This window comes from Microbispora sp. CA-102843, from assembly GCF_050936215.1.
In the GTDB taxonomy this organism is placed as follows: domain Bacteria; phylum Actinomycetota; class Actinomycetes; order Streptosporangiales; family Streptosporangiaceae; genus Microbispora.
Genome location: NZ_JBNJNF010000001.1, coordinates 555,674 through 613,344 on the forward strand (window position 1 = coordinate 555,674; position 57,671 = coordinate 613,344).

Sequence of the window (57,671 nt, forward strand, 5' to 3'; positions counted from 1 at the left end):
GGCGACCCGGGTGGCCAGCTCCTGGAACGAGACGTATGCCAACTGCTGGAGCATGCCGTCGTACTCCGTGGCGAAGCCGTTTTGCATGTGGGTCATCCTGGCCCGCTCCAGAGCGACGGGGTCGACGGCCCGGGAGACGGTGAGGTAGTCGCGGATGGCGATCCCGTGCCGGCCCTCCTCCGCTGTCCACCGATGCACCCAAGTGCCCCAAGCGCCGTCCCTGCCGAATGTCGTGGCGATCTCGTGGTGATAGCTCGGCAGGTTGTCCTCGGTCAAGAGGTTGACGACAAGCGAAATACGGGCGGGTTCGGGAATCGAGGAGTCCTCCGGCGACCAGGCCTCGCCCTGCAGGACCCCGTCGAACGTCCGGCCCTCGCTCCACGGGACGAACTCGTGAGGGAACCACTCCCTGGCCACTGCGAGGTGGCGGTCCAGCTCTCGCCCGACCACGGGTTCGAGCTCCACGAGAAGCTCCGTCTGGGTGAGCGGGCGAGACGTGTTCGGCATCTGAGGCCTCCGGATCTGCAAGCTATCAAAACGTAACCTACGCTAGCGTAGGTATGCTGGCTGATCGCTTGCCAACGCGCCGTCGTGACCGTCCCTCGGTGAAGATCGTGCGTCCGCATGACGAAGCCCCGGGACTCCGTGAGAAGCCCGGGGCCGGATTCCGTCGGATCACGGGCCACATTTCAGTGGGCCCGGTATCGGCGGCGCGAAGCGCTGCTTAGAGCGGTCGAACCTGCTCGGCCTGCGGGCCCTTGGCGCCCTGGCCCGCGGTGTACTCGACTCGCTGGTTCTCCTCCAGCGAGCGGTAGCCGCCGGCGTCGATGGCCGAGTAGTGGACGAAGACGTCCGGAGTGCCGTCGTCGGGGGCGATGAAGCCGAAGCCCTTCTCGGCGTTGAACCACTTGACGGTTCCCTGAGCCATGATGCTTTCTCCTTGATGAGACGATCTCGAGTGTCACGGATGTGATCCTCGGGCTGCTGCGACCGACCGCCTTGGGAAAGCCTCGGCTCCGCACGGTAACGCCCGCTGTCATAACTCCGCAAGCGCTTTAACGCATACTGGGACTTCGACACAACCTCTACTTGCGACACTACACGCCACAACGAGTTCCCGCGCCACTCTCTCGCAAAACCCCGCACGCGCCTCCCGAAGATTCATGCCCGTCCACCGGCCGGGGACCTGCCGGACGTCCTGGGCGTTGAGCTCCACCAGCGCCTGGCTCTCGTCGGTGATCCGGAAGTAACGCCGGCTGCGGCCGTTTGTCTGGCCAGGAACGCGGAGACCCAGGCCAGTGGGGACTTGGGGCGACCCGAACGGGGCCGCACGAGGATGAACCAAGGTGAGGGTGCTTACGTGGTGTGAGGCATGAGACTGCGAATGATCCTGCTCATGGCGGTGATGGCGCTGACCGCGGCCTGTGGAGGAGTGGAACCGGGTACGTCGACGGCCGCGGCTGACGACGGGCCGGCGGAGCCGGTCGCCTTGTGGGGTGCGGAAGGCGGGTTCGTGACCCCGACCATGAACGCGCTGCGTCCGCCGAGGGCGGTGCTGTACGGCGACGGCCTGGTGATCGTCGACGCGAGCAGGCAGATGATGCTCACCGATGCCGAGGCGGGCGAGATAGTCGCGCGGATGGAGAAGTACCTGACCGGGCAACCGCCGACCGCCGAGCCGAAGCCAGGCGCGCCTTCGGTGACGGACGTGCCGGACACCGTCCTCGGTATACGGGGGAAGGACGGAAAGATGCTGGAGGTCCGGGTCCCGGCTCTGGAACAGCTCGCGGACTTCTACCCGAAGCAGCTGGTGGACGCGAAGAAGCTGATGGACGGCCTGGCGACCCGGGCCGCGGCGGAGGGCACCGACTATGTCGCCACCCGTGTCCGGATGGTCGCCGAAGGGGTCACGTCGGCGGAGGGCAAGCCGTCGCCGTGGCCCGAGGGCGTTCCGGAGCCTTCAGGCGTGGTGGACCCGGTCTGGCAGAAGGACATCGAGGGGGCGGCGGTGAGCGCGATCACCAAGGCGGTTCCCGCCGGGCAGAAGTACGACCGGTCGCTCTTCACGACCAGCTCGGGGACGATCTTCACGCTCTCCTGGCGGTACCTGCTGCCCCACGAGCAGTCACCGGCCTCCCCGGTGCCGGATCGAAAGGGTTAGACGGTCTCCCGCGCACGAGGCTCCTGCCGTACGGGGAGCCCGGGGTGGGGGACGCCACCCCCTAGCCTCGGGGGAATTCCGAGCAGTGGAACGACTCCGTCCGGCTGATCCCGGGCTCACGGAAGACGACGGTGACCGCGTCGGGATCGATGTTCTCCCGGGCCGCGACGGCGCCGGCGGCGGTGCAGGTGAGCTGGCCCAGCGACAGCTCGGGACGGGGGACGTCGGTGGAGGGGAGTAGCGGCGCCTCCGCCGGCGTCGGCCTGGGCGGGGGGAGCGTGATGAGGACCCTCGCCCGGCCCGCGCTGACCTTCAGCGGCCCGTGTACGTCGGGGAGCAGGTCGGTACGCAGCCCTCGTTTGCGCTCGTCGGCGCTCGGACCATCCAGCAACAGGTCGAGAGTCTCCTTCAGTGTGAGTGGCGGGATGGGACGGGTCACGGCCCGGAGCCGCGCGCCCGACACGAAGTAGAGCCGGGTGCTCGGGCGGAACCCCACCGCGGGCTCGCCTCCGTCCCTGACGCCGGTCGGGGCGATGCCGCAACCTGCCGCCGTCGTGGACATGATGACCACCGCGAGGGCGGCGGCCGCACGGCTGGTACGGAAGATCACGGCTCGCGCCTCCCGATCGGCGAGGCGTCGCCGGGGCCGGTCTGGGGCGGCCGCGGGTGGCGGGGCAGCGTGAGGGTGAACACCGCTCCGCCTTCCGGCGGATTCGCCACCTCGATCGTGCCGCCGTGGAGCCGGGCGTTCTCGCGGGCGATGGCGAGCCCGAGGCCGCTTCCGTCCGACCTGGTCCGCGCCTCGTCCGCCTTCGAGAAACGATCGAAGACATACGGAAGGATCCGCGGGTCCACCCCGGCGCCCGCGTCCCGCACCTCGATGACGACGGTCTCGGGCCCGGCGCGGAGCCGTACGGTGACCGGGGGCGCACCATGGCGGAGGGCGTTGCCCACGAGGTTCGCCATGATCACGTCGAACCGGCGCGGATCCAGCCGGATCCGCGTGTCCGCGGGCAGATCGAGGCCCACCCGCCCGGTCCAGCCGCGGGTCCGCAGGCAGGCGCGGATCGCGTCCGCCGCGTCGACGTCGTCCAGGACCAGCCTCGCCGCACCGGCGTCGAAGCGGGAGATCTCCATGAGGTCCTCGACGAGCCGCACCAGCCTGCCGACTTCGAGGTTCATCAGGCGGGCCGCCTTCTCGAGGTCGCCTTCCAGGTGGCCGGCCTCCTCCTCGAACATGTCGGCCATCGCGAGGATGGACGCCAGCGGGGTGCGCAGCTCGTGTGACACGTCGGCGACGAATCGGCGGGCCTGGACCTCCATGCTCCGCAGTTCCGAGACGTTCGCCTCCAGGGCTGCGGCCGTGGCGTTGAAGGTCTCGACCAGCCGCGCCAGCTCGTCGCCGCCGGTCACCTTCAGACGCGTGTCCAGCTCGCCCGCGCCGAGCCTGCGCGCCGCCCGGTCGAGATCACGGACCGGGCGCAGGACGCCGCGCGCCGCCACGAGGGCGAGCGCCACGGCGAGCAGCACGACGGGGATCACCCCGTCCCGCGCGGCCGTGACCAGGAGCTCCTCCTCTCGCTGCTCCTTGGTGAGGGAGGCTACGAGGTACACCTCGACGCCCGAGGATGTGGCCTGCTTGCCGAGCATCACCGGGGTGCCGACCACGAGGTACGGCGTGCCGGACCTGACGACGCGCTGGTAGAAGAGGCGGTTGCGGTCGAGGACGGTACGGCGCAGCTCGGAAGTGATCGCTCCTGTGTCGTCGCCGGAGGCGACCAGCCCCCCGCCCTGGTAGGCGGCGGCCCCGGTCGCATCGAGGAACGAGGGCGCGACGCCGTTGGCGAGCCGTTGCAGCGCCGGCCGGTCCGGTGGGTGCTGCATGTTCTCGGTGAGCGTCGCGACGCGCAGCCGGAACTCGTTGACGAGCGACCACTCCGTACGGGCCAGCATGAGGTCGCGCGCCTGGCGGTACACCAGCCCGGCGGCGGTCACGGCGCTGAGCACCGCGAGCAGCACACAGACGATCATCAGCCGTGGGCGCAGCCCGCGCACCCAGCCGGAGAGCCGGCCGTCCCCGCGATCTCGCCTCACAGAGGGCCGAACCGGTAACCGAACCCGCGCACCGTCTGGATGTACCGGGGCTTGGCGGGAACGTCCTCGATCTTGGCGCGCAGCCGCTGCACGCACGCGTCCACCAGCCGGGAGTCACCCAGGAAGTCGAGCTCCCAGACCGACTCCAGGAGCTGCTGACGGCTGAACACCTGGTTGTAGGCCGCCGACAGTTCCAGCAGCAGCCGCAGCTCCGTCGGCGGCAGGGCGATCGGGGCCCCGGCCTTGGCCACGGTGAGGGCGCCCCGGTCGATGGTCAGGTCGCCGTGGGTCTCCGGCCCGGCCGACGCGGGGGCCGACGCCGCGACGGGTCCCCCGCGCCGCAGCACCGCGCGGATCCGCGCCTCCAGCACGCGTGGCCGGACCGGCTTGACCACGTAGTCGTCGGCACCCGCCTCCAGGCCGCTGACCACGTCGAGGTCGTCGCCGCGGGCGGTGAGCATGACGATCGGCGTGGGCCCTCCTGCGCGGATGCGGCGGCACACCTCGAATCCGTCGAGCCCGGGAAGCATCAGATCGAGCACCACGATGTCGGCGGGGGCGGCGGACATGCGCCGAAGGCCTTCCTCGCCGGTCCGCGCGACCTCGACGTCGTGCCCGCTCCGGCCCAACGACAGACGCAGGCTCTCCCTTACGGAGTGGTCGTCCTCGATCAGCATCACCCGGGCCACCGTTCAAGTATCCGGTATGCCCGTTTTTCTTCTTGCGAATGGCGACATCCATTACATGCTCATGACATTCCGATCATGATCGGCGGACATTCACCTGCCAGCATCGGGGCCGTTCCTGATCAGCGACCTGTGGTGTGCGTGGTCGGAGATCCCTCCGCCATGCCGCCGCGCAAGGAGGAAGCATGCGACTGATCCGTACCGCGCTGGCCGCCTCGGTGCTCGGCATCGCCGTACTGACCGCGCCCGTGAGCCCCGCCATGGCGGACGCCCGACCGGTGGCCGCCGCGCCCTCGCCTGCCCCGAAGCCCGCATCGCCGCACGAGCCGACGCCCGTGCCGTCTGCTGCCCCGGCGCAGCCGAGCGAGGAGAAGCAGGCCCCGGCCGAGCGCCCTCGGACCGTGCCGCGAGGCGCCCCGGAGACCGGTGGCGGCCCCTCGGACACCGGGACCGTGCTGGTTCCGGTGGGCGCCGCCCTTCTTGCCGCTGGGGCCGGGATGGGTGTGCTGGCGCTGCGCCGAAGGTCGCGCGCGGGTGCCTGACCTGCCGGGCCCGAGGACGGGCGGCGGCCGTCGCGCCCTGGGCGTGGCGGCCGCCGCCGTCGCCCTGACCGGCGCCGTGTTCGTGGGCTGCGGGGTTCTGCCGGCGGACCGTCCTCCGGTCCCGCCGCCCGCGGCCGCCCGGACAGCGACGGTCGACGGGGGAACGGCCGCCGTGTCGGAGCGGATCTCCTCTCCCGGCGGCCCTGTGCTCGGGCCGTCAGAGCCGCGCCGCCTGGACATCCCGAAGATCGGCGTCCACGTGACGCTCGGCCGGCTCGGGCTCAAACCCGACGGCACGGTGCAGGTCCCGCCGCTGGACCACCCCGAGGAGGCCGGCTGGTATGCGCACGGAGCGGCCCCCGGCGAGCGCGGGGCGGCGGTCATCCTCGGCCACGTCGACGGCGCGGGCCGCAAGGGAGTCTTCTACGACCTCGGGCGAATGAGACCCGGGGACATCGTCGAGGTCGGCCGCGCGGACGGCTCGGTGGCCAGGTTCGTGGTCGAGTCGGTGGAGATGGTGCCGAAGAAGCGGTTCCCCACCCGCCGCGTGTACGGCCCGCTGGACCACGCGGGCCTTCGCCTGGTGACGTGCGGCGGTGTGTTCGACCGCCGGATCGGCCACTACACCGACAACGTCATCCTCTACGCCCGTCTGACCACCCGATGACGGGCGGGGACGGCGAACGCCGAGAGCCCGGGAGCCGAACCTCGTGTCAGCCATCGGTACGAGGCGGGGTGCGCAGGAACGAGCGGATAGTGGGGACGAGGTCGGCGTGGGCGTCTTCCAGCAGGTAATGGCCTGCGCCGTGATACAGGCGAGTCCGGGCGGCGGGAAAACGACGTCGCCATTCGCCCAGCACGGCGCGGTCGAAGACCGGGTCGCTCAGCCCCCAGGCGATCAGCATGGGCCGGTCGGCGAACTGCGCCAGCGACGTGCCGGTGTCCTGCAGAACAGGCCAGGAAGGGTCGCCGGGGCGCAACGGGATGTCCTGGACGAAGCGTTGGATGGCCACGCGGTGCTCGGGCCGGTCGTAGGGGGCCAGGAACGCCGAGCGCACCGGAGCGGGCATCCGGCGCCGGACTCCCAGCGGACGCCAGGTGGCGCCGCGGGCGAAGAGGTTGTGGCGCAGGAACAGGCGGGTTCCCAGCCGGGTGTCGCGCAACACCCGGAACGGCAGTCGCAGCAGAGGACGTACGCGTTCGCCGTGCGGGTTGGGAAAGGCCGCGGTGTTCAGCAGGACCAGGCGGGCGACCCGGCCGGGGTGGCGGCAGGCCCAGGCCATGCCGATAGGCCCGCCCCAGTCGTGCAGTACGAGTGTCCACCCGTGTTCGGGGGCAACGCCGCCGGTGATGAGGTGTTCGATCAAGGCGTCCAGGTCGTCCACGCGGGCGGCCAGGTCGTAGGGGTAACGGTCGGCTCCCGGCTTGTCCGACAGGCCCATGCCGATGTGGTCGGGGGCGATGCAACGGAACTCCTCGCGCAGCGCGAGGATCGGCCGCCGCCACAGGTAGCTCCAGGAAGGGTTTCCGTGCAGGAACAGCACCGGCTGTCCCGCCCCTTCGTCCAGGTAGTGCTGGCGCAGGCCGTCGCGACGCGGGTGGGCGAACCACCGGGAGGTGAACGGGTAGTCCGGGAATTCGGTCACCGGGTGTTCCCCGCGGACAGGTGGGCGGTGAGCCGGGCCAGTCCTTCCGCCGTGCTCATCCGGGGCTGGTAGCCGAGATCGCGACGGGCCGCGGAGATGTCGAACCAGTGCGCCGTCGAGGCCTGCTCCACCAGGAACGTCAACGGTGGCAGGTGCCGCGTCCACGGCAGCCGGCGAGCCTGCTCCAGCAGCCGGGCCGCCCGCAGGACCGGTCCGACAGGCGCCCGGCGTGTCACCGGAGGCAGCCCGGCGGCGCGCAGCAGCAGGTTGAGCCATTCTCCGAAACCGCAGGGCTGGCCCTGGGTGATGAAGTAGGCCCGGCCGGCCTGCGGTGAGCCAGGACGTAACCGGTCGAGAGCGAGCAGGTGGGCGTCGGCGGCGTTGTCGATGTAGACGGTGTCGATCGTCTTGTCGGTCTCGCCCAGCAGCCACAGCAGGCGGCGGTGTGCCACCAGCCTGGGCAGGAAGTGCGGATCTCCCGGCCCCCAGATGAGATGCGGACGCAACGCGACCGCCGTCACCCGCCCGGCCGCGGCGCCTGCGAGGACGAGCCGTTCGGCTTCGGCCTTGGTCCGCGGATAGGCGGCGGGAAAACGGCGGGCGTAGGGCACGGACTCGTCCACTCCCTCCAGGTCCCGCCCGTCGTGGACGACACTCGGCGAGGACGTGTGGACCAGGCGTGCCCCGTGGCGCTCACAGGCGTCCAGCACGTTCCGCGTGCCTGACACGTTGATCTCCTCGTAGTCCCGGTCCCGTCCATGAACGCCGGCCTTCGCGGCACAGTGCACGACCGCCTCGCATGCGGCGACGGCGGCCAGCACCGCCGCGCGGTCGCGGACGTCGGCCAGGTGCTGGGTGACCCCGAGAGCCGCCAGCGCGGGGCTGTGGCGACGCTGAAGAGCGTGCACGGTGTCACCCCGGGCAGCCAGCCGCCGGCAGACGGCCTCTCCCAGGAAGCCGCCACCCCCGGTCACCAGGACCCTCGTCATCGGTCCGCCCGGACGCGACGCGAGGCCCACAGGGCGAGCTCGTGCCGGCGGATCTTGCTGTTGTGCCGGGCGTCGACCGGGAACCCGGGGTGGAACAGCACCTCCCGAAGCTCGGCGGTGTGCGGATGGCGGGCCGCCACGTCCAGGATGTCGGCCTTCACGGGAGCGTTGTCCCGGGATCCCGATACGCACTCCACGACCAGGACCGCACGCTGGGCGCCGGCGGGACCGACGCCGACCAGTGCGGTGCGGCGGACCCCCGGAACGGCGGCGAAGACGGGTTCGACCTGGTCGGTGTACAGGTCGCCGCCGGCGGTGCGGACCCGTTCTGATTTGCGTCCGGCGAACCAGAGCCTTCCCTGCTCGTCGAACCGGCCGACGTCACCCATCCGGTGCCAGACGCGGTCCCCATCGCCGATCCGGGCCAGCGCGGTAGCCTCCGGATCGTCCAGGTAGGGGTCGCTGACGGTAGGGGCGGCCACGGTGATCTCCCCAATGCTGCCGGGCGGCACGGCCAGATCCTCACTCCACCGGTCGATGGGGTTATCGCCGACGGCGATGACGCGTACCTCGGTGCCCGGGAGCGGAGGACCCAGGCAGGTGCCCGCCCCGGCCGCGGTGGCCGCGGCGTGCTCGGCGAGCAGGCGGCTCTCGATCGCGGCCACCGGCATGCATTCGGTGGCGCCGTACACCGACAGCACGCGCGCGCCGTCGCGCAGGCAGCCGCGCAGGCGGTCCATCACCGGCATCGGCAGCGGTGCCCCGGCGGACACCACGTCGCCAAGCGTGTCCAGTACCAGATCATGGGCGGCGCAGTGACGCGCGAGCCGGTCCAGCAGCGCGGGAGCGGCGAACATCCCGGCCACGCGATACCGCCGGATGTCGGCGACCAGGGCGGCCGGGTCGGCCCGCGCCGGATGCCGCGGGTCCATGTCCGGGATCACCACGGTCGCCCCGAATGCCGCCGCTCCCAGGGCGAACGGCGCGAACGTCGACAACACCGGCGTTCCCGGTTCCACCGTGCCCAGCGCGCCCAGCAGGTCGAGCTGCGCGGCCAGGTGCCGGTGACGCAGCGGGACGCCCTTGGGCGGGCCGGTGGATCCGGAGGTGTAGGCGATCAGCGCCAGGTCGTCGGGGCCGGCGGGGGGCCACCGTCCCGGCTCGCCGCGCCGAAGGCCGCGTCCAGGCCCGCCTGACGGCCCTGTTTCTGACGGCCACGCCGAGCCGCGGGGTCGCCGCGAGGGGACCGTGATGGACACGCGGACGTCAGGGGTCCAGCCCAGCAGCCTCCTGGCCAGCTGTACGGCGGGAATCGCGATGAACGCCTCGGGCGCCGCCTGGCGCAGACAGCGCTTGATCGCGTCGAGCGGCAGCCCGGGATCGACCAGCACCGGTACCGCGCGGAGCCGTACCAGGGCGACGGCCAGCGCACCCAGTTCCGGGCCCGGCGGCACCAGCAGGCCGGTACGCATGCCCGGGCGGATTCCGGCCCTGTCGAGGGCCGCGACGGTACGGTCCACCGACCGCGACATCTGCCCGTAGGTGGTGGCCGCCGGGGTGCGGCCACCGACCTGGCAGGCGATCACGTCGGGCTGCTCGCGAAACCAGCGCTCGGCGCGGAGGATCAGCTCGCCGGCCGGCTCGGCCGGGCCGGAGTCGCTCGGAGGGGTCGCCCGTGTGGTCATGGGATCACCACCGAACGACGACGATTCCGGCACTGGCCCCGCTGGCCAGGCCGACCAGGGCGACCAGGTCGCCGCGCCGTACCCGTCCCGAGCCGACCACCCGCGCCAGTTGCACGAGCAGCGTTGCCGCGACGAGGTTGCCGTGCTGGGCGATGGTGACGACGACCTTGCCCTGCGGTATGCGCACCTGGTCGCAGAACCACCACAGCGTCGCCAACGATGCCTGGTGCACGCAGATGGCCGCGAAGTCGTCCCACGTCAGCCCGAGATCGGCGAGGGGTTTGTGGAAGACGGCGTAGTCGATGTTCTCGATGCCGCGCACCAACTTGGCGGAGTCGACGATGAGCGGCCCGATGGTGGGCCGGCCCGCCCACGGGTCGGTGGTGAGGTTGTCCACCGCGGAGACCGCCGCCTGCCATCCGGCGGAGTACGCGGAGAACCGGTGGGCGAGAACCCCCGGTTCGGTACCGGCCTCCAGCAGCAACGCGGCACCGGCGTCGGAGACGGTGTAGGACGCGGCGACGGTGATGTACTCCTCGGCGCCGGCCAGGGTCCACGGTGTGCCGGCGGTGGGCAGTTCTCCGCAGCAGATGAGGACCCGCCGATGACGGCCGCCGGAGATCAGTGCGTCGGCCACCTGGATGGCGTTCAGCACGCTGTTGCAGGCGTTGCGTACGTCGAACACCGGGCAGCAGGCCCCTATCTTGGCGGCGACGACGTGTCCGGTAGCCGGCTCCACGGCGTCGGACGACACTCCCGCGTAGATGAGCAGATCGAGGTCGGCGGCCTGTAGGCCGTTGTCCTCCAGGACCCGGCGGGCGGCGTGCGCCGCCAGGTCGGACGGTTTCTCGTGGGGGAGGGCGATGTGCCGGCGCCGGACCCCGCTGTGGTCGTGGATCAGCCCTCGGGGCAGGTCCAGGGTGGGGTTGCGGTCGGCGAGCCGGTCTTCCAGCTCAGCCGTGCTCAGTGTGGTCTCTGGCAGGTGGGCGGCCACCCCGGCCATCCGGGTGTGCAGCTGGGTCAATGCAGACCTCTCTTCTGTGCCGGTCTTCTGCGTCGGGCCTGGACGGCCGGCGGTCGGGAGGGGGACGGAAGGGCCCGTGACCGCGGACGGTGCCGCGGTCGCGGGCCGCATCGTCGCTGCTTCAGGCCGGCTCTCCGGTATGGGGGCTCGCACCGGCGGGCTGCTGCTCGCCGTGCAGCCCGAGGCGGATGAGCACGCTGTGAGCGATGTCGGCGACGGTGCCGCCGCCGCGCATCAGCTCCATGGGCGGGATCTCGATGCCGAACTGGCTGCGGATGGAGGTCAGCAGTTCGGTGGCCATCAGGGAGTCCAGTCCATACTCGTCCAGCCGCCGGTCGCCGGCGATCTGGTCGGCTGAAATGAGCAGGACGGTGGACAACAACCGGGTGATCTGCTCGGTGATGTACGCGTACTTCTGCTCGTGGCTCATCTCCGCCAGCAGCGACAGCAGGTCGGGCCCCTGCTGCTCCGTGCCGGGCGGCAGCACCAGGGACAGCCACGGACGCTGCAGGCTGGGCAGGACCTGCCGCAACCGGCCCCAGTCGCAGCGGCCCACCATGGCGACGTCGGCGTGCTCGCCGAGCATGTCCTCCACGGCGTCCAGCGCACGGGCGGGAGGCATCGGCGGGATCCCGGCCTTGGCCAGTGCCTCTCCCTGCCTGCCTCGGGTCAGCACCCCGGTTTCCGCGAGCGCGCCCAGGCAGGCCGTCAGTCCGGGCAGGCACTGCCGGCTCCGCTGCCGGGCCAGCGCCTCCAGGAACAGGTTCGCGGCGACGTACGACGTCTGACCGATGTTGCCTATGGTGGTGAGGGAGGAGTACATGACGAACAGGTCGAGGGGGCGATCCCGGGTCAGTTCGTCCAGCACCATCGCGCCGGCCACCTTGGGGTGCAGGACGGCTCGGATCCGGTCGTCGCCGAGGTCGGCGAGCGGGCCGTCGTCGAGGTGCATGGCCGCGTGTACGACGCCGCGCAGCGGGTGGCCGCCGGTGTCCAGGTCGTGCAGGATCCGCCGCATGGCGTCGCGGTCGGCCACGTCGGCCGCGTACGCGCGGACCTCCACCCCCGATCTCTCCAGTTCCTCAAGCAGAGCGGGAGCTTCGGGCGCGTCGGCGCCCCGGCGGCCGACCAGGGCCAGGTGGCGGGCACCCCGCCGGGCGAGACGGCGAGCCGTCGCCGCGCCGAACCCGCCCAGGCCGCCCGTGACGAGGTAGGTCCCGTCCGGTTCCAGGCGCGGCACCATCTGCTGGGGCTGTACGGTGACCGGTTCGTCGCGCGGGTCGAAGGACACCACGACTTTTCCGATGTGCCGGGAATGGCGCATCATGGCGAAGGCGTCGGCGACGCGGGCGGCCGGATACACCGTGTGCGGCAGCGGCCGGAACCGCTGGGAGTGGTAGAGGGGCGCGGCCTGCGCCGTGCTGTCCGCCATCAGCTCGGGCGCCTTCCACATGAGAGTGCCCACGTCCACGCCGTAGAAGGCGATGTTGTCGGAGAACGGGCGCAGCAACAGGGACCTGTTCTGGTAGATGTCCCGTTTGCCGAGCTCGATGAACCGGCCGCCGTGCCGCAGACATTCCAGGCCCCGGGTGATGGCCTCACCGGCCAGCGAGTTGAGCACGATGTCCACTCCCTGGCCCCCGGTCAGTTCCTTGACCTGCTCGGCGAAATGCAGGCTGCGCGAGTCCAGGACGTGGTCGGCTCCCATCGCGAGCAGCAGGTCGCGTTTGGCGGCGGTGCCGGCGGTCGCGATCACGCGGGCTCCGTGGTACCGGGCGTACTGCAGTGCGGCCAGGCCGACCCCACCTGCGCCGCCGTGGACCAGGACTGTCTCACCCGCCTTGACACGTGCGCAGTACCCCAGCGAATGGTGCGCGGTGGAGAACGCCATCGGCATGGTGGCGGCTTCGGTGAAGGTCATCCCCTCGGGGAGGGTGACGGCCGCCCACGCCTTGACCCTCGCGTGACTGGCGAACCCAACGGGTCCTGCGGCCATGATCCGGTCACCGGGCTGTATCCCGGTGACGGCGGCACCGGCGGCGGTGACGATCCCGGCGCATTCCAGGCCCAGTTCGTGCCCGCCGAAGACCGCTTCGACGGCCTCGGTGGGCAGCAGGTTCACCGCGCGCATCACGTCGCGGTAGTTCAGCCCGATCGCGCGTACCTCGACCACGACCTCGTCAGGCCCGGGCCGCGGCATCGGGATCTCCTCCCAGGCCAGTGTGTACGACAGCCCCGGATCGCACACCTTGAGCCGGTAGGCGCCGGCCGAGCCGACGGGCAGGCTGCGGGCGTGCTCACCTGACTCCAGCAGTCGCGGCACGAAACGTCCTCGGCGGGTGAGCAGGATCTCGTCCTCCTCACCCGGGGCGAGCAGTTCCGCCGCCAGGCGGCCGGCGTCCTGCGCGGCGTCGCCGGTGGGGTGCAGGCAGAGCCTGCGTATCGCCAGCCGCGGCTGCTCGTTGCTCAGCGAGCGCGTCGTCCCCCAGGTCGCCGCGTCCTCGGGGTGGAGCCGGACGTCGGTGAGGTGGGGTTCCGGCAGCGCGCCGCAGGGGCGGGCCACCAGCCACACCGTGGTCGCGACGTGCTCGGGCAGTTGCTCGCAGGCCAGCGTGATGGCCCGCAGCGCCGCCGCCCGCCGGGTGATCTGGTCGACGGTCGCCTTCGGGTCCGTGTCGTCCGCTCCGCCCAGGATGACCGCGATGGTGACCGTCTGGGCGGTGGGTGGGAAGTGATCGGTCCAGTGGCCGGGATCGTCGCTGAGCGGCGAGTGGAGCACGTCGCCGCCACGGGTTCGCAGCAGAGCCCGCAGCTCGGCGGTCAGAGCGTCGGTGCCGTCCTCACCGGCGAGGATCCACGTGCCGGCGGCGTCCGGTACGGGGTGCGCGGTGGCGGGAGCGCCCCCGGCGGTGGCGAGCATCACCGAGAAGTCGCCGGCCGCGCGTTCGTCGTCGTCGCCGGCCTGGGCGACCTCGGTGTAGCCGGCCTCTGCCAGCACCTCCGGCCATCTTTCCCGGGACAGCAGCGGCGAGCGCGGGCGCAGGTGCTGGTCGGTGAAGTTCCAGAACTCCTCCTGCATGCCGAGGAAGGGCAGCAGGGTCCCCACCCGGTGCGGTTCGGCGATGAGCAACTGGCCGCCGGGAACCAGGAGGGTGGACAGGTGGTGCAGCGCGGCGGGCAGGTCACGGGCCAGGTGCAGGCTGTTCGCGGCGACCACGAGATCGAATCCGCCCGCGGTCAGTCCCTGCTCGACCGGGTCGGCGTCCAGGTCGAGGACGGCGTAATCGACGAAGTCGAAGCCGGCGAAGCGCTGCCGCAACCGGGTCAACGCCGCTTCGGCGAGGTCGGTGACCAGGTAGCGGGTGCGGTCGGCGGGCAGGACGGTCAGCAGCATGGCGGTGGTGCCGCCCGTCCCCGCACCGGCTTCCAGCACACGCAGCGGCCGGTCGGCCGGCCATCGCCGGACGATCTCCTCGACGAGCGCCCGGGCGATCCGGTTGGTGAACAGGTTGACCGGCCCGACGTCGTGGAACTGCTCCGTCAGCTCAAGGCCGCCGCCGGAGCCCAGGACGTCGGAGCCGGCACGCCGGCCTGCGAGCAGTTCGGGCAGACACCGGCCGGCCCGCACGGACAGGGCGCTCTGGGCGGCGAAGGCGGCTCCCCGGGTGAGGAGGTCCCGGTGGAGGTCACGGTAGAGGTCCCGGTGAAGGTCACGGTGGAGGTCACGGTGCGGCTCGTGCGGGCCCACACCCAGCGGCACCAGGCGAAGGCCGCCCTCGACCGGCCGCTCCAGCAGTCCGTGCTGCTCCAGCAGCGGAAGGGCCGCATGGAGCATCCGCCGGTGGTGCGCCCCTGGACACGCCTCGATCAGTTCCTCGACGCCGATCGACCGCTCGGTGGTCAGCTCGCCGAGCGCGCCGGCCAGCGTGCGGGCGAAGACCTCTTCGAGCCGTGCCGCGTACCGCGGGTAGTCCAGCTCGTGCCACGCCGAGCGCAGCCGGTCGATCTGCTCAGCCGCCCCGGACAGGATCTGCCCGGGGCGGGGGGCCGGCCACGGCTCGGCGGGCGTTCCGGCCCGGGGCGCGGCCCGTAGCGCCATCTCGTAACGGGTGACCGGGGTGATGTGGACGCCGGGCATCCGGCGTAGCCGGCAGCCCTCCACTTCGGCGGCGATCCGGCCGTCGTCGTCGGCGACCACGATGTCCCAGCAGACCTCCTCGGCGCTGCTGGAACGTTCCCGTACGTGCACCAGTCCCTGTGCTGCGGGCGTTCCCCACAGGCGGACGGAGCCGATCGCGGCGGGCATGTAGCCGCGGCCCGATCGCAGCGACTCCACCAGCCACAGCACGCCGGCCTGCAGCGCGCTGTCCAGCACCACCGGATGCATCTGGTAGCGCCCCTGCCCCTGCTCCGGGCACGAGTAGGCGCCCAGCACCTCCCGCTCGCCCATCCACAGCTCGGTCAGGACCTGGAACCCCGGCCCCCACACCATGTGTCCTTCGGCGGCCCGCGCGTAGTAGCCGGGCACGTCCACGCGCGTGCCGATGCGAGCGCGCAGCGCGGGCACGTCCAGCGGCGGCGGGATCCGGCGCAGCAGCGGCCGTACCCGGGCCCGGAAGTGTTCGCGGGGCTGCTCCGCCTGCCGGCCGGCACTGGCCACCGTGACCACCCCGGTCTCGGCGCAGAGCGACGTCTGCGCGTATATCGGATCGGCGGCGGTCTGTGAAGGCACCACCATGGCCCGGCTGATGTCGACCCTGTCCACCTCCACCGCCTCGGCGGCGTCCGGCATGGCCAGCCGGGCGGCGGCGATGGCCATCTCCACGTATCCGGTGGCCGGCATGACGGCGGCGCCGCCGGCCCGGTGATCGGCCACCCAGGGCACCCGTACCCGGTCGATCTCCCCCTGCCAGGTGGGGTCCAGCACCGGCATCCGCTGTCCCAGCAGCGGATGCTGGATCGTTGTGTCGATGTTGGTCTGCACCCAGGTTTGCGGGCCTCCGATCCAGTGCCGTTCGCGCTGCCAGGGGTAGGCCGGCAGCGATCGCACCGCGCCGGGGCGGGGGAAGTACCGATCCCAGTCGAGCCGCGCACCGGCCGCGACGAGTTCGGCGACCGCGCGGCGGACGCGCGCCGGGCCTGGCTCGTCGCGGCGCAAGGTGGTCACGACGGCCGCGCGTACCCGCGCGGTGCCGCTTATGCGGCGCAGGTACGAGCGCAGCACAGGATGCGGGCCGATCTCCAGCAGCACGTCGAAGCCGTTGCCGAGCACCCGCTCGACCGCCGCTGCGAACCGCACCGGCTCTCGGACGTTCCGCCACCAGTACGCCGCGTCCAGCTCCGGCCCTCGGACCAGGCCGCCTGTCACCGTGGACACCAGGGGGATATGCGCCGGGCAGGGCCGCAGCCCGGCGAGTCCCTCGGCCAGGGGCTGCCGCACCGGATCCATGGCGCCGCTGTGGAAGGCGTAGTCCAGGTCCAGCTCGCGGAAGAAGATCTCGCGCGAGGAGAGATCCTCACAGAGTGACTTCAGCGATTCGTCCGGTCCGGCGATCGTGACGTCGCGGTCGGAGTTGACCGCCGCGACCTCCAGTTGCGGGTAGCCGGCCAGGATCTGCCTGGCCGCGGTCTCGGGCAGCCCGAGCGCGGCCATCCGGCCCCGCCCCCGGGTGACCGACTGCGCCAAACCGCGCTCGGAGATCACCTGCGTCGCCTGGGCCAGTGACAGGGCGCCGGCGGTGTAGGCGGCGGCGACCTCGCCCACGCTGTGGCCGAGCACCGCTCCTGGCTGTACGCCCGCCGCCTTGAGCATCTCCACCAGGCCGACCTGGACGGCGAACAGCAACGGCTGCGCCACTTCGGTCGCCGACAGCCGTGACTGGTCGGCAGGCAGGGACAGTTCCTTGAGCACCGACCAGCCGAGCCGATCGGACAGTTCGGCGTCGACCGCTTCCACGGCCGAGCGGAAGGTCTCGTCGGACAGCAGATCGGCGCCCATCCCGGCCCACTGTGAACCGTTGCCGGAGAACACGAACGCCACCCGCCCGTGCTCCACCGCCTCCGACTCCGCCACCGCCATGTCCCCGGCTCCGAGCCGCGTGCCCGCACGGGACTCACCGGCCGGGCCGGTCGACTCCGGGGCGTCCGCCAGGCTCGCCAGCGCCCGCGCCGCCGCCGCGGCGGTATCGGCCAGCACCACGGCGCGATGCCGGTGGCCGCCGCGCCGCCGAGTCGCGGTGTAGGCCACGTGGTAGAAATCCCGTTCATCGAGTGACGTCAGGTGCGCGGCGGCCCGTTCCACGGCTTCCCGCAGAGCGGACCGGCTGCGCGCGGACACGACGACGGGCAGCGCTCCTGCGGGGGGTTCCGCCGGTTCGTTCCCGGCCGCCCTGGCGGCAGCCGGTGCGGGCGGTGCGGCCAGCGCCACATGGGCGTTGGCGCCCCCGAACCCGAAGGAGTTGACTCCTGCCACAGGCCGCTCGCCTGTGTCGTGCAGCGGTCGCGGCTCGACGGTGACGCTCAGGCCCAGGGCGTCGAAGTCGATACGGGGGTTGAGCGTGGCGGCGTGCAAGGAGGCCGGGATCATCCGGTGCCGGAGCACCAGCAGGGCCTTGAACAGCCCCGGCATGCCGGAGGCGGGCTCCAGGTGCCCCAGATTGGACTTCACCGAGCCGATGGGCAGGACTCCGCGCGTGCGCCGGCTGCCCAGCGCCCGCCCCAGCGCCTGGCATTCGGCCGGATCACCGGCCTGGGTGCCGGTGCCGTGCGCCTCCACGTACACGATCTCGTCGGGGCTGATGCCCGCTGTGGTGTACACCTGCCGTAACAGGGCTTCCTGCGCTTCGGCGTTCGGCAACGCCAGCCCCACGGTGTGGCCGTCGTTGTTGGCGGCGGCGCCGACGATGACGCCGTGGATGCGGTCCCCGTCGGCGATCGCGTCGGCCAGGCGCTTGAGCACCACCACACCGCCGCCCTCCGCGCGTACGAACCCGTCGGCGTCGGCGGAGAAGGCCCGGCACCGGCCGGTCGGCGACAACATCGACGCCTGGCTGAAACCGATGAAGGGGCCCGGGCTGAGCAGCAGGTTGACCCCACCGGCCAGCGCCACCCGGCTGGATCCCTCCGCCAGGGACCGCCAGGCCCGCTCCACTGCCGTCAACGACGAGGAGCACGCGGTGTCGATGCTCATGCTCGGCCCGCGCAGGTCGAAGAAGTGCGACAGCCGGTTGGCCGCGATGGACAGGGTTCCCCCCGACATCGAATACGGGCCCATGGCACCCGGTTCCAACGCCTGCATGGTGCCGTAGGCGGGATCTGAGATGCCGATGAACACTCCGGTGTCCGTGCCCGCCAGCACCGCCGGATCGATGCCCGCGTCGTCCAGGGCCTCGACCGCCATCTCCAGGAGTAACCGCTGCTGCGGGTCCATCGAGGCGGCCTCTTTGGGGGAGATGCCGAAGTAGGCGGCGTCGAAGGCGGTGATGTCCTCGTCGAGGAAGCCTCCGGCCCGGGTGTAACTCCTGTTCGGCCTCGGCATGGTGTCGTCGACGAACCGATCGGCCTCGAACCTGCTCGGCGGGATCTGGCCGACCAGATCGGCGCCCTCCCGTAACGCCTGCCACAGCCCGTCCAGGTTCACGATCCCACCGGGCAGGCGGCATCCCACGCCCACCACCGCCGCCGCGTGCTCCGGCCATGTCTGCTCTGCTGTCGGGTCGTCCGCGCTCATGTCGCCCTTCCTGCTCAGGTCCACCACGACTCGGCACTTCGCCGGTCGGCTTGCTGTCTCGGTCAGGGTCCACCTAGCGCGCCTGGCGCAGGGCTAGGCGGGTCGGCCACTATGTCATCACAACTCCTGGTATATGCATAGGCACTCTGCGTATTTGCCCAAGAGGGAGATGTTATGTGAGGTATGTGGGAAACATGGCCTTCACTGCACGGTGAGGCGGTGCGTGCGGCGGCTGGAGGGCCTGAGCGCCCAGGACAGCGCGGTCAGTGCGGTCAGGATGGCCAGCAGCCACACCTCGCCGAGGTCGTACCCAGTGGTCAGGTGGGAGACGATGGCCCCGGTGTAGGTGTAGAAGGCGCCCGCATAGGCCCATTCCTTGACCAACGCGCGACGCGGGGCGAGCAGGGCGATCGCGCCCAGCACCTTCCACGTTCCCAGCAGCACCAGGAAGTAGGGCGGATAGCCCAGGTGCGTCACCAGGTCGCGGACGTATGGAAGCCGCGCGATATCCCAGATGCCGCCGGCTGCCAGCTCGGCCGCCACCGCTGCGGTGGCCAGCCAGTAGCCCGCCAATCTCAAACGCACGGGTCCGTAGCGCCTGACGATGCCCGGAATCGGTGTCATGGGATGCTCCTTGTCACATCCGAGGGAGGTGCCGGTTCATCGCTGTGAACCCCCGGGGCGGAAGGATGTGACCGATGGACGAGGCCGACTGGCTGGCGGCGCGTTTCGAGGAGCAGCGGCCCCATCTGCGGGCGGTCGCCTACCGGATGCTGGGCTCGCAGGCAGAAGCAGACGACGCGGTGCAGAACTCATGGCTGCGTCTCAGCGGCGCCGACACGGCCGACGTGGATAACCTCGCCGGGTGGCTGACCACCGTCGTCGCCCGGGAGTGCCTCAAGATGCTGCGCACCCGCCGGAGTCGCCGCGAGGAGCCCATCGGCGACACCACGGCCGAGCCCTCTGCCGGAGACCACGACGTCAACGATCCCGAAGCCGAGGCCCTGCTGGCCGACTCGGTCGGTCCCGCGCTGATGGTCGTGCTCGACAACCTCGCCCCCGCCGAGAGGATCGCCTTCGTCCTGCACGACATCTTCGCCGTGCCCTTCGACGAGATCGCCGCAATCCTTGAACGCTCCCCGGCCGCTACCCGTCAGCTCGCCAGCCGCGCCCGCAGACGGGTCCAAGGCGCGACCCCACCCCGGCAGGTCGATATCACCCGCCAACGACAGGTCGTCCAGGCATTCCTCACCGCGCTGCGAGAAGGTGACTTCGACGGGCTCCTCGCCGTACTCGATCCCGATGTCCTCCTCCGAGACGGCAGCGCCGAACTTACTCCTGGCGCAGCAGGGCTGCTGCGAGGCGCACGGGCTGTGGGCGCCCACGCGCTCGCCTTCTCGCGGGCTGCACGGTTCGTACAGCCCGCGCTGGTGAACGGAGCCGTGGGTCTCGCGATCGTCCCGCGAGGTCGCCTCATCGGGGCACTCGGCCTCACTTTCAGACACGACAAGATCGTCGTAATCGAGATGATCGCCGATCCCGAACGCCTTCGACACGTCGGCCTCGCAGCTGTCGGCCCTTGACCGCCGACGGCCGTACGGTCGTACGGCCCGAGCGACGCGATCCATCCCCCGGGTCACGCATCCGGGCGGGAGCCTGACCGAAGGCGGCGTTTTGCATCGGAACATTCATGAATGTGTGCTGGTCGAGCCAGGTCCGGCCATGCGGCCCGGGCTCGGAGTTCACCATCCGACCGAACAGCCAGTGCACCGGTGCCAGGGCGAGGACAACAGCGAGCCCGATGAAAAGGGAAACCGGCCCTGTATTCCCCTCATGTCCGCCGCCCGCAGTGCTTCGCGTTTTCGATCTTCTGTCGGGAGGATTCGCCGGACGACGGTGCGTAACAGGTTAATCACTCAAATGGATATGGTCGCCAACAGTGATCGCCCGAAAGCATGGAGTCTCCCGGAGAGCGGAGGCGGATGTGGCCAGTGAGTTCCAGCGCAGGAAGGTCGTCGGAGTTTTCCGGGCGATGGATGTGGACGGAGACGGCCGGCTGACCGAGGCCGACTTCCAGGCGCTCGCCCGCCGCTGGACGGCCGTCGCCGGATCGGCCGATCCTGAGCGACTCGCCTCCGTCATGACCGGCTGGTGGCCGGTGCTCCGGGCCGCCTCCGACCGCGACGGCGACAACGCCGTCACTCTCGACGAGGTGCTCCTCGTCGTGGAAGGCCTCGACGACAGGGCGGAGGCGGTCTCCGCCACCGCCGACGCGATGTTCGAGGCCATCGACCTCAACGGGGACGGCCTCATCTCCCGTTCGGAGTACGGCGCACTCATCGAGACGTGGAACGGCACGCCCACGGCGACCGACGAGATCTTCCCGCGACTGGACTTGGACGGCGACGGCCACCTCACCCGAGACGAGTTCCGCACCCACTGGACGGAGTTCTGGGCGGGCGACAACCCGAACGCTCCCGGGACCTACGCCTTCGGCGCGCTGGTGGAATAGCCCAGGGCCGGCGTCACCGCCTGGAAACCCCGCTCCACTCGCTAGAACGTTTCGCGAGTCATTCGCTTGAGCGCGACAATCTGACTTGCCGCGAAGCCGCCAACGTCTACGGCGATGGCCGAGGCCGCCATGCAATCAGCTGGCCGCAGGGATTGATCTGGGGTTTGACCAGGGTGGACATGGGCGACTCGTCTGCGGTGGTTCACCTGGGAGACGAGCCGAGACACCCTCGGTAGCCGGGGGGTGGGCCCGGTGGCGCGCGATCAGTGCTTGGCGGAAGGCCACCCGCCAGGACGGAGGCGGGATAAGAACGCGCGGATGGCAGCGGGCGGGAAAAGGCTTTTCCAGGGCCACGGCGAGTCGGATAGAAAGATGCCGACCCCGGTCGATCATGACCGCAACAGCCGCGAGAGGAGGGATAAGCCGATGCGTACCTCGACGATCGTGCCTGTTCCTTCCCTGGGCTCGGCCGAGCGCTGATCCCCAGGAGCGATCAGGCACACCTTGACCAAGGAAAGTGCCATGACGCGAAACAACGACCTGACCATGCGCCCGATCAATGGGCGCGAGGAGATCGACCTCTTCAACCGCCTGTCGTATGTCTTCGACCACGAGTTGGCCGGCGACCTCGACTCCGGCCGCCGTCGGCCCGAGCGGATGTGGATGGCCCTGCGCGGCGACCGCCTTCCCGCCAGGATCGCCTGGTGGTCGCGCGGCGAGGGTGAGCCGCCGTTCATGCTCGACGTCTTCGACCTCGACGACACCCTGCCCGAATCCGAGCGTCGCGACGTGGGCACCCGACTGCTGGAGACCGCCACGGCCGCCGTCATCCCGCCTGGCGCCCCGCGAATCGAATACAGCCGGTTTGTCCCGCCCGGCTGGCGTGACGACGCGACCGCCCGGCGGGTTGTCGAGGATCGGATGGCCGTGCTCGAAGCGGCCGGCGCGCGGCTGCTCGTTGAGCGGCTGCGGCTGGAGTGGCGGCCCGGGACGACGATCCCCGAGCCGAGCGGCAGGCTGCGGTTCCGGCCCGTGCGCGACCGGGGCGAGCTCGTCGAGCTGATGACCCTCGTCCTGGAGGGCACCCTCGACGCGCACAGCCACGCCGATCTCGCCATGATGACCCCCGCGCAGGCGGCGGCCGCGCAGTACGACGACGAGATGGCGCGTTACCGGAGCCCGCGGGAGTGGTGGCAGACGGCGACGACCCCCGACGGAGATCCCGTGGGGTTCGTCATCCCCGCCCGGAACAACTATCGCCCGATCATCGCGTACATCGGTGTCCTGCCCGCGTACAGGGGAAAGGGCTACATCGACGACCTGCTGGCCGTGGGCACCCGGATCCTCGCCACCCACGAGAACTCGGAGATCCGGGCGTCGACGGACCTCGGCAATGTTCCTATGGCGCACGCCTTCAGGCGGGCCGGATACGTCGAGTTCGAGCGTGAGATCAACATGACCTGGAGCTGACTCGCTCGCGCCAGTCTGATCACCAGCCTGCCGTACTGAGGACGCAGGCAATCAGCACTATCTCGGGAGTGAGCGGTTCCTGTCCGGCGGCGCACCGCTCACCCTGCGAACGACCAGTCGTCAGCCGACGTTGACGACGTCCCGCTTGGCCGCCCGCTTCGCGCCGATCGTCACCCCCAGGATCGTCAGTCCGATCCCCACGACCGTGATCACGAGGTTGACGAGGCCGTAGCGGACCACCCCCGACGGATCGTACTTGGGGAAGCGGTCTCCGAACGCCGCCTCACTGCCGTTGACCCACTCGAGGAGGAGGTTCACGGACTGGAAGCCGAAGACCAGGGCGCCCCCCCGCCAGGTAGAGGGCTACTGCGGTACTCCTGTTCCGGATGAGGAAGCCGAGGGCGAAGGCGAAGAGCACGGTGTAGATGACATTCATGATGTTCTCCGAAGGGTCGCGTCGGATCGGACGAATCCACCATCGCGATGTCCGCGCAGACCCACACCGGCGCGACCACGAAGCTCGGGTGAGGATCTGCGGATGATCGACGTGCGCACCCTCGACGTCACGCTCGACCACCGCGGGCGCGAGCAGTACGTCCGGTTCGGCACGCCGCTGCCGGTGGCGCCGAGCTCGACGGTCAAGCTCTTCACGTGGGGCTCCCTGGCGTCCGAAAAGCCGGTGCAGCCGGCCGTGACCCTGCGCGAGGGCCTGGCCGGTGAGGGCAGCGAGCAGTCCCCCTACCTGGTCGACTCGCCCGACGACCTGGCCAAGGTCGACAACGACCCGGCCGGGCACTACCGGCTGACCGCCGATCTGAACCTGACCGGGCTCGACCGTGCCCAGATCGGCCGTACGACCACCTTCACGGGCGTCTTCGACGGCGACGGGCACACGATCTCCGGGCTGGCCGCCCCGGCCGACCAGGGGCCGGGCCTGTTCGCCGACAACCACGGCACGATCGAGGACCTGGTGGTCCAGGGTGACGTCACCACCGACCGTTCGACCGCCGGCCTGGTCGCCGACCAGAACCACGGCACGATCCAGCGGGTCCGCGTCGACGGGTCGCTGACCGCGAACAGCTACGTCGGCGGCGTCACCGGCCACCAGTTCGGCACCGTCCGCGACAGCGTCTCCACGGTGGACGTGCACGCCACGACCCAGTACGCCGGTGGCGTCGTCGGCGTCTCCGTCGGCGGGTCGGTCACCGAGAACGTGCTCGCCACCGGTGCGGTCGTCGCGAACAGCGCGTCCGCGGGCGGTGTGGCCGCCTACGGCTACACCGACACCCAGGTGCGCCACACGGTCGCGTTGAACGCGAACGTCTCCGCGTCGAGCTACGCGCACGCGCTGCGCTGGTCGCATTCGTCGAAGACCTTGTAGGTGCGCGGGCGATGTCGCCCGACGCCCATGTGCGTCCCGCATGCTTCCCGAAACACGCTGACCAGTGCCTACCGCGTGATCAAACCTCATGTGCCCACAAACTGTGAAACTCGGATTTCGGTCTTACGACGTGAGAGCTTCCGTAGCCCTGGGATCTATCTCGAAATGGTCCGAATTACCTTGTACGCCTTCGTTTCTTGCGCGAGATTTTAACGGGGGGATGGTTGACGGACCCTCGGCTCGCACGTGCCGAGGGTCCAGGAGGCGACGCCGGTGTTTATCGATCCCAGGCGCGGGGACGGTCGTCGTCGTAATCGCCCTTTCTGGGGCGAGTCGCCGGAATCCAGGAGGCTGACATGACTGGATACCTGCCGTATAAGGACTCCACTCCCGCCGCCCGCATTGGCGGCGTACGCGGCTGGCAGGCGGATATTCTCCGCGGCGAGTCGTAACCGAGTGGACCGGGGTGCTGCGGCGCATATGGGCCGCAGTGCCTCCACCTTTTCTCAAGCGGGGCCGTACATCGGGGGGCGTATATGGCGCGATTGTTCTACCCTGCCGCTTGGCGCAGCGATCTGGTGGAGGATCTGTTCGGATTCCCGGTTTCCGATCCCTATCGCTGGTTGGAAGACGGCGATGACGCACGCGTACGGGACTGGGTCGCGGCGCAGGATCGTCTCTTCCACGCGCATCGTGAGGGATGGTGGGAGAAGCAATCGTGGGCGTCGTCGGTGGATCAGGTGTCCTCCTTCGGCGTTTCGGAGCCTCCGGTGGTTCGGGGCTCGCTCATGTTCCTTGCCGAGCAGCTCCGTGGGGATGAGCAACGGCGCCTGCTCGTCGTCGACGCCGAGGGGAACAGGCGGGTGCTGGTCGATCCGGTAGAGCTCGATCCGTCCGGCCACACCGGGCTGTACGCCTGGTGGCCCTCGCGTGAGGGCGAACGCGTGGCCGTTCAAATGGAGGTCGCCGAGCAGCCCGGCAGCGACATCATCGTGCTGGACGTGCGTACCGGCGAGGTGGTGGACGGGCCGTTGCCGCGCGCCCGCAACACCTCGCTCGCCTGGCTGCCGGGAGGGGACGCGTTCTACTACGTCAGCCGGGTTCCCGACGAGGAACTGGCCCCGGGCGACATGCGGTTGCAGCGGCGGGTGCGGTTGCACCGGATCGGTTCGCCCTGGCAGGCCGACGCGGTGGTGTTCGGTGGCGAGGACGCCCCCGACCACTACTACGGGCTCACGGTCAGTGCGGACGGCCGTTGGCTGGCGATCACCGCGATGGCCGGGCCCGCCTCGCAGAACGACGTGTACGTGGCCGAACTCGACGATCCGGAGGTCCCGCGCTTCGTCAAGATCGTGGACGGAAACGTCCTCCGCGCCCGCGTTCTCCCGCGCTTCCTCGCGGACGGCGCCCTGCTGCTGGTCACCGACTACGAGGCCCCATGCGGCCGCGTCTGTGTGGCGGACCGGCACGACACCGATCCGGCCGCCTGGCGCACGCTGGTGGCCGAAGATCCTGAGGCTCCCCTGGACGAGTGCCTGGTCCTGGACGGCCCGGCGCTTGCGCGGCCCCTCCTGCTGGTGGCCCGCGCCCGCCACGGCACCTCCGCCCTGACACTGCACGACCTGGCCGATGGCCGGATGCTCACCGATCTGCCCCTTCCCGGCGCGGGCGTCGTGTCCTCCCTGCGCACGAGCGTCCCCCACGGGCACCAGGCGTGGTTCAGCTACTGCGACGCGACCACGCCTCCCACCATCTATCGCTACGACGCCGTACGCGGCACGACGGAACAGGAGGCCGGGGCCGCGACAGCGGGGAACACTCCGGCGATCCGCAGCCGCGCCGTGCGCTGTCGCGCCGGTGACGGCACCGAGATCACGCTGTTCCTGTTCGCTCCGGACGAGGACCACCAGGGGCCGCGCCCCACCCTCCTGTACGGCTACGGCAGCTTCGGCATGCCCATGCGCCCGTGGTTCTTCCCCCTGGCGGCCGCATGGGTCGGAGCCGGCGGCACCTACGCGGTCGCCTGCGTACGCGGAGGCGGCGAAGAAGGCCAACGCTGGCACGACGCCGGCCGCGGACCGCACAAACACCGCGCGATCAGCGACTTCAACGACGCCGCGACCTGGCTCATCGACACCGGTCTGACCACCCGGGACCAGCTGGCGATCTACGGGCAGTCCGCCGGTGGTCTCCTGGTCACCGCCGCCGCCGTACAGCGTCCGGACCTGTACGCCGCGGTCATCGCCGAGGGCCCGCTGTGTGACATGGTGCGCTACGAGAACTTCGGCCTGGGATGCACGTGGACGGACGAATTCGGCAGCGCTTCCCAGCCCGAACAACTCGAATGGCTATTCGCGTACTCCCCCTACCACAACGTCACGCCCGGTGCCTCCTATCCCGCATTTCTCCTCACCGGTGCGGTAACCGATGTGCAGACGGGAGAGGCCCACGTCACGAAAATGTGCGCGGCTCTTCAGCACGCCACCGGCGGTGACCGGCCGATCCTCATGCGCCGGGAACCCGACACCGCCCACGCCGCCTCGCCCGCGAGCAAGGAACGCGCCCTGACCGCGGACATCCTGGCCTTCGCCGGCGAACACACCGGCCTGTCACCCAAAAAGACAGCCGTACCTCGTCGCGAGACCGCGGCGGAACCATTCTGAAAGCCGGCCTGCCTGGCGTGGCGTCACCGAGGCGGAACGCATTCCCGCCGGTTCACCCCTGCGTGAGCGGTGTGCCGGAGCGCGCCGGCCCTTCGCGGAGCGCGGTCTTCCGGCGGCGCCGGGAGGCCAGAGCCGCGACGACGAGCCCGCAGAGGACGACGAGGAGAAGCAGCAGCGCCCAGGGGAGGGTCCATGTGTGCGTGGTGCTCTCGACGGCGGCGAGCGGGGCGACAGAGCCCGCCGCGTCGGTGAGCAGCGGGACGAGCATGACCGTCCCCGTCAGTCTCAGCGCGGGAGTCACTCCGTGCACCGGTACGGAGACCTTCCAGGTGTCGCCCGGGAGCAACTGGGGCGAGTCGTCGATGTCTCCCGCCCGGGCGTCCCAGCGCCCGAAGGGTCCGGACAAGGACACCGTCTGCCGAGCGGTCAGAATACTGTTGCCGTCGTTGCGGATCGTGTACGTGACGGTGGCGTCGCCCGTCCCGATCGGATTGGGCGTGCCCGAATAGCGCACCTCCAGATCCTCCACCGACAGGCTCGGCTTGAGCTCTCCGCCCACGCGCAGGCGGATCCGGATGCCGAGACGGCGCCCGTCCGCCGCACCGGGCTGGATCGGCGAGGTGACGATGCCGCCCATGTACTCGCCGGGCGCGGCGTCGTCGGGAAGCGCGACTGTGAACGGCACCTCGGCCGACTCGCCGGGCCGGACCGTCACGTCGGGCCGGTCCGGGTGGACCCACGCACCCACCCCGGCCGACTTCGCGTCCTCGCCGAGCAGGTCGAGCCGGCCCTGCCCGGTGGTGAACGCGTCCGCGGCGTACACGCTCAGATGGAGCGGCGTCGTGCCGTGGTTGGCGACCACGAGACCGTCCTCGATCCGCCCGCCCGGGTCCAGGGTGTAGCTGTAGTTCCGCCGGTCGGACCCGAAGTCGCCGGAGGCCGTCGCGACCGTCCAGGAGACCTCGCCGTCCGCCGCCGCGGCGGGGCCCGTCCCCGCTCCGAACAGGCCGAACGCGGCGAGCAGCGCCACGACGACGGCCCGGGCGAGGGAGCCTGCTGCGGTTGTCGTACGCGGTCTCGGCGGGTGCATCTGCATGGTCCTCTGGTGGTTCCGGGAGCGGCGGGATGGACTACGTGCGGTGGGGTGGGCGCCTGAGGGCGCCCACCCCACCAGGTTGAGCGGGGCCGGATCGGCTCGTCGTGAGGGCCCCGCGTCACCCTCGGCCGACTACTGAAGCCAGTCGGACTCAGACGCGGCCGACTTGTTCTCGCCGGCCTTGCCCTCGTTCGTGTGGATCACGACCTTGTCGACGGTGGAGCCGACCGCGGGAGCGGCGGTGGCGCCGTTGTCCGGGCCGCACCACTTCACGTTGCCGAGCTCCACCGCGGCGTTGGGGGCGGCGCAGGTGCTGCTGCGGATGTTCTCGACGACGAGCTTGTTGCCGCGAACCTGGACCCGCACGTAGGTGCGGACGTGCTCCTGGTTCTCGACCGAGTTGGCCCAGTGGTTCTTGGGGCTGAGCGGGTCCGGACCGTAGTTCGGGTCCTGGGTCGCGTCCGGAGCGGTGAGGTCGTAGTACTTCGAACCCGACGCGGAGTTCGCCGTCACGTAGATGACGCCGCCCGGGCCCTGGGACACCTCGGTGGCGCCGGGCTGCTCGTCCTTGTTCGCCTTCTGCCCGTTCTTGATCACGTAGCTGCGGGAGTAGCTGTGGTCGTGACCCTGCAGGACCAGGTCGATGCCGAGCTTCGAGAAGGCCGTCGGGAAGTCCTGACGGCGCACCTTGTTGTCGGCGTCGTTCGCGTGAGCGGCCGGGGAGTAGATCGCGTGGTGGTAGATGAGCACCGTGTGCTTGGCGCCGGCGCCGTGCTGCTTGACGACATCGGTGATGTAGCCGATGTGCGCGGCGTCGGAGCCGCTGGCGTAGGCGTTGCTGTTGATGTCGATGAACAGGATGTTCTTGTACTTGAACCAGTAGTCGCCGCCCGAACGGGTCGACGCGCTGCCGTTGTAGTACGGCGCGGAACGGTCGGTGTTCGGCGTCCAGAAGTGCTGCTCGTACGCCTTGCCGCCGACGTCGTGGTTGCCGATGGTGGCGGCCCACGGGTACTGGCGCAGCTTGTCGGGGGCGAGGAACGCGTCCCACTGGGTCTCGGTGTTGGCGGTCTCGACCTGGTCGCCGCCGGAGACCAGCAGCTCGGCCTTCGGGTTGGCGGCGAGGGCGACGTTCAGGGTGTCCGCCCACCCGGCGCCGTCCTTCGCCACGTTGCCGGACGAGCCGATCTGCGGGTCGCCGAAGAACAGGAAGTCGAGGTTGTTGCCGTTGAAGTCCTGGGTCGTGAAGGAGTACGTCGAGGACCAGTTGCCCTCGGCGCCGACCCGGTAGGAGTACGCGGTGTTCTGCTTCAGGCTGTCGATCGTGGCGTGCGCGTTGTAGCCGCCGTTGACGACGTTCGCGGTGACCGTGGCCGGGAAGGTGACGGCGCTTGCGGGGAACTTGCCGTTGACGACCTTGGACGTCGGCGCGACCTGGACCACCTGCGCGGTGCCGGCCGAGGAGTACCACGACACGACGCGCTGCGTCTCGTCGCCGCCCACGCCGAGGATGATGCCGGTGAGCGTCGCGCTGTCAGCGTGGGCCGCGGTCACCAGGCCGCCGCCGAACACGGCGGTGGCGCTGAGGGCCGCCGCGGTGGCGCTCATGGCCACCCGGCGCAGGACGAGCCCGGGGCCCTGAGTCCCCTTGTCGAGCTTCATTGCTTTCCATCCATTTGGGGGTATTGGAGCGGTTTGCACGATTTCGAGGTCCGGTGTCGCGGAGATGAACGTCGGGCAGGCGGACCGTTGCGCTTGCCGGAAGTTGTGATGTGATCTCAGATTCCGAGAACACGTTCCACGAACCACACCAGGCCCATCGCGGACACACCCGCCGCGATCGCCCCGGTCGTCCACAACCCCGCGATCGGCCGGTGGTGACGCAGCAGGGCGAGCAGCGGGAAGACGGCGACGATGATCGTCAACTGGACGACCTCGATGCCCACGTTGAAGACGAGCAGCGACCACAGAAGCGTCCACGACCAGGCCTGATCGATGCCCAGTGCCGCGGCGAAGCCGAGACCGTGCACGAGGCCGAAGCAGAAGACCACCGCGAGTCGGGTCCAGCCCGCGCGGTCCAGGCCGAGGCGGCCGTGACCGGCCGTCTCGAGATCCGTGGCGTGCGATCGGCGCCGCCAGATCCGCCACAGATGCCACCCCGCGACGACCGCGATCGAGAGGGCGATGACGGGCTCGACGAACGCCGCGGGCGCCTGCACGAGGCCGAGGGCGGCGAGGACGAAGGTCACCGAGTGGGCCAGCGTGAAGGTCGTCGCCGCCAGCACGATCTCGCGCAGGCGGCGTGACCCGGCGATGAGCGCCAGCAGGAACAGGATGTGGTCGAGTCCGCCGAGCAGGTGCTCGGCTCCGAGCCGGAAGAACTCCCAGAACCGCTCGAACCAGGACTGCTGCGTGGAGAACGACCGATGCTGAGCGTCGAGGGCCGTGCTTCCGGACTTCAGGTCGAGGTCGTAGGTGACGATCGTCTTGCTGTCGCGCACGTACCCCTCGGAGCCGGGGAACAGCCCGCTGCGCACCTCGTGCGCTTCCGCGGACTCCGGGCACCGGTAGTCGAGGATCAGCCGCGCGTACGGGACGTCCTCGCGCCGCCCGATGGTGAAGCCGCCGTCCCTGACCGGGGCGCACGCCTTACCTGCGGCGGTGACGCCGAAGCGCTCGGTCACGTACGCGACGACCGAGTCGGCGTGGGCGTCGAGCGCGGCGGCCTGCTGACCCGCGTCACCGGCCTCGAACGCCGCGGTGCCCGCCTTGAAGAGCGGGTCGTCCTTCTCGTAGTCGGCGGCGGAGACGACGAGCAGGTCGTACTCCAGCTCGAGTTCGGTGCGGACGTGCCCGGTCTGGGGCGAGACGAGGTTGACGTAAACCGTCGAGGTGAACCCGTGGGCGAGAGCGGGCAGGGCCCCGAGCAAAGCGATGACGACACCGAGCAGAGCTGAGAGGGCACTGAACAGGACGGCCACGGCTGCGGCGGCGATGACAGCACAGACACGACGCCGAGCGGCGGGGGACATATGACTCCTTTTCGGCTTTGGCGTACGAAATCTGCTCGATTGAGATGAACGCGCGGTATCTCGTGCGCGAACCGTCGAGGAATCAAGCCCGGCGGAGACGGCCCCGGCGCCGAAGGCCGCAGATCATGGGGTAGGAAATAGGCGCACTTCCCGCCGCCCCGAAGGACGATCCCATGCGCTCTCGGCTTCTGCCTGCCTGCACACTGGCCGCGGCAGTCGCGACCGCCCTGCTGGCCGGCGGATGCGGCTCCGGCGACGACTGGTCCCGGCCGCACGCGAAGCCCACCCCCGTCGGCACCCCCGGCCCCGGGTTCTTCCCTGCCGCGTCACCCGCCCCGGAGGCGACGATCACGCCCCGGCCCGGCTCCTGGAACGGGATCCGGCCGCCGGAGGGCTACCGTGTGGTGCTGCTCACCGCGGGAGAGGACCCCCAGACCAAGACGCTGGTCAGCGCGGTGACGGCGTGGGCCGAGGAGGAGCGCGTCAGCCTCAGGACCGTCACGGCCACGAAGCCGGACCAGTTCGTTCCGAGCATCAGCAGGGCCATGGACATGAAGCCCGACCTCATCGTCAGCGCCGGCGCCGACCTCATCGACCCCCTGGCCCTGGTCTCTCCCAACCACCTCGACCAGCAGTTCCTCGTGGTCGGCGCGGAGCTTGCCGAGCCCACGGCGAACGTCACCGCCGCCGACTGGGCCGGTGCGTCGTTCCGCGGCGAGGGTCTCGGCATGTCCTCGACGTACGATCCCGCCAGCTTCACCCCCGAGCGCGCCGGGCGTGCCGTCCGGGCGGGTGCCGCGGCCGTGCTCAACGGCATGACCGGCATCGTGGTCTGGCTCGACTAGAGCGTCCCTCAGCGCGAGGGCCGACGTCGGCCACGCCGGCTTCGCGAGCCGATCGGGTCATGGCCGTACGGCCAGCACCCGGAAGCTGATCCCGCGTGTCATCCGCGTCACCGACTCGATCTCGAAACCGGCCTGCTCAAGGTAGGGCCGGGGGTCGCGGGTGAGGTAGTCGGCCTCGAACCGCACGAACAGCGGTTCCAGCAGCCGCATCCCGGCCCGGATGACCGGGTTGCTCGACGGCCCGTGCTCGGCCAGCACGAACCGCCCGCCCGACCTGAGCACGCGGTAGGCCTCGCGTGCCGCGGCCGCCGGATCCGGGATGGTGCACATCGTGAACGTGGACAGCACGGTGTCGGCGACGCCGTCGGGCAGGTCCAGACGCTGCACGTCGCCCTGCCGCAGCTCCACTCGCTCGCCGAGCCCGGCCCGCGTCACCCGCCGCCGCGCCAGCTCCAGCATGCGCTCGGACAGCTCGATCCCGACCACCGTGGTTCCGGCGTCGTACAGCGGGAGATTGAGACCGGTGCCGACCGCCATCTCCACGACGTGACCGCGCGCCTGCTCGACGGCCCACTCCCGGCTGCCCGGGAACAGGCGGCGCTCCCAGGCCAGCATCTGGCCGTCGTAGCGATCCGCCATCCGGTCGAACACCCGGCGTACGTCGGCATCCGTGGTAGCCCGCATCGACCGACCCTTCCGGAACGGGAATTCCGCACATGGTTTCACGTTACGAGGCCGCGGGCCATGGCGGTCGGCCGTCGCCGGGTCCCGATGAGGTCAGTACGCCACGGTGAAACGGGTCCGGTGGTGGCGCGGCCGTTCGGCTTCGTCCAGCAACGCCACCGCGAGGTCCTCCATCGAGATCCGGGAGTCGCCGTCGGCGTCGACCACCAGCTCGTCGGCGCCCACCCGGTACACGCCGGTCCGCTCACCGGGGACGAGCAGGTCGGCCGGGCTCAGGTAGGCCCAGTCCACGGTGGTGCTGGCCCGGCAGGCCGCCAGCTGGCCGACGCACGCCGCCGCGATCGGCAGCAGGAAGGACGGATAGCCCGCCTTGTCCATCAGGAGGCCGCCGCCCTCGACGGTCAGGCTCCCCGCGCCGCCGACGAGCAGCAGGCGTACGCCGGTCTTGGCGCAGGCCGCGAGCAACGTGGTGGCGACCGTGACCAGTTCGCTCTCGTCGCCGGGCGCCGGGCAGGTCGCGGTGATCACCAGGTCCTGCCCGGCGGTCAGCGCGACGACGTCGTTCACGTCGGTCGCGTCGCCGACCCGGACGTGCGCCTGGCCGGGCAGTCCGGCGAGCCTCACCGGATTGCGGGCCACGCCGGTCACCTCGTGTCCGCGGGACACGGCCTCGGCGACGACACGTCTGCCGACGTTCCCGGTCGCCCCGAACACTGTGATGCGCATGCCTTCTGCTCCCTCTCGATTTCCGGGGTGGTGCGGGCGGTAACCTTGCGGGTGTGCCGGATCATGTGGATCAGGTCCTGCAGCAGTGGGCTGACGCCCGCCCTGACCTGGACGTTTCCCCGATGGCGGTCTTCGGCCGGCTGTCGCGGCTGACCCAGCTCGTCAACAACGAGCTGCGCCGCACGTTCGCCGAACACGACCTGGACCCCTCGTCGTTCGACGTCCTGGCCACTCTCCGCCGCGGCGGACGGCAGGCCCCGGCCGAGCTGATGCGGTCCGCGATGATCACTTCAGGGGCGGTCACCCAGCGCCTCGACCGGCTGGAGGCGCGGGGCCTGGTGACCCGGACGCCCAGTGACGTCGACGGCCGTGGTGTCCACGTCGACCTGACCGACGCCGGTCGCGAACTCATCGACCGCGCCCTGCCCGACCACGTGGACACCGAACGGCGCCTGCTCGCCGGGCTCACCCCCGCCCAGCGGGAGAACCTGGCCGAGACCCTCAGGCAACTGCTGACGTCACTGGGCGACGAGCGGGCCTCCTAGACCCGCCTGGCGCCGGCCACCACCAGCGACGTCAGGACCACGAGCCCCGCCGCGACCCACAGCACGCCGGTCACGGCGACCGCCCCGACGATGAGGCTGGCGAACAGCGCTCCCAGCGCGATCGCCAGGTTGAACATGCAGGTGTTCAGCCCGGTGGCGGCCTCGATGCCCTGCGGCGCCGCCTTGATGATCCAGGTCTGCACGCTCACCGGCAGGCCGCCGAAGGCGAAACCCCACGCGATCAACAGGATCGACCCGGTGACCGCGTTGCCGCCGAGGAACGGGAACGCCGCCAGGATGACCGCGAGCGCGACGCTGACCACGATGATCGTGCCGCGGACGTTGCGGCCCGCCCACGAGCCGGCGATGAGGTTGCCGATCATCCCGGCCACGCCGTACGCGAGCAGCAGCGGGCCGACGAACGCCGCGCCCACCCCGGAGACGTCCTGCAGGATCGGGCTGACGAACGTGAAGGCGCCGTAGTGCCCGGACACCAGCAGGAAGGTGGCGACGACACCGACCCGGACGGCGGGCGTGCGCAGCTGCTCGCCCAGCGTGCGCAGCCGGACCGGCTCGGTCGCCGGCATCCGCGGCAGCAGCACGGCCAGCGCGATCACCAGCAGGAGCGCGATCGCGGCGACCGCGCCGAACGCGACGCGCCAGCCGGTGAGCTCGCCGACGAGCGTGCCCGCGGGGACACCGAGGACGTTGGCGGCCATGGCGCCGAAGAAGATCAACGAGGTGGCCTTGGCGACGTGCGCCGCGGGGATCAGCCGGACACCGAGGCCCGCGGCGAGCGACCAGAACCCGCCGATGCTGATGCCCACGAACAGCCGGGCCACCATCAGCACCGCGTACGTGGGGGTCAGCGCGGACACGACGTTGGCCACCAGCGCCAGCAGGATCAGGCCGAGCAGGACCACCCGCCGGTCCAGACCGCGGATCGCCACGGGCAGCAGCGGCGCGGTGACGGCGGCGACCAGGCCGGACACGGTCACCATCAGGCCGACTTGGCCGTCGGAGACGTGCAGGCCGCCGCCGATGGCCGTGAGCAGGCCCATGGGCAGGTTCTCGACGGTCACCACCAGGAAGGTCCCCAGGGCGACGGCGATCACCGCGATCCAGCTCTTGATGGGTACGCGATCCGGCCTGTCGGTCCCGGCGGAGACGGACTCGATGACTGTCATCTGGTTCCTCCTGTGCGCGTGGGCCCGGTCCGGGCAGGCGAGAACGAACGTCGTGCGTCGGTTGGGTCGAGCTTCGGTGCCGATCCGGCCCCGGCGGTCGTAGATCAGCGGCAGGCAACTTCGCTTAGTACTGAGAGACTTTAGCTTAGTGCTAAGCGATTGGCCAGACGGGAGGCCGGCCGGGTTCGAGGTGCGCGGGCCGGTGGCGGCACCCGGGCAGTGTGGTCTGGCGCGAGATCCGGCGATCGTGGAGCCCGGGGGCCGGGAACGGCGCCGGCGAGTCGTCCGGGAAAAGCAATTACTCGTGGTGCATTCTCACCACCGCCGTTTCTCGTGCGTGCTCGTCGGGGCACTCCGAAACGGAGACTAGTTTCGCGTTTCCTGCCGGGTCAACGAGAGTCGCTCACGACTCGGGATGGGCATTTTCCGATAGGGGTCATGTGGGGTTGCCGGCCGTCTCTCCCGCGCCCAGCCCGGGGGAACCCGAAAAGTCCAAAGGTGTCCCGGATCGTCCTGACATGCTGTGGGGCCGCTAGGGGTTGTGGGAAAAGCCCGTCGGCGCGAATTCTGAATAAGCCTCGCAGGCCCGGAGTATTCGCGCAATTGCGAATTCCATCTCGAAAGGCCGCACTGTCGCGGGCTGCTCAATGCCATCGTTCGTGGCCGTTTGCAATTCGTTTCCGACCGAGGCCGCTCAGGCCGGTTCGAAAGGCGGGTCAACATGCAGGGACTGATTCAGGTGGCCGGTGTCATCGACCAGGCGGAGGCCGACCTGATCCGCGAGGAAGGCGCGGACTGGCTCGGCTTCGCCTTGCGGCTGCCGGCGAAGAACGAGGACCTGTCCGAGGAGGACGCCGCGGCGATCGTCAAGGAGATCCAGCCGGAGCACAGGGGCGTCGTGATCACCTACCTGATCGACGCCGAGGAGATCAAGACCTTCTGCGAGGAGCTGGGCGTCACCGCGATCCAGCTGCACGGCGACGTGCCGGTCGAGGAGCTGCAGAAGCTGCGGCGCATCGCCCCCGACCTGTACGTGCTCAAGAGCCTCGTGGTCAAGCAGGACAACCTCGACGAGCTCACCACGATCGTGGACGACGCGGCCGAGTGGGTCGACATGTTCATCACCGACACCTTCAACCCGGCCACCGGTGCCAAGGGCGCCACCGGACTGCTGCACGACTGGTCGATCAGCGCCGAACTGGTCCGGATCTCGCCTCGGCCGCTGATGCTCGCCGGCGGGCTGAACCCGGACAACGTCGCCGCCGCGATCGCCGAGGTCCGCCCGGCCGCCGTGGACGCGCACACCGGCCTGGAGGACCCGGTGACCCGCCGCAAGGACCGGCAGAAGGTGCGCAAGTTCGTGCAGGAGGCCCGCAGGGCCTTCGCCCAGCTGGAGGCGGGTGAGAAGGCATGACCATCACGACGACGCAGGCGGCGGGCACCGCGAACGACACCGTGCATCTGCTGCCGCAGACCAGGCAGCTGCGGGCGCTGCACACGATCCTCCGCGACCGGAACGCCGACCCGGAGCGCTTCGTCACCACGTCGGCCCGGATCATCCGCCAGCTCATCGAGACGGCCCTGGATCTCCTGCCGTTCGAGCCGTTCGACGTGGAGACCCCGGTGGGGCGCACCTACCACGGCCTGCGGCCGGCCTCGCCGATCTGCGGGGTGTCCGTCCTGCGGGCCGGGGAGAGCATGGAGTTCGAGCTGCGGGCGATGTCGCCCGGAGTGCGGATCGGCAAGATCCTGATCCAGCGGGACAAGGTCACGAAGCTGCCGCGTCTGTACTACTCCGCGCTGCCCGCGGACATCGACCGGCGGAGCGTGCTGCTGCTGGACCCGATGCTGGCCACCGGCGGGACCGCGCTGGCCGCCATCGAGGTGCTGCTCAACCACGGGGTCGCGGAGGACGACATCGTCTTCGTCACCCTGCTGTCGGCGCCGGAGGGCATCGACGCGGTCCACGCGCGTTACCCGAACCTGCGGATCGTGACCTCGGCCATCGAGGAACGGCTGAACGAGAACGCCTACATGATCCCCGGCATCGGTGACTTCGGCGACCGGTACTTCGGCACGGACGTCACACGTTGAGATCTCCCCTCCCTGAGGGGAGGGGATTCCAACCGTCGCCGGTCAGATCTTCCCTGCTTCACCGGCGACAGCCCCCGGGACGAACCCACCCCAGGGTTTCACGTGGCCTCCACAGGCTTCACATCCCGCCGGTCCGGCGGTAGGCCCGACCGGCTTGCGGCGCAGCCCAGGCCGGTCACCCCGCGGGTGAGCGCGGGAAACGGGTGACGGCGCCGAGGGCCGCGGCTTCCCAGTAACCCTTGTCCGCCCATCGCAGGGGGAGGAAATGACTACCACTCCAGTCGCTGAAGCGAGGCGGGAACCACCCGAGGACATCTGTCTTCCCGATCTGCTCGACGCTCAGGCCCGGACGCGTCCCGACGCCACGGCGGTCGTCTGCGGAGAGCGGCAACTGACCTTCCGCGAGCTCGCGGAGGGCGGCGTGGCCCTCGGCGGGCACCTGCGGGAGCTCGGCGTGGACCTCGACGAATGTGTGGGGCTTTTCGTCGAGCCGTCGATCGACCTGATGGTCGGCGTGTGGGGGATCCTGCGGGCCGGCGGCGCCTACCTGCCGCTGTCCCCCGAATACCCGGAAGAGCGCCTCCGCTACATGATCGAGGACGCTGGCGTGCGGGTCGTCGTCACACAGGACGAGCTCGTGGCCAGGCTGACCGAGCTGGCGCCCGCCGGGACGAGGATCGTCACCCTGAAGGACGCGGAACGGTTCGCGGGTTCGCCCGGAGGCGACCGGCACCCGGGCCTGCGTTCCGGCAATCTCGCGTACGTCATCTACACCTCCGGCAGCACCGGCAAGCCGAAGGGCGTGATGATCGAGCACCGCAGCATCGTCAGCCAGATGCGGTGGCTGCGGGCCGATCACGGGATCGACCAGGACAAGGTCATCGTGCAGAAGACGCCGATGAGCTTCGACGCGGCGCAGTGGGAGATCCTCGCGCCGGTCTGCGGCTCCGTGGTCGCCGTCGGCCCGCCCGGGGTCTACCGGGACGCCGAGCGGCTGATCGACGTCATCAGGACGCACGACGTCACCACGCTGCAGTGCGTTCCGACGCTGCTGACGGCGCTGCTGGACACCGAGGAACTGCAGAGCTGCACGTCGCTCACGCAGATCTTCACCGGCGGCGAGGTCCTGTCCAAGCCGCTGGCGACGAGCTTCTTCGACACCCTTAGCGGGTGCGAGCTGATCAACCTGTACGGCCCCACCGAGTGCACGATCAACTCGTCGGCGTACAGGGTGGACCCGGCGACCGTCGACGAGGGCCCGAACGCGATCTCGATCGGCGCGCCGGTCGACCACACCGACTACCACATCCTCGACCTGGCCGGGGCGCCGGTGGCCGTCGGCGAGATCGGCGAGCTGTTCATCGGAGGCGTCCAGGTCGCCCGCGGCTACCTGCACCGGCCAGAGCTGACCGCCGAGCGGTTCGTGGACAACCCGTTCGGCGAGGGCAGGCTGTTCAAGACCGGCGACCTCGCGTACTGGAACGCCGACGGCACCGTCCAGTTCGTCGGCCGCGCGGACAACCAGGTCAAGCTGCGGGGGTTCCGGGTCGAGCTGGACGAGATCAAGCTGGCCATCGAGACCCACGACTGGGTCAAGCACGCCGCGGTCATCGTCAAGAACGACCCGCGCACCGGATTCCAGAACCTGATCGCCTGCGTGGAGCTGAATCCCAAGGAAGCGGCGCTGATGGACCAGGGCAACCACGGTGCCCACCACCAGTCCAAGGCGAGCAGGCTCCAGGTCAGGGCGCAGCTGTCCAACGCCGGGGCCCGGGACGCCGCGGAGCTCGACGGCAGGCCGGTGATCGACCTGCCCGGCAAGCAGGCGACCGCGCGGCAGCGCGGGCTGGCGTTCGCCCGCAAGACCTACCGGTTCTACGAGGGCGGGGAGCTCGGCCGGGGCGACATCCTGAAGCTGCTGGCCAGGAAGGTCGAGGGTGCGGGTTCCCGCGGCCTCGACGCCGTCGGCCTGGACACCCTCGGAGAGATCCTGCGCTACTTCGGCCAGCACCTCAGTGAGGAACGCCTGCTGCCGAAGTACGCGTACGCCTCGCCCGGGGCGTTGTACGCGACCCAGCTGTACCTCGAGATCAACGGGATCGGCGACCTCCAGCCGGGCTTCTACTACCACCACCCCGTGCACCACCGGCTCGTGCTGGTCGGGCCGGCCGCCGGGGGAGCGGAGCCTCGGGTGAGGCTGCACTTCGTCGGCAAGAAGCGGGCGATAGAGCCGGTCTACAAGAACAACATCCGCGAGGTCCTGGAGATCGAGACCGGCCACATGGTCGGCCTGTTCGAGGAGGTGCTGCCCCACTACGGCCTGGACATCAGGGCCCTGGAGTACGCGCCGGCCACGAAGGACCACCTGGACTGCGCCGACGAGGACTACTACCTCGGCACGTTCGAGCTGGTCCCGTACGCCGGGCCGCGTCCGGACGAGATCGACCTCTACGTCCAGGCGCACCCCGGGAAGATCGCCGATCTGCGGGCGGGCCAGTACGCCTACGAGAACGGGCGGCTGCGGCTGATCTCCGACGAGCTCATCCTCAAGAAGCAGGTCATCGCGATCAACCAGCAGGTCTACGACCGGTCGAGCCTCGGCATCTCGGCGGTCAGCAGGAACGACGAGGACTGGCTGCGCTACATCGACCTGGGACGCACGCTGCAGCGCCTGTCGATGAACGACGTCAACATCGGGTTCATGTCGTCCGGATACAGCTCGAAGTCCGGCGACGACCTGCCCTCGGCGCGCCGGATCGACGGCATCCTCCGCGCCAACGGCCGGCCCACCGGCCCGTCCTACTTCTTCATCGGCGGCCGCGTGAGCGACGAGCAGCGGCTGAGCGAGGGGATGAAGGAGGACTCGGTCCACATGAAGGGACCGGCGGAGATGATCAGGGACGATCTGATCAACTTCCTGCCGGACTACATGATCCCGAACAAGGTCGTCGTGCTGGACCGGCTCCCGTTCACGGCGAACGGGAAGATCGACGTCAAGGGGCTGGCCGAGTCCGACGTGACGAACGTGGACAACGCCGACCAGCCGTACGTCGCGCCGCGGACCATGACGGAGCGCAGGATCGCCGAGCTGTGGAAGAAGGCGATGAAGCGGGAGACCGTCTCTGTGCAGGACGACTTCTTCGCCTCCGGCGGCAACTCGCTCATCGCCGTCGGGCTGATCAACAAGATCAACCGGGAGTTCTGCGGCTCGCTGCCCCTCCAGGTGCTGTTCGAGTGCCCCACGATCGAGAAGCTCGCCCGGCGGCTCGACGGAACCGAGTCCGATGCGTGCTCCCGGCTCGTGCCGCTGCAGCGGGAGGGCTCGGACCAGCCCATCTACTGCTGGCCCGGCCTCGGCGGCTACACGATGAACCTGCGCCGGCTGGCCGCCAGGATGGGCGAGACCCAGCCCTTCTACGGGGTCCAGGCCTTCGGGATCAACCCCGAGGAGGTCCCGTACGCGACCATCGGCGAGATGGCGGCCGAGGACGTCAAGGCGATCCGGCGGCTGCAGCCGTCCGGTCCGTACACGCTGTGGGGATACTCGTTCGGCGCGCGGGTCGCGTTCGAGGCGGCCTACCAGCTGGAGCAGGCCGGTGAGCAGGTGGAGCACCTCTTCCTGATCGCGCCGGGCTCGCCGAAGGTCCACCTGGCGGGCACGTCCGAGCACGAGCGCGAGGCCGGCTTCGGCAACAAGGCCTACGTGACGATCCTGTTCTCGGTCTTCGCCGGCACGATCACCGGGCCGCTGCTGGAGCGATGCCTGGCCGAGGCCGTGGACGAGGAGAGCTTCGCCGCCTTCATCCACCGCAGCTTCCCCGACCTGGACATCGACCTCGTACGCCGGATCATGCGGGTGGTGGGCGAGACCTTCGAGTTCAGCTACACCTTCCGCGAGCTGGCCCGGCGGCGGATCAACGCACCGATCACCATCTTCAAGGCCAGGGGCGACGACTACTCGTTCCTGGAGAACAGCAGCGGTTATTCGGCGACGGCGCCGGTCGTCGTCGACCTGGAAGCCGATCACTACGGCCTGCTCAAGGAACCGGAGATCGACGAGCTGGTCGCAGCCATCACGGATCGTCTCGCGACCCACCGTAAGGAGATCATCATGCCGCACGTCAGCATCAAGCACTTCCCGGTCCCCCTCACCGAGGAGCAGCACTCCGACCTGGTCGCCGCGGTGACCAAGGCGATGACGAGCGCCTTCGGCTGTGAGGAGGGCTCGGTGTCGATCATCCTGGAGCCGGTCGCCAAGGAGCTGTGGGACGAGAAGGTCTACATCCCGGAGATCCTCAACCAGAAGCACAAGCTGAACAAGCTGCCGAACTACGGCCCGGCCGCGAACTGAGGGGCGACGATGACCCGGGAGCATGGGCCTGTCCCGCTGGTTTACAGCGAGGAGGTCGCGGACGCACTCGCCGAGGGCCGGCCGGTGGTGGCGCTGGAATCGAACGTCATCACTCACGGCCTGCGCTATCCGGACAACGCCGCGACCGCGCGGAAGGTCGAGGACGCCGTCCGCGCGGGCGGCGCGGTCCCGGCCACGATCTGCGTCGAAGGCGGGCGGATCAAGGTCGGGATGACCGACGAGGACGTCGAGCGGTTCGCCTCGACGTCCGGCATCCCCAAGGTCAGCAGCCGGGACCTGCCGGTGATCCTGGCCCAGGGCGGGCTCGGTGCGCTGACCGTGGCCAGCTCGGTGGTGGCGGCCGAGCTGGCCGGCATCCCGTTCTTCTCGTCGGCCGGCATCGGCGGTGTGCACCGGGGCGCGGAGAAGACGATGGACGTCTCCTCCGACCTGATCCAGTTCACCCGGTCGAAGGTGGCCGTCGTCTGCGCCGGAGCCAAGAGCATCCTCGACCTGAACCTGACGATGGAGTATCTGGAGACCCACTGCGTGCCGGTGGTGTCGTACCGGTCGGACGACTTCCCCGCGTTCTACTGCATCTCCAGTGGCATCCGCAGCCCGCAGCGGCTGGACGACGAGCGGGTGATCGCGCGGGCGGTGGAGAACCACTGGGCGCTGGGCAACAACAGTTCGTTCCTGATCACCACGCCGGTGCGGGAGGAGGACGCGATCGACGCGTCGGAGGTGGACGCCGCCATCGCCGGCGCGATGGCCGCCGCCGAGCGGGACGGCGTCCGCGGCAACGCGATCACCAAGTATCTGATGCGCGCCGTGGACGCGGCCACCGAGGGCCGCTCGTCCAGGGCGAACATGTCCGTGCTCGTCAGCACGGCCGAGGTCGGCGGCCGCCTGGCCGCGGCGCACGCGCGGTATGTCAGAGAGACCTCCTGATCCGAGCGATGGACCGCCCCGGAGCCCGCCCGCTCCGGGGCGGTTTCGCGTCCTGAAGGAGCCGCCTGCGGAAAATCAGCGGAAAATCAAGGGATAGCGCCGAGGCCGGTTCGCGCGGTACAAACGTCCCACACATTTTTTCAGGGCTTGATACAAGGCGGGCCCGCGAGAGAGCGCTCTCTCGGCTGCGTACGCAGCGGAAAGGACGAACCGTATGACGACCCAGACTTCTGGAACTGGGAGTCCCACGAGGCGGCGCTCCGGCCGCCGGTTGATCGGCCGGGCGTTCACGTTCGGTCTCGTGCTGACGACCGCCGTCATGACGGCGGGAACGACGGCCGCCACCGCCGCACCGGCCCCGGCCTCCGGAAACCACGGGCACCCTGGGAACCCCGGAGGAGCCCCCGACCTCGGGCCGAACGTCACCGTCTTCGACCCGAGCATGCCGGTCGACCAGATCCAGGCGACCCTGGACGCGGCGCACGCCGCCCAGGTCGACAACGAGATGGGCGCCGAGCGCCACGCCTACCTCTTCAAGCCCGGCACGTACGGCACCGCCGAGCACCCGCTCCAGATCAAGGTCGGCTACTACACCGAGATCGCCGGCCTGGGCGCCTCGCCCACCGACGTCGTCGTCAACGGCAAGGTCGAGGTCTACAACCGCTGCCTGGAGAACAACGGCACCGGCAACTGCCTCGCGCTCGTCAACTTCTGGCGCACGCTGTCGAACCTGTCGATCAACGTCAACGCGGCGGGCCAGGACGGCTGCCGGCAGTCGGCGAACTTCTGGGCCGTCTCCCAGGCGGTCTCCATGCGCCGCCTCAACGTCAGCGGCGGCACCCTGTCGCTGATGGACTACTGCACGGCCGGTCCGCAGTACGCCAGCGGGGGCTTCATCGCCGACTCGCGGCTGCCGTCCGTCACGAACGGTTCCCAGCAGCAGTGGCTGACCCGCAACACCGAGGTCGCCGGGTGGTCCAACGCCGTGTGGAACCAGGTCTTCTCCGGCGTCGTCGGCGCGCCGGAGGAGTCCGGGTTCCCGAACCCGCCCTACACCACCCTGGAGAACACCCCCGTCAGCCGGGAGAAGCCCTACCTGTACGCCGACGCGCAGGGCAGGCTCAACGTCCGCGTGCCCGCCGCCAGGAGGAACACGCGCGGCGTCTCGTGGGCCGGCGGCATGACGCCGGGCCGTACGGTGCCGTTGTCGGACTTCTACGTCGCGAAGCCGTCGGACTCGGTGCAGGTCATCAACAGCCAGCTCGCGCGCGGCAAGAACCTGCTGCTCACGCCCGGCGTGTACGACATCGCGCGGAGCATCGAGGTCAAGCGCCCTGACGCGGTGGTCCTCGGTCTCGGGCACGCCACCCTCACCGCCGTAGGCGGTGCGATTCCGCTCGACGTCGCCGACGTCCCCGGCGTGGTCGTCGCCGGAGTCACCGTCGACGCGGGTCTCCAGAAGTCTCCCGTCCTGCTGCGTGTGGGCAGGGAGCACGGCGGCCACCGGACCTCGCCGGACAACCCGACGACCCTGTCCGACGTGTACTTCCGGGTCGGCGGGCCGCACGTCGGCAAGACCGAGACCGCTCTCGAGGTCGACAGCGACAACGTGCTCATCGACCACACCTGGGTGTGGCGCGCCGACCACGGCGTCGAGGGCTTCACCGACACGCAGCGCTGGAACACCAACATCGGCCGGTACGGCGCCGTCATCAACGGCGACCACGTGACGGCGACCGGCCTGTTCGTCGAGCACTTCCAGCGGTACAACACCGTGTGGAACGGCGAGGACGGCACGACGATCCTCTACCAGAACGAGCTGCCGTACGACCCGCCCACGCAGGCCGACTGGATGAACGGCTCCGTGAAGGGCTACGCCGGCTACAAGGTCGGCGACCGCGTGAAGAGGCACAACCTCTACGGCGCGGGCGTCTACGTCTTCAACCAGAACAACCCGCAGATCCACACCGAGAACGGCTTCGAGGTCCCGCGGACCCCCGGTGTGAAGCTGCACCACATCATGACGGTCAACCTCAACGCCGGGACGATCGACCACGTCGTCAACGGCGTCGGCGACGCGGCCGACACGACCAAGGTCGGCGCGCCGGTGTACGTCGCGGACTACCCGGCCCGGTAGTCACCCGCGTGGGCCGGGGTCCCCGGACTCCGGCCCACCGCTCACCCACCCTCGCCGGACTCGCAGCGCCGCTTGAGGCTTTCCGCCTCCGTGCGTACGTACCTGCGGGTGCGGCCGCCGACCAGCAGGCTCATCAGCGGCGCAAGCGGTCCTGACTGGTCGATCCCGAGCAGGACCGACACCCCGCCGTCCCCGGGCGTGAGCACGTGCGTCCCGACCGTGGTGACGCCCCCGCCGGTCGCCTGCCAGACGAAGGACCTGCCGTCGGTGAACTCGGTCACCTGCCAGACCATCGGGGGAAGTCCCGGCTGCTTGATCCGCACCCGGCTGCCGAGGCCCAGCGGGCCGTCGCCGAGGTGCTCCTTCGTCTCCGACCCGACTGGCCCGGCGGCTCACGTCAGAGCTGCGGACGCCCTCACGATGATGCGGTCATTCCCTGCGGTCGATCAACGGGAGGAGGCACCACCCTGCGGCCGGCGGCCGGCGACGAGGTGGGCGTAGACGATGACGTTGTCGCGGTAGTGCCCACTGGCGGTGTCGAAGGCTCCGCCGCAGGTGATGAGGCGCAGGCCGGGGAACTTCACCATGCCGTAGACCTTGCGGGTGGGGAAGCGGTCCTTCGGCACGCTCTCCAGGGAGTCCACCTCGAAGATCGCCTGGGTGCGGTCCTTCCTGGAGATCCGCACCGTGTCGCCCGGCCGCAGGTCCCCGAGCCGGAAGAAGACGCCGGGCCCCTTCTTCGAGTCGACGTGACCGGCGATGACCGCGGGACCGGGTGAGCCCGGTGACGGACCGAGGCGGTACCACCCGGCCTCGTCGACCCTGTCGAGGGGCGGCACCTCCAGCGTCCCGTCCGGGTTCTTGCCCAGCGTCATGAGCGTGGTCCGCACCCCGATCTTCGGGATCTCCAGCATGACCGGCGGTGACGACGACAGGGCACGCGAGGTGGCCTTCGGGTGCGCCCGCGGGGTGGAGACGCCGACGGGCGGCGCGGGCGGTGCCGCCTGACGGTCGCCGGAGCGGCCGACGGCGACCGTGACGGCGACGGCGGCCACGGACAGCCCCAGAAGGACGGCGACAGCGGCCCTGCCCATTTCATCACCGTTCCTGTACTGAAATCCCTTGGCTTATCGTATGTCGCCTTGATGTCAACCAGTCACTTCCATCACGCGTGTAACCTCTTGGACGTAGTCACCACAATGCGGCGGTTTGCTGGGAGCTGGACGGTTTTAAGTGGTTCAGTCGGAAACTCTGCCCAGGCCGCCGGAGATCGGGCGCGGCGGACATGCCGTCACGCCGGTCCATCCGGGAAATCTCGCGGAGGCTGGCACGGGCCGGCACCGGGCCGTGAAGGGCGCCGACGGCAACTGGGACCTCCCGGAGGTCGACCCCTCGCGCATGCACGTCACCGTGCTGGTCCCGGCACACGACGAAGAGGACCAGATCGCCGAGACGATCACGTCGCTGCACGGCCAGCGGCGCAGGCCCAACCGCGTCATCGTGATCGCGGACAACTGCACCGACAGGACCGCGGACATCGCACGCGCGCACGGCGCCGAGGTGATCAGGACGGTCGGCAACCGTCACAAGAAGGCGGGCGCGCTCAACCAGGTGCTCGAAGTCCTGCTGCCCCAGCTGGGGTCCCGGCACGCCGTACTGGTCATGGACGCGGACTCCGCGCTCGATCCCGGCTTCATCCACCATGCCGTTCTGCGGCTGGCCACCGGCGAACTGGCCGCGGTGGGAGGCACCTTCACCGGCAAGCCGGGCGGCGGCATGGTGGGCATGTTCCAGCGCAACGAGTACGCGCGCTACGCCCGGGACGTGCGGCGGCTGCGCGGAAAGGCGCTGGTGCTCACCGGGACGGCGACGCTCTTCCGCGCGCTCGCGCTCAAGGAGGTCGTCAAAGCCCGCCGCGGCGGTCGTCTCCCCGGCCGCGACCAGGTGTACGACGTGCGCGTCCTGACCGAGGACAACGAGCTCACCCTGGCGCTGCTGCACCTCAGGTTCCGCATCCTGTGTCCCGCGGAGTGCACGCTCACCACCGAGGTCATGGAGACCTGGAAGGACCTGTTCAAGCAGCGGCTGCGGTGGAAGCGGGGAGCGCTGGAGAACCTCACCGACTACGGCTGGACGCGGGTCACGTTGCCCTACTGGGGCCGTCAGCTCCTGTCGCTGATCGGGATCATCGTGATCTTCGCGTACCTGGGCGCCACGGCCTGGTCGATCGCGGTCACGGGCACGCTCAACTTCCATCCGCTCTGGGTGGCGGTGACGGGTGTCTTCATGGTCGAGCGGATCGTGACCGTACGGAGCAGGGGCGGCAGGCAGATGGCCGTCGCCGCCCTGCTGTTCGTCGAAATGATCTTCGATGTCTTCTTGCAGGTCGCACAGGCGAAAGCCTTCTGGGACGCCGCATGGCGTCGGGAAAGGAAATGGTGAATATGTACAACAACCCACCCATCGGGGGCGTCGCGGCGGGCTTCGGCGGCGCCGCGCTGACCGCCCCGTTCATGGGCTGGAACGCGCTCTGGATCGCCCTGGGCCTGTTCACGCTGGTCTCGGCCGCGGTGGCGGTCAAGCGGATCATCCCGAAGCGGGAGTCCTGACCCCGCAGGCGCAGACCCGCAGGGCGGGGACGGCCGGTCAGCCGGAGCCGGTGTCCGCGGCGTGGGCGCCGCGCTCCACGATCTGCTCGTGCCGTCCCTCGGCCTCGTCCGCGGCCGCCCCGCCCCGGCGCAGGACGGCGGCCGCCGCCGCGACGGCGGGCGCCAGGATGACCGCCGCCGCGATGTTGACCGCGCGGAAGCCCCCGGCGGCGAGGATCGGCCCGGCCAGCGCCGCCGCCGCGGCGCCCGCGTAGTTCATGCCGGCGTCGGTGGCGCCCTGCAACGGCACCCGGACGCGGTCGGACGCGGCGCCGGTGAGCAGCGCCGACCCGGAGATCATCGACGCCGACCAGCCCACGCCGAGGACGGTCAGCGCGAGCGCGGTGAGAGTGCTGCCCTCCGAGGCGGACGCGGCCACGAAGCCGAGCACGACGGCCGCCGCGAGCATCAGCATCCCGGCGCACGCCGTGCGGACCGCGCCGAGCCGGTCGGCCAGCCAGCCGAAGACCGGGCTGAAGGCGTACATGCCGAGCACGTGCAGGCTGATCACCACGCCCACCAGCTGCAGTGACATGCCGTGGTGCTGCATGTGCAGCGGCGTCATCACCATGACCATGACCATCATCGCGTGCGCCACCGCGATGAGCACGACCGCGAACCGCGCCGCCGGGTCGGCCGCCGCCCAGCGCAGCGCCGCCACCGCTCCCACCGGCTCGCGGCTCTTGTCCGCCTCGCCGGCGGCCGGCGCGGACGACCGTACGGCGGGCTGCCGGAGGAACAGCGCCACCACCGCGCCCGCCAGGGCGAAGGACACGACCGAGAACACGTAGGGGCCGGCGAGTCCGGGCAGCCCGAGCCACCGGCCGAACCGGTCGGCCACCTCGCTGAGGTTGGGGCCGGCCACGGAACCGATCGTGGTCGCCCAGATGACGATCGACATCATCCTGGCCCGGGCGCCCGGGGCCGCGCCGTCCGCGGCGGCGTACCGGGACTGCAGGTTCACCGCCTGCCCGACGCCGAACATGGCCAGCCCGGCCAGCAGCACGACGAGCTGCGCGGCGACGGCGGCCGTGACGATCAGCACACCGCCGAGCACGGCGATCGCGTACCCCAGGGCGAGCGAACGGCGCCGCCCGTGCCGGGCCGCGACGCCGGCCAGCGGCACCGCGGCGACCGCCGCGCCGAGCACGCTCGCGGCCTGCCCGAGCCCCGCGACGGACGTGCCGCCCAGCCGCTCCAGGAGCAGCCCGCCGACCGCGATGCCGGAGGCGACGGCGACGCCGCCGAGCAGGTTGCCGGTGACGAGGACGGCGATGCGCCCACTGCGCTCCTCGCTCGGCACGGACTGCACAGCCGGCACCACCTTTCCCTCGCGCCGGTCCGGGGTGATCCGGAAAACGACACCTGATGATATATCCGGCATAAGGCGATGGCTCGCCCCGCGAAGGCCTGGACGCGCCGCCTTGATACAAGGGATGTACGGGCGTGCGGAGGGGGGTCCGATGCCTGGAGGCCGGTGGCAGTTCTGGGTGGACCGCGGCGGGACGTTCACCGACGTCGTCGCCCGGCGCCCGGACGGGCGGCTGGTGACACGCAAGCTCCTGTCGGAGAACCCGGCGCGCTACCCCGACGCGGCGGTGGCGGGCATCCGCGCCCTGCTGGACGTCCCCGCGGGCGAGCCGATCCCCGTCGAGCGGATCGAGTCGGTGCGGATGGGCACCACGGTCGCCACCAACGCCCTGCTGGAACGCCGGGGCGAGCGCACGGCGCTGGTGATCACCAAGGGGTTCGGCGACGCGCTGCGCATCGGCTACCAGAACCGGCCGCGCATCTTCGACCGGCGGATCGTGCTGCCGGAGATGCTGTACGAGCGCGTGGCCGAGGTGGACGAGCGGATCACCGCAGACGGCGCAGTGCTCCGGCCGCCCGACCTCGAAGGGCTCGCGCCGCAGTTGCGGCGGCTGCGCGAGGAGGGCGTCCGTGCGGTCGCGGTGGTCTGCCTGCACAGCCACCTGCACCCGGCGCACGAACGAGCGATCGGGAGCTTGGCCAGGCACACGGGCTTCGCCCAGGTGTCGTGCTCCAGCGAGGTCAGCCCGCTGATGAAGCTGGTGCCGCGCGGGGACACCGCCGTGGTCGACGCCTACCTTTCGCCCGTCCTGCGCCGGTACGTCGAGGCGGTGGCGCGGCAACTGCCCGGCGTACGGCTGATGTTCATGCAGTCCAATGGCGGGCTGGCGGAGGCCGGGCACTTCCGGGGCAAGGACGCGATCCTGTCCGGCCCGGCCGGCGGCATCGTGGGCATGGCGCGCATGTCCCGGCTGGCCGGGTTCGACAAGGTGATCGGCTTCGACATGGGCGGCACCTCGACCGACGTGTCCCACTACGCGGGCGCCTACGAGCGGGTGGTCCAGACCCAGGTGGCCGGCGTACGGCTGTCCGCGCCGATGATCGCCATCCACACGGTGGCCGCGGGCGGCGGGTCGGTCCTGCGCTTCGACGGCGGGCGCTACCGGGTCGGCCCGGACTCCGCGGGGGCCGACCCCGGCCCGGTCTGCTACCGCAACGGCGGACCGCTGTGCCTCACCGACGCCAACGTGATGCTCGGCCGCATCCAGCCCGGCCACTTCCCCGAGGTCTTCGGCCCGGGCGGCGACCTGCCGCTGGACGCGGGAGAGGTGCGGCGGCGGTTCGAGGAGACGGCCGCGGACATTCGCGCGCGGACCGGCGACGAGCGCGATCCCGAGCAGGTCGCCGAGGGCTACCTGCGGGTCGCGGTCGAGAACATCGCCAACGCGATCAAGCAGATATCCGTGCGGAAGGGCCGTGACGTCACCGAATATGCCCTCACCACGTTCGGCGGCGCCGGAGGGCAGCACGCCTGCGCGGTGGCCGACGCGCTCGGCATCCGCACCGTGCTGGTGCCGCCGATGGCGGGCGTGCTGTCCGCCCTGGGCATCGGGCTGGCCGACACGACCGTGATGCGCGAGCAGTCGGTCGAGGCCCGGCTGGAGCCCGCGGCGACGCAGCGCCTGACCGGCCTCGCCGACGCCCTGGAGGCGGCGGCACGCCGCGAACTGTCCGACGAGGGGGTGCCGGACGGGCGGATCCGGGTGACCCGGCGGGTGCGGCTGCGCTACGACGGCACCGACACGTCGCTGCCGGTGGACCTGGCCGCGACGGACGCGATGGTGACGGCGTTCGAGGCCGCCCACCTGCGGACGTACTCCTTCCTCATGGACCGGCCGCTGGTCGCGGAGGCGGTCTCCGTCGAGGCGGTGGGGCTGACCGAGCAGCCCGACCTCTCGGACCTCGCCTCCGGATCCGGCGCCGGTGAACCAGTGCCTGTGGACCCGGGGCCGGTGGAAACCGTGCGGTTGTACACGGGCGCCGCGTGGCGTGAGGTGCCGCTCCACCGGCGGGAACGGCTGCGGCCCGGCGACACGATCGGCGGCCCGGCGATCGTGGCCGAGGCCGACGCGACCACCGTCGTCGACGACGGCTGGCGGGCCGGGGTGACACCGTATGGGCACCTGCTCCTGGAGCGGGTGCGGGCGCGCCCACGGGCCGCCGGGGTGACCACCGAGGCCGACCCCGTGATGCTGGAGGTCTTCAACAACCTCTTCATGTCCGTCGCCGAGCAGATGGGCGCCCGGCTGGGGTCCACCGCGCAGTCGGTGAACATCCGGGAGCGGCTCGACTTCTCCTGCGCGCTGTTCGACTCGGGCGGCGACCTCATCGCCAACGCGCCGCACATCCCGGTGCATCTCGGGTCGATGGGCGCGAGCGTCAAGGAGGTGGTGCGCCGCCGGGGCGACGGGATGCGGCCCGGCGACGTGTACGCGATCAACGACCCCTACCACGGCGGCACCCACCTGCCGGACATCACGGTCGTCACCCCCGTCTTCGACGACGCGGGCCGGGAGATCCTGTTCTTCGTGGCCTCCCGCGGCCACCACGCGGAGATCGGCGGGCTGACGCCCGGCTCGATGCCCGCCGGGAGCAGGAGCGTGCACGAGGAGGGCGTGCTGTTCGACTGCCGGCTGCTGGCGGACCGGGGCGGCCTGCGCGAGAAGGAGACGTGGCGGCTGCTCACCGAGGGGCCGTACCCGTCCAGGGACCCCGCGACCAACCTGGCCGACCTGCGCGCGCAGATCGCCGCGAACGCCAAGGGCGTCGAGGAGGTGGGCGCGATGATCGGCCACTTCGGCCTCGACGTCGTGCGGGCCTACATGCGGCACGTGCAGGACAACGCCGAGAACGCGGTCCGCGCGGTGATCGGCGCCCTCAGCGAGGGCCGGTGCCGCTACGAGACGGACTGCGGCGCCGTGATCTCGGTGCGCGTCTCGGTGGACCGCGCCCGGCGCACCGCGACGATCGACTTCACCGGCACCTCGCCCCAGCTCGGCACCAACCTCAACGCGCCGTCGGCCGTGGTCACCGCCGCCGTGCTGTACGTCTTCCGCACCCTGGTGGCCGACGAGATCCCGCTCAACGACGGCTGCCTGCGGCCCCTGCGGATCGTCGTGCCGGAGGGGTCGATGCTGGCCCCGGCGTACCCCGCGGCCGTGGTCGCCGGCAACGTCGAGACCTCGCAGGCGATCACCGGGGCGATCTACGCCGCGCTGGGCGTCCAGGCCGAAGGGTCGGGGACGATGAACAACGTCAGCTTCGGCGACGAACGGCACCAGTACTACGAGACCGTCGCCTCGGGGTCCGGAGCGGGGGACGGGTTCGACGGAGCCCCGGTGGTGCAGACCCACATGACGAACTCCCGGCTGACCGACCCCGAGGTGCTGGAATGGCGGTTCCCCGTGCTGCTGGAGGAGTTCGCCATCCGGCGCGGCAGCGGCGGCGCCGGACGGTGGCGCGGCGGGGACGGGGCGGTGCGCCGCGTCCGGTTCCGTGCGCCGATGACGGTCAGCGTGCTGTCCGGCCACCGCCGGGTGCCGCCGTACGGCATGGCCGGCGGCGCCCCCGGCGCTCTGGGCGTCAACCGGGTGCGGCGCGCGGACGGAAGCGTCGTCCACCTGGCGGGGTGCGACTCGGTTCGGGTGGAGCCTGGCGACGTGCTGGAGATCGAGACGCCCGGCGGCGGGGGATACGGCCCTCCGGAGGGCGGCCCCTCCTGACGGCGCTCCCTCCTGATGGGGAGGGCACCGCCCTCCTCGACCTTCGCGGCGAGGAGGGCGGGCTTCCAGCGGTTTCGCCGTTACCACACCGGGCGGCTTTTTCTGGCGATGAGCCGCGGGGTTGCGCCTGACATGGCAGGCGCTTGCTCAGAAGTCTCTCAGTCCGCCCCCAAACCGTGGATTCCGTCGCGTGCAAGACGGCGCCATGGTCGCTTCAAGAATCCGGCGTCAGCGGCGGTCTCCCGTCGTGCCCTCGGGCAGCGTGTCGGCGAGGTAGGCGTCGAGGTCGGGGTGGTCGGGGGCGAGCATGTGCCGCACCCACGCGTCGCGTTCGTGCAGGATCGGCGGCAGTTCCCAGACGCAGCCGATGAGCGGGCGTTCCGGCCGGATGAAGTGGGTGGGATCCCGGTCGGGACAGCCCAGCACGGGCTGACCGGCCACCGCGTTGCCGTAGTGCAGGGCGTTGTCCCACGCCCAGGTGTAGGCGTTGATGTAGGCCCCGTCGTCCCCGCCCCTGTGTAGGACGCTGTGTAGGACGCTGTGCAGGACGACGAAGGCGGCTGGGGGCGTGCCGTCCGGTTCGGGCAGCAGCTCGGGCAGGACGGCGTACGCCGCCTTCTCGACCTCGGAGGCGATGCCGGCCGGGTCGGCGGTGACGTGGTAGCGCTTGACGTGGTAGCCGCTCACCTCGATCGGGGGAGGCACGAACAGCAGTTTCTCCGCGAAAGCCATGACGCGAACGGTAGGACGGCTTCACTGACACCTTCTGGCAGTGGAATCCTGTCGGAGTGCGAGCGTCGCGGCTGCTGTCCATCCTCCTGCTGCTGCAGTCGCGCGGCCGGATGACGGCCCGGCAGCTCGCCGACGAGCTGGAGGTCAGCGTCCGCACGATCTACCGGGACGTCGAGTCGCTGCACGCCGCCGGCATCCCGTTGTACGGCGAGGCCGGGCACGAGGGCGGCTATCGGCTGATGGACGGCTTCCGCACCCGGCTCACCGGTCTGACCGAGCGGGAGGCCGGCGCGCTGTTCCTGGCCGGGCTGCCGGGACCGGCCGCGGACCTCGGCCTCGGCGCTCTGCTGGCCGCGGCGGAGTTGAAGATCGAGGCCGCGCTCCCGGCCGGCCTGCGGGAGGAGGCGCGGCGGGTGCGGGAGATCTTCCATCTCGACGCGCCCGGCTGGTACTACGACGGCGACCGGTCGCCCTACCTGCCGGAGGTCGCCGGGGCCGTCTGGAACGCCCGGGTCGTCCGGATCCGCTACCGCCGCTGGGTGGAGCCGTGCGAGGTCGAGCGGAGGCTGGAGCCGTACGGGCTGGTCCTGAAGGCGGGGAAGTGGTACCTCGTGGCGCGGTGCGACGGCGCGTTACGGACCTACCGGATCGGCCAGATCCTCGCGCTCACCGTGACCGGCGAGACGTTCGAGCGCCAGGAGGGCTTCGACCTGGCGGGACACTGGCGCGATCACCTGGCCGGCTTCCGGTCGCGGCTGTTTCGCGGGCACGCGGTGATCCGGCTGTCGCCGCGGGGCCGGGAGCGGCTCGGGGAGGTCATGAGCTCGGTCGTCGCCGCTGCCGTGGACGAGACGGCGGGCCCGCCGGACGAGCGGGGCTGGGTCACCGCCACCGTGCCCATCGAGTCGGTGACGCACGCGCGGACGGAGTTCCTCAAGCTCGGGGCCGAGGTGGAGGTCCTGGAGCCGGCCGAGCTGCGGCGCGAGATGGCGGCGGCCGCCCACGGTCTCGCGGCCCTCTATCCGCTGCCTACGCGGCTCCAATGAAAAAGCGCCACAATTCCGGCGGGTCCGATAAAAGGTGATGCCAATTCGGCGAGCGCCCTGACAGGGTGCGGTCCGAGTTCTATCCTTGACGGCGTCACTGACAAGATTCTCGCGGATTGCGGGAGAAGAAGTGCCCAAGACCACGCGTACGCCGCGAAGGGAGAAAGCGCGAAGCGAGGGCGCGCGAGTGGACGGGCTTCGTGATCCGGATGTCGAGACCTTCGTCGGCACGATGGGGACGCGCATCCGCGCGGACGCCGAGATGGTCGGAGTCGACCTCCGGACCCTGGAGATCCAGGTAAGACTGCACCTGCCCCGGTTGAGCAGGCCGGCCATCGCCGGCTGGTCTCCGGACAAGGTGTACGAGGAGATACGGCTGCAGGCCGTCGTCCGGGCGGCCCAGGTGCGCCAGTCCGCAGAGGACGCGGCGTACCAGGCCCATGCCTCCGTCCTCCTCAACGTGAACAAGGCGCACCGGGACCTGAGCCTGTCGTTCAGCGACGGCTACCGCACCTGCCTGCGCTTCGCCGAGGTCGCGCCCGGCGTCGGCCATCTGGTGCAGTCGAGACTGCACTACCTGCACAGTGAGAGGGCCGACACCGTCCTCCAGTTCGGGCTCTTCCTGCCGGGCGCGACGATGCCGATCACGTACGTCGCCTTCTCGCGATGCGACCGCCAGTACGTCCTGGACGCGCTCACCGGGCACGGACTGGACGTGAATCCGGACCGGATAATGGTCCTGACAAGAATGCACGGGCTGGCGGGAATTCCGGCGAACCTCATGAGTCTGACGATCTCCCGCGCGGTCCGGGAGATCAGGGCGGAAAACGCCGGGGATTATGTCATAACGGCATACAACCCCATGCTCGGTTTCGACGGCACCTCGTTCCTCGCGTCGGGATTCACGCCGATCGCCCTGTCGCCCGTGGCCTATCGCTACGACGACAAAGGCCTTTTCCAGACCCGCCGGATATCCGGGGAGTCGGTGCCGCAACTCCTGGACACCCCGGACAACGTGCTCATGGTCCTCGGCGCCACCTCGGCCGCGAAGCGGAGCGTCGGCGGGATCGAGGGCCTGATCAGGGTGTCGCGCAGGACCCACTCGGGCGGCGACCACGTGAGACCCGTCAAGCCGGACTTCACCTCGCCCGAGTGGACGGACCGCCTGCTCGGCTACCGCCGGATGCTGGAGTCCTGCTGGTCGGACCGCACGGCCCATCCGCGGTATCAGGAGTCGCCGGTCGGCGCGGGCGACCCCCGGGGCCAGTGCGGCGTCACCTCCGTCTGGCTCGCCCGCAGGCTCCGCACCGACCTGCTGCTCGAACCCGTCTACTGCTACGGGCGGCTGCGGGTCGGCCGCGACGACGCCGAGGACGTCAGCCACCACTGCTGGGTGGAGATCGGCCCGGCCCACGACCCGCGGCGGTTCGTCATCGACCTGACCGGCGACCAGTCGGACGGCGTACGCGAGCCGATCATCCTGGGCGAGCACCGGGCGCTGGCGGACCGTGGGCTGCGGTACGAGACCGCGGCGAGCCTGCGCCTCGACGAACTGCCGAGAGACCGGGTGTGGCCGCGCTTCCTCGCGCTCGACGACCGCCTGCGCGACCTGGAAGAGCTTCGGAGGCGGACATGACCGCGGACATGAACGGGGTCCGGCCCTCGGTGCTGCTGCTGTCGTCCGACAGCAGGCGGAGGTACGCGGAGGACGTCCTGACGGCGCTGGCCCTGCCCAGAGGGGCGATCATCCAGTTCCGGTACGAGACCGACTACGTGGCGGGCGCCCTGCAACAGGCGATCGCGAACGGCTCCGCCGTCGGCCGGCGGTGTCTCGTGGCCTTCCTGGCGGACCGGGAGTCGCCCGAGACGGAGCCGTTCGTCGTGCCCGTGCGCTTCGCGAGCGTCGTGACGACCGCCTGCGTGGCCGACATGGCCGTGTTCCGGCTCAAGGTGGACGACTACGCGAACCTGGAGGAGTTCCCGCTGGCCGAGGCGGAGATCAGGGCCAAGGGCGGCTGGTTCGTGGACAGGCTCGCGGAGGCCAACGGCGGGCGCTGGTATCCGGCCACCACCCGCTTCCCCGACCTCCACCTGCACGAGCGGCCGGGCGACGACCCCGTCGCGTGGCTCGGGGTGGCCCGGCGGCTCGCGCGGCATCCCACCTTCAGGTCCTCCTACTTCGTCCGCACCGAGGAACCGCTGCTCAACGGCGACAGGACGGGCACGCTCGACGCCGAGGGACGGCTGCACCTGAGCGACGGCGAGTCGGTGAAGATGCGGGTCAGCTTCTACTCCGACGGCTACACGCCGACCGCGAAGCGGCTCGTCTGCGCGACCGACGGCACCTTCCTGAAGATCGCGTCCGACGACTCCTACGACGTGGCGTCGCGCTACGACACCGTGGAGTTCTGGCTGCGGCCCGAGACGCTGGGCTTCGACGCGCTCGCGCGGGTCGGGATCACGCTGGCCGTCGACACCCGGGCGGGCCCGATGCCGGGAGGCGACTCACTGACGACGAGCGCCGGGTTTCCTGTGGTCGTGCGCCGCTCGCGGTCGCGTCTCCTCACGCGGGTGTCGACCGGCGCGGCCGGGGCCTTCCTCGTCGCCCTGCCCGCCATACTCGGGCCGGGCGTCCAACTGCCCTTGAGGGTGCTGTCCGCCGTCTGCGGAGCGGCCCTGCTCGCCGTCGCGAACATCGTCATCTCCCACGGCAGGTGACACCCCACCGGAGAACAGGTGTGGGCGCCGCGCGAACTCCCGGCACAGCTCGTCGAACAACGGCAGCAGTGCCGGGCAGCTCATCCGGATCTTCCGCCTGGCCGTTATCTCGGTGCGCTTGTACGCCGCCCACGTCGGCCGCGTCGGGTGGTGGTCGGCCAGCAGCACGTTGACGTGGGGGAGCAGCTTGTCCAGCGCGTAGACGAACCTGCTCTCCGGGTCGCGCTGCGCCTTGTAGCCGTACAGGTCCTCGACGAGCCAGGGGAACGTGCCACCGAAGTCGCGGCTGATGATCTCCCGTGCCTCCTCCTCGCGTACGGCCTTCTTCTCCCGCTCCGCCGGGTCGGCGTAGACCGACACGTCCCCCGCGTGGATCTCGGGCAGGTCGTGGACCAGCGCGTACCTGGCGATCCGGCCCAGATCCAGGGCCGGGTCGATCAGCGGGGCGAGGCAGACCGCGGCCAGGCCCAGGGCGAAGGAGTGCTCCGCGTCGTTCTCCTGCCGGGTGACGTCCTGCGGCACCACCGAGGACCTTTCGATCACACACGGCGGGAAGACCAGTTCGCGCATGAGGGCCATCAGAGTGCTCGCGCCGACCGGGGAGCCGGTGCTTTTCGCGTCGTCCCTCGCCATCGGGCCGCCCTCGCATTGTCCGCCCGTACGCGGCCACGGCGTTTCGCGCACGGCCTGATTCCCAGCCTAGCCGACCATTCATTGACGCAGTGGGAAGTATTTCCTAGTGAATAGTCGCGGAAGCCGAATGCCTGTTCGGTAATCGGCATTTCCGCATTTCAGGCCGCATAGTCCTTGAGCGTTATCGAGGTGGCCGCCTTGGTGCTCATCTTGTCGAGCACGCGCATCAGCGGCCCGGCCGTGAGCACCCGGTAGGCCAGATTGCGCCGCCGGATCGCGCCCCGCGTCGCCGGGGCGAGGAAGGAGCCCGCGTTGCCCGCGACCCGCTGGCAGGCCTTGGCGAACCCTCTGATCAGTCGCTCGTACTCGGGGAACGCGGCGCGGTGATCGCCGCCGGCGGCGGCGAGCTCGCCCGCAAGCACGTACGCGGCCACGACGGCCATGCCGGCGCCCATGCCGCCGCAGGTGGCGCCGTAGCCGGCGTCGCCGAGCAGCGCGATCCGCCCGCGGGTGTAGTGGTCCATGTGGACGAGGCTGATCGAGTCGAAGTAGAAGTCGGACGCGTCCGCGA

43 protein-coding genes and 1 pseudogene (2 of these 44 running past the window's edge) are annotated in these 57,671 nt (G+C 70.5%); 20 read left to right on the plus strand and 24 right to left on the minus strand.

From position 1 onward, the window contains the following. Positions 1-507, minus strand: partial view of an acyl-ACP desaturase gene (locus ACQEVJ_RS02735; RefSeq protein ID WP_433096805.1) — the 5' portion only. It extends 438 nt beyond the left edge of the window; only the first 507 of its 945 coding nucleotides appear in the window; it begins with the start codon at positions 505-507; its stop codon lies beyond the left edge, outside the window. Between the two features lie 217 nt (positions 508-724). After that, on the minus strand, positions 725-928 hold the full coding sequence (locus ACQEVJ_RS02740; protein ID WP_139577431.1) for a cold-shock protein: 204 nt from the start codon (positions 926-928) through the stop codon (positions 725-727). A gap of 444 nt (positions 929-1,372) precedes the next feature. Here ACQEVJ_RS02740 and ACQEVJ_RS02745 point away from each other — a divergent pair, with 444 nt between their 5' ends. Further along, entirely contained in the window at positions 1,373-2,161 is a 789-nt protein-coding gene (locus ACQEVJ_RS02745; protein WP_433096807.1) for a hypothetical protein, read from the plus strand. 61 nt (positions 2,162-2,222) lie between these two features. Here the strand turns inward: ACQEVJ_RS02745 and ACQEVJ_RS02750 are convergent, their stop codons facing one another. From ACQEVJ_RS02750 to ACQEVJ_RS02760, 3 genes are read right to left on the minus strand one after another with little or no spacing between them, the layout of a single operon-like run. Continuing rightward, positions 2,223-2,771, minus strand: a complete 549-nt coding sequence (locus ACQEVJ_RS02750) for a hypothetical protein (protein WP_433096809.1) — start codon at positions 2,769-2,771, stop codon at positions 2,223-2,225. Beyond that, the gene (locus ACQEVJ_RS02755; protein ID WP_433096811.1) at positions 2,768-4,255 is read right to left on the minus strand and encodes an ATP-binding protein; all 1,488 of its coding nucleotides are present in this window, start codon (positions 4,253-4,255) and stop codon (positions 2,768-2,770) included. Before ACQEVJ_RS02755 ends, ACQEVJ_RS02750 begins: the two co-directional genes overlap by 4 nt. Further along, positions 4,252-4,944: a response regulator gene (locus ACQEVJ_RS02760; protein ID WP_433096813.1), complete on the minus strand. Its 693-nt coding sequence runs from the start codon at positions 4,942-4,944 to the stop codon at positions 4,252-4,254. The genes ACQEVJ_RS02755 and ACQEVJ_RS02760 overlap by 4 nt, the downstream gene beginning before the upstream one ends. Positions 4,945-5,126: 182 nt before the next feature. Between ACQEVJ_RS02760 and ACQEVJ_RS02765 the strand changes: the two genes are divergently transcribed. Together ACQEVJ_RS02765 and ACQEVJ_RS02770 are read left to right on the plus strand one after the other, a co-directional pair. Next, on the plus strand, positions 5,127-5,483 hold the full coding sequence (locus ACQEVJ_RS02765) for a hypothetical protein (RefSeq protein ID WP_433096815.1): 357 nt from the start codon (positions 5,127-5,129) through the stop codon (positions 5,481-5,483). After that, positions 5,476-6,150 carry a class F sortase gene (locus tag ACQEVJ_RS02770; RefSeq protein WP_433096817.1) on the plus strand — a complete coding sequence of 225 codons (675 nt, stop codon included), beginning with the start codon at positions 5,476-5,478 and terminating at the stop codon, positions 6,148-6,150. The genes ACQEVJ_RS02765 and ACQEVJ_RS02770 overlap by 8 nt, the downstream gene beginning before the upstream one ends. Positions 6,151-6,196: 46 nt before the next feature. Here ACQEVJ_RS02770 and ACQEVJ_RS02775 read toward each other — a convergent pair whose 3' ends face one another. The 6 genes from ACQEVJ_RS02775 to ACQEVJ_RS02800 all read right to left on the minus strand — a co-directional run bounded on the left by ACQEVJ_RS02775 (position 6,197) and on the right by ACQEVJ_RS02800 (position 19,180). Next, entirely contained in the window at positions 6,197-7,129 is a 933-nt protein-coding gene (locus tag ACQEVJ_RS02775; protein ID WP_433096819.1) for an alpha/beta fold hydrolase, read from the minus strand. After that, positions 7,126-8,118 carry an NAD-dependent epimerase/dehydratase family protein gene (locus ACQEVJ_RS02780; protein WP_433096821.1) on the minus strand — a complete coding sequence of 331 codons (993 nt, stop codon included), beginning with the start codon at positions 8,116-8,118 and terminating at the stop codon, positions 7,126-7,128. The genes ACQEVJ_RS02775 and ACQEVJ_RS02780 overlap by 4 nt, the downstream gene beginning before the upstream one ends. Continuing rightward, entirely contained in the window at positions 8,115-9,803 is a 1,689-nt protein-coding gene (locus tag ACQEVJ_RS02785; protein ID WP_433096823.1) for a fatty acid CoA ligase family protein, read from the minus strand. The genes ACQEVJ_RS02780 and ACQEVJ_RS02785 overlap by 4 nt, the downstream gene beginning before the upstream one ends. 4 nt (positions 9,804-9,807) lie before the next feature. After that, positions 9,808-10,827: a 3-oxoacyl-ACP synthase III family protein gene (locus tag ACQEVJ_RS02790; protein ID WP_433096825.1), complete on the minus strand. Its 1,020-nt coding sequence runs from the start codon at positions 10,825-10,827 to the stop codon at positions 9,808-9,810. Between the two features lie 121 nt (positions 10,828-10,948). Further along, a complete protein-coding gene (locus tag ACQEVJ_RS02795) occupies positions 10,949-18,556 on the minus strand; it encodes a type I polyketide synthase (RefSeq protein WP_433096827.1) in 7,608 nt (2,535 codons plus the stop codon). A gap of 201 nt (positions 18,557-18,757) precedes the next feature. Beyond that, entirely contained in the window at positions 18,758-19,180 is a 423-nt protein-coding gene (locus ACQEVJ_RS02800; protein WP_433096829.1) for a DoxX family protein, read from the minus strand. A 74-nt stretch (positions 19,181-19,254) separates the two neighbouring features. On the opposite strand from ACQEVJ_RS02800, the gene ACQEVJ_RS02805 reads away from it, so the two are divergent. From ACQEVJ_RS02805 to ACQEVJ_RS02815, 3 genes are all read left to right on the plus strand, one after another. Next, the gene (locus tag ACQEVJ_RS02805) at positions 19,255-20,139 is read left to right on the plus strand and encodes a sigma-70 family RNA polymerase sigma factor (RefSeq protein ID WP_433096831.1); all 885 of its coding nucleotides are present in this window, start codon (positions 19,255-19,257) and stop codon (positions 20,137-20,139) included. Positions 20,140-20,540: 401 nt separating this feature from the next. Next, positions 20,541-21,068, plus strand: a complete 528-nt coding sequence (locus ACQEVJ_RS02810; protein ID WP_433096833.1) for an EF-hand domain-containing protein — start codon at positions 20,541-20,543, stop codon at positions 21,066-21,068. A 522-nt stretch (positions 21,069-21,590) separates the two neighbouring features. Then, complete coding sequence (locus ACQEVJ_RS02815; protein ID WP_433096835.1) at positions 21,591-22,538, plus strand: GNAT family N-acetyltransferase; 948 nt, start codon at positions 21,591-21,593, stop codon at positions 22,536-22,538. 120 nt (positions 22,539-22,658) lie between these two features. Here the strand turns inward: ACQEVJ_RS02815 and ACQEVJ_RS02820 are convergent, their stop codons facing one another. Then, positions 22,659-22,856, minus strand: coding sequence for a hypothetical protein (locus ACQEVJ_RS02820; RefSeq protein ID WP_433096837.1), 198 nt, complete (start codon positions 22,854-22,856; stop codon positions 22,659-22,661). 220 nt (positions 22,857-23,076) lie between these two features. On the opposite strand from ACQEVJ_RS02820, the gene ACQEVJ_RS02825 reads away from it, so the two are divergent. Both ACQEVJ_RS02825 and ACQEVJ_RS02830 read left to right on the plus strand, forming a co-directional pair. Next, positions 23,077-23,919, plus strand: coding sequence for a hypothetical protein (locus ACQEVJ_RS02825; RefSeq protein WP_433096839.1), 843 nt, complete (start codon positions 23,077-23,079; stop codon positions 23,917-23,919). Between the two features lie 536 nt (positions 23,920-24,455). Further along, a complete protein-coding gene (locus ACQEVJ_RS02830; protein WP_433096841.1) occupies positions 24,456-26,582 on the plus strand; it encodes a prolyl oligopeptidase family serine peptidase in 2,127 nt (708 codons plus the stop codon). Positions 26,583-26,634: 52 nt separating this feature from the next. Here ACQEVJ_RS02830 and ACQEVJ_RS02835 read toward each other — a convergent pair whose 3' ends face one another. From ACQEVJ_RS02835 to ACQEVJ_RS02845, 3 genes are all read right to left on the minus strand, one after another. Further along, complete coding sequence (locus ACQEVJ_RS02835) at positions 26,635-27,672, minus strand: WxL protein peptidoglycan domain-containing protein (RefSeq protein ID WP_433096843.1); 1,038 nt, start codon at positions 27,670-27,672, stop codon at positions 26,635-26,637. A 138-nt stretch (positions 27,673-27,810) separates the two neighbouring features. Next, complete coding sequence (locus ACQEVJ_RS02840) at positions 27,811-29,340, minus strand: fibronectin type III domain-containing protein (protein ID WP_433096845.1); 1,530 nt, start codon at positions 29,338-29,340, stop codon at positions 27,811-27,813. Between the two features lie 116 nt (positions 29,341-29,456). After that, positions 29,457-30,710 (minus strand): HupE/UreJ family protein, encoded by a 1,254-nt coding sequence (locus tag ACQEVJ_RS02845; protein ID WP_433096847.1) that lies wholly within the window; start codon positions 30,708-30,710, stop codon positions 29,457-29,459. Between the two features lie 173 nt (positions 30,711-30,883). Here ACQEVJ_RS02845 and ACQEVJ_RS02850 point away from each other — a divergent pair, with 173 nt between their 5' ends. After that, a complete protein-coding gene (locus ACQEVJ_RS02850; RefSeq protein WP_433096849.1) occupies positions 30,884-31,555 on the plus strand; it encodes a hypothetical protein in 672 nt (223 codons plus the stop codon). A gap of 57 nt (positions 31,556-31,612) precedes the next feature. Here the strand turns inward: ACQEVJ_RS02850 and ACQEVJ_RS02855 are convergent, their stop codons facing one another. Together ACQEVJ_RS02855 and ACQEVJ_RS02860 are read right to left on the minus strand one after the other, a co-directional pair. Beyond that, positions 31,613-32,239, minus strand: a complete 627-nt coding sequence (locus ACQEVJ_RS02855) for a class I SAM-dependent methyltransferase (protein ID WP_433096851.1) — start codon at positions 32,237-32,239, stop codon at positions 31,613-31,615. Between the two features lie 93 nt (positions 32,240-32,332). Beyond that, positions 32,333-32,965, minus strand: a complete 633-nt coding sequence (locus tag ACQEVJ_RS02860) for an NAD(P)-dependent oxidoreductase (RefSeq protein ID WP_433096853.1) — start codon at positions 32,963-32,965, stop codon at positions 32,333-32,335. A gap of 53 nt (positions 32,966-33,018) precedes the next feature. On the opposite strand from ACQEVJ_RS02860, the gene ACQEVJ_RS02865 reads away from it, so the two are divergent. Further along, positions 33,019-33,510, plus strand: a complete 492-nt coding sequence (locus ACQEVJ_RS02865; RefSeq protein WP_433096855.1) for a MarR family winged helix-turn-helix transcriptional regulator — start codon at positions 33,019-33,021, stop codon at positions 33,508-33,510. Here the strand turns inward: ACQEVJ_RS02865 and ACQEVJ_RS02870 are convergent. Then, entirely contained in the window at positions 33,507-34,697 is a 1,191-nt protein-coding gene (locus tag ACQEVJ_RS02870; RefSeq protein ID WP_433096857.1) for an MFS transporter, read from the minus strand. The two genes, ACQEVJ_RS02865 and ACQEVJ_RS02870, sit on opposite strands and share 4 nt — an antisense overlap. A 721-nt stretch (positions 34,698-35,418) precedes the next feature. Here ACQEVJ_RS02870 and ACQEVJ_RS02875 point away from each other — a divergent pair. From ACQEVJ_RS02875 to ACQEVJ_RS02895, 5 genes are all read left to right on the plus strand, one after another. Continuing rightward, positions 35,419-36,111 (plus strand): phosphoribosylanthranilate isomerase, encoded by a 693-nt coding sequence (locus ACQEVJ_RS02875; RefSeq protein WP_433096859.1) that lies wholly within the window; start codon positions 35,419-35,421, stop codon positions 36,109-36,111. Beyond that, positions 36,108-36,791, plus strand: coding sequence for a uracil phosphoribosyltransferase (gene upp, locus ACQEVJ_RS02880; RefSeq protein WP_433096861.1), 684 nt, complete (start codon positions 36,108-36,110; stop codon positions 36,789-36,791). Before ACQEVJ_RS02875 ends, upp begins: the two co-directional genes overlap by 4 nt. Positions 36,792-37,056: 265 nt before the next feature. Continuing rightward, a complete protein-coding gene (locus ACQEVJ_RS02885; RefSeq protein ID WP_433096863.1) occupies positions 37,057-41,142 on the plus strand; it encodes an amino acid adenylation domain-containing protein in 4,086 nt (1,361 codons plus the stop codon). 9 nt (positions 41,143-41,151) lie between these two features. Beyond that, positions 41,152-42,093: a pseudouridine-5'-phosphate glycosidase gene (locus tag ACQEVJ_RS02890; RefSeq protein ID WP_433096865.1), complete on the plus strand. Its 942-nt coding sequence runs from the start codon at positions 41,152-41,154 to the stop codon at positions 42,091-42,093. A gap of 214 nt (positions 42,094-42,307) precedes the next feature. Next, complete coding sequence (locus ACQEVJ_RS02895; RefSeq protein WP_433096867.1) at positions 42,308-44,230, plus strand: adenylyl cyclase; 1,923 nt, start codon at positions 42,308-42,310, stop codon at positions 44,228-44,230. Positions 44,231-44,271: 41 nt separating this feature from the next. Here the strand turns inward: ACQEVJ_RS02895 and ACQEVJ_RS02900 are convergent. Both ACQEVJ_RS02900 and ACQEVJ_RS02905 read right to left on the minus strand, forming a co-directional pair. Beyond that, a pseudogene (locus tag ACQEVJ_RS02900) lies at positions 44,272-44,589 on the minus strand (SRPBCC family protein); the annotation flags it as partial. Between the two features lie 87 nt (positions 44,590-44,676). Next, entirely contained in the window at positions 44,677-45,324 is a 648-nt protein-coding gene (locus ACQEVJ_RS02905; RefSeq protein ID WP_433096869.1) for a class F sortase, read from the minus strand. 253 nt (positions 45,325-45,577) lie between these two features. Here ACQEVJ_RS02905 and ACQEVJ_RS02910 point away from each other — a divergent pair, with 253 nt between their 5' ends. Both ACQEVJ_RS02910 and ACQEVJ_RS02915 read left to right on the plus strand, forming a co-directional pair. Further along, positions 45,578-46,672: a glycosyltransferase family 2 protein gene (locus ACQEVJ_RS02910; RefSeq protein ID WP_433096871.1), complete on the plus strand. Its 1,095-nt coding sequence runs from the start codon at positions 45,578-45,580 to the stop codon at positions 46,670-46,672. A 2-nt stretch (positions 46,673-46,674) separates the two neighbouring features. Beyond that, positions 46,675-46,839, plus strand: a complete 165-nt coding sequence (locus tag ACQEVJ_RS02915; RefSeq protein WP_183543708.1) for a hypothetical protein — start codon at positions 46,675-46,677, stop codon at positions 46,837-46,839. A gap of 37 nt (positions 46,840-46,876) precedes the next feature. Here the strand turns inward: ACQEVJ_RS02915 and ACQEVJ_RS02920 are convergent, their stop codons facing one another. Beyond that, entirely contained in the window at positions 46,877-48,199 is a 1,323-nt protein-coding gene (locus ACQEVJ_RS02920; protein WP_433096874.1) for an MFS transporter, read from the minus strand. Between the two features lie 142 nt (positions 48,200-48,341). On the opposite strand from ACQEVJ_RS02920, the gene ACQEVJ_RS02925 reads away from it, so the two are divergent. After that, the gene (locus ACQEVJ_RS02925) at positions 48,342-51,971 is read left to right on the plus strand and encodes a hydantoinase B/oxoprolinase family protein (protein ID WP_433096876.1); all 3,630 of its coding nucleotides are present in this window, start codon (positions 48,342-48,344) and stop codon (positions 51,969-51,971) included. 228 nt (positions 51,972-52,199) lie between these two features. Here the strand turns inward: ACQEVJ_RS02925 and ACQEVJ_RS02930 are convergent, their stop codons facing one another. Continuing rightward, positions 52,200-52,703 (minus strand): hypothetical protein, encoded by a 504-nt coding sequence (locus ACQEVJ_RS02930; protein WP_433096878.1) that lies wholly within the window; start codon positions 52,701-52,703, stop codon positions 52,200-52,202. Between the two features lie 56 nt (positions 52,704-52,759). Here ACQEVJ_RS02930 and ACQEVJ_RS02935 point away from each other — a divergent pair, with 56 nt between their 5' ends. Then, positions 52,760-53,749: a helix-turn-helix transcriptional regulator gene (locus ACQEVJ_RS02935; protein ID WP_433096880.1), complete on the plus strand. Its 990-nt coding sequence runs from the start codon at positions 52,760-52,762 to the stop codon at positions 53,747-53,749. Positions 53,750-53,936: 187 nt separating this feature from the next. Beyond that, complete coding sequence (locus ACQEVJ_RS02940) at positions 53,937-55,385, plus strand: hypothetical protein (RefSeq protein WP_433096882.1); 1,449 nt, start codon at positions 53,937-53,939, stop codon at positions 55,383-55,385. 869 nt (positions 55,386-56,254) lie between these two features. Here ACQEVJ_RS02940 and ACQEVJ_RS02945 read toward each other — a convergent pair. Together ACQEVJ_RS02945 and ACQEVJ_RS02950 are read right to left on the minus strand one after the other, a co-directional pair. Continuing rightward, complete coding sequence (locus ACQEVJ_RS02945; protein WP_433096884.1) at positions 56,255-57,100, minus strand: HD domain-containing protein; 846 nt, start codon at positions 57,098-57,100, stop codon at positions 56,255-56,257. Between the two features lie 158 nt (positions 57,101-57,258). Further along, positions 57,259-57,671, minus strand: the final stretch of a protein-coding gene (locus tag ACQEVJ_RS02950; protein WP_433096886.1) for an FAD-dependent monooxygenase. 769 nt of this gene lie beyond the right edge of the window; the window shows 413 of its 1,182 coding nt (coding positions 770-1,182); its start codon lies beyond the right edge, outside the window — the gene reads right to left on this strand; its stop codon occupies positions 57,259-57,261.

Coding starts and splice junctions, on each gene's coding strand:
- ACQEVJ_RS02740 (WP_139577431.1), bottom strand. CDS start 928: ATGGCTCAGGGAACCGTCAAGTGGTTCAACGCCGAGAAGGGCTTCGGC.
- ACQEVJ_RS02745 (WP_433096807.1), top strand. CDS start 1,373: ATGAGACTGCGAATGATCCTGCTCATGGCGGTGATGGCGCTGACCGCG.
- ACQEVJ_RS02765 (WP_433096815.1), top strand. CDS start 5,127: ATGCGACTGATCCGTACCGCGCTGGCCGCCTCGGTGCTCGGCATCGCC.
- ACQEVJ_RS02780 (WP_433096821.1), bottom strand. CDS start 8,118: ATGACGAGGGTCCTGGTGACCGGGGGTGGCGGCTTCCTGGGAGAGGCC.
- ACQEVJ_RS02785 (WP_433096823.1), bottom strand. CDS start 9,803: ATGACCACACGGGCGACCCCTCCGAGCGACTCCGGCCCGGCCGAGCCG.
- ACQEVJ_RS02795 (WP_433096827.1), bottom strand. CDS start 18,556: ATGAGCGCGGACGACCCGACAGCAGAGCAGACATGGCCGGAGCACGCG.
- ACQEVJ_RS02800 (WP_433096829.1), bottom strand. CDS start 19,180: ATGACACCGATTCCGGGCATCGTCAGGCGCTACGGACCCGTGCGTTTG.
- ACQEVJ_RS02805 (WP_433096831.1), top strand. CDS start 19,255: ATGGACGAGGCCGACTGGCTGGCGGCGCGTTTCGAGGAGCAGCGGCCC.
- ACQEVJ_RS02815 (WP_433096835.1), top strand. CDS start 21,591: ATGACGCGAAACAACGACCTGACCATGCGCCCGATCAATGGGCGCGAG.
- ACQEVJ_RS02825 (WP_433096839.1), top strand. CDS start 23,077: ATGATCGACGTGCGCACCCTCGACGTCACGCTCGACCACCGCGGGCGC.
- ACQEVJ_RS02830 (WP_433096841.1), top strand. CDS start 24,456: ATGGCGCGATTGTTCTACCCTGCCGCTTGGCGCAGCGATCTGGTGGAG.
- ACQEVJ_RS02835 (WP_433096843.1), bottom strand. CDS start 27,672: ATGCACCCGCCGAGACCGCGTACGACAACCGCAGCAGGCTCCCTCGCC.
- ACQEVJ_RS02840 (WP_433096845.1), bottom strand. CDS start 29,340: ATGAAGCTCGACAAGGGGACTCAGGGCCCCGGGCTCGTCCTGCGCCGG.
- ACQEVJ_RS02845 (WP_433096847.1), bottom strand. CDS start 30,710: ATGTCCCCCGCCGCTCGGCGTCGTGTCTGTGCTGTCATCGCCGCCGCA.
- ACQEVJ_RS02850 (WP_433096849.1), top strand. CDS start 30,884: ATGCGCTCTCGGCTTCTGCCTGCCTGCACACTGGCCGCGGCAGTCGCG.
- ACQEVJ_RS02855 (WP_433096851.1), bottom strand. CDS start 32,239: ATGCGGGCTACCACGGATGCCGACGTACGCCGGGTGTTCGACCGGATG.
- ACQEVJ_RS02860 (WP_433096853.1), bottom strand. CDS start 32,965: ATGCGCATCACAGTGTTCGGGGCGACCGGGAACGTCGGCAGACGTGTC.
- ACQEVJ_RS02870 (WP_433096857.1), bottom strand. CDS start 34,697: ATGACAGTCATCGAGTCCGTCTCCGCCGGGACCGACAGGCCGGATCGC.
- ACQEVJ_RS02875 (WP_433096859.1), top strand. CDS start 35,419: ATGCAGGGACTGATTCAGGTGGCCGGTGTCATCGACCAGGCGGAGGCC.
- upp (WP_433096861.1), top strand. CDS start 36,108: ATGACCATCACGACGACGCAGGCGGCGGGCACCGCGAACGACACCGTG.
- ACQEVJ_RS02885 (WP_433096863.1), top strand. CDS start 37,057: ATGACTACCACTCCAGTCGCTGAAGCGAGGCGGGAACCACCCGAGGAC.
- ACQEVJ_RS02890 (WP_433096865.1), top strand. CDS start 41,152: ATGACCCGGGAGCATGGGCCTGTCCCGCTGGTTTACAGCGAGGAGGTC.
- ACQEVJ_RS02895 (WP_433096867.1), top strand. CDS start 42,308: ATGACGACCCAGACTTCTGGAACTGGGAGTCCCACGAGGCGGCGCTCC.
- ACQEVJ_RS02905 (WP_433096869.1), bottom strand. CDS start 45,324: ATGGGCAGGGCCGCTGTCGCCGTCCTTCTGGGGCTGTCCGTGGCCGCC.
- ACQEVJ_RS02915 (WP_183543708.1), top strand. CDS start 46,675: ATGTACAACAACCCACCCATCGGGGGCGTCGCGGCGGGCTTCGGCGGC.
- ACQEVJ_RS02925 (WP_433096876.1), top strand. CDS start 48,342: ATGCCTGGAGGCCGGTGGCAGTTCTGGGTGGACCGCGGCGGGACGTTC.
- ACQEVJ_RS02930 (WP_433096878.1), bottom strand. CDS start 52,703: ATGGCTTTCGCGGAGAAACTGCTGTTCGTGCCTCCCCCGATCGAGGTG.
- ACQEVJ_RS02945 (WP_433096884.1), bottom strand. CDS start 57,100: ATGGCGAGGGACGACGCGAAAAGCACCGGCTCCCCGGTCGGCGCGAGC.